The 57,671-nt window shown below is 70.4% G+C and carries 45 protein-coding genes (2 of these 45 running past the window's edge); 38 read left to right on the top strand and 7 right to left on the bottom strand.

The features are described from left to right. The 5 genes in view from KY572_RS12185 to KY572_RS12205 are tightly spaced (at most 17 nt apart) and all read left to right on the top strand, a layout consistent with a single transcriptional unit that may run on beyond the window. Positions 1–178, top strand: partial view of a serine acetyltransferase gene (locus KY572_RS12185; protein ID WP_224242742.1) — the final stretch only. The gene continues 515 nt to the left of window position 1, outside the view; 178 of the gene's 693 nt are visible here — the last part of the coding sequence; the start codon falls outside the window, past its left edge; it ends in the stop codon at positions 176–178. Between the two features lie 11 nt (positions 179–189). Then, the gene (gene nadE / locus KY572_RS12190) at positions 190–1,164 is read left to right on the top strand and encodes an NAD(+) synthase (protein WP_224242743.1); all 975 of its coding nucleotides are present in this window, start codon (positions 190–192) and stop codon (positions 1,162–1,164) included. 2 nt (positions 1,165–1,166) lie between these two features. Further along, positions 1,167–3,179 carry an asparagine synthase (glutamine-hydrolyzing) gene (gene asnB / locus KY572_RS12195; RefSeq protein ID WP_224242744.1) on the top strand — a complete coding sequence of 671 codons (2,013 nt, stop codon included), beginning with the start codon at positions 1,167–1,169 and terminating at the stop codon, positions 3,177–3,179. Then, positions 3,176–4,732, top strand: coding sequence for a class I adenylate-forming enzyme family protein (locus KY572_RS12200; RefSeq protein ID WP_224242745.1), 1,557 nt, complete (start codon positions 3,176–3,178; stop codon positions 4,730–4,732). The genes asnB and KY572_RS12200 overlap by 4 nt, the downstream gene beginning before the upstream one ends. 17 nt (positions 4,733–4,749) lie before the next feature. Beyond that, the gene (locus KY572_RS12205) at positions 4,750–5,019 is read left to right on the top strand and encodes an acyl carrier protein (protein WP_224242746.1); all 270 of its coding nucleotides are present in this window, start codon (positions 4,750–4,752) and stop codon (positions 5,017–5,019) included. A gap of 39 nt (positions 5,020–5,058) precedes the next feature. Here the strand turns inward: KY572_RS12205 and KY572_RS12210 are convergent, their stop codons facing one another. Then, positions 5,059–6,333 carry a Stp1/IreP family PP2C-type Ser/Thr phosphatase gene (locus KY572_RS12210; RefSeq protein ID WP_224242747.1) on the bottom strand — a complete coding sequence of 425 codons (1,275 nt, stop codon included), beginning with the start codon at positions 6,331–6,333 and terminating at the stop codon, positions 5,059–5,061. Positions 6,334–6,453: 120 nt separating this feature from the next. Continuing rightward, positions 6,454–7,083 carry a hypothetical protein gene (locus KY572_RS12215; protein WP_224242748.1) on the bottom strand — a complete coding sequence of 210 codons (630 nt, stop codon included), beginning with the start codon at positions 7,081–7,083 and terminating at the stop codon, positions 6,454–6,456. Positions 7,084–7,176: 93 nt separating this feature from the next. Here KY572_RS12215 and KY572_RS12220 point away from each other — a divergent pair, with 93 nt between their 5' ends. The 10 genes from KY572_RS12220 to KY572_RS12265 all read left to right on the top strand — a co-directional run bounded on the left by KY572_RS12220 (position 7,177) and on the right by KY572_RS12265 (position 17,508). Then, positions 7,177–7,815, top strand: a complete 639-nt coding sequence (locus KY572_RS12220) for a BMC domain-containing protein (RefSeq protein ID WP_224242749.1) — start codon at positions 7,177–7,179, stop codon at positions 7,813–7,815. A gap of 65 nt (positions 7,816–7,880) precedes the next feature. Beyond that, complete coding sequence (gene eutM / locus KY572_RS12225) at positions 7,881–8,183, top strand: ethanolamine utilization microcompartment protein EutM (RefSeq protein WP_224242750.1); 303 nt, start codon at positions 7,881–7,883, stop codon at positions 8,181–8,183. A 57-nt stretch (positions 8,184–8,240) separates the two neighbouring features. Next, entirely contained in the window at positions 8,241–8,531 is a 291-nt protein-coding gene (locus KY572_RS12230) for a EutN/CcmL family microcompartment protein (RefSeq protein ID WP_224242751.1), read from the top strand. An 8-nt stretch (positions 8,532–8,539) separates the two neighbouring features. Beyond that, positions 8,540–8,728 (top strand): hypothetical protein, encoded by a 189-nt coding sequence (locus tag KY572_RS12235; RefSeq protein ID WP_224242752.1) that lies wholly within the window; start codon positions 8,540–8,542, stop codon positions 8,726–8,728. Between the two features lie 40 nt (positions 8,729–8,768). Further along, positions 8,769–10,298 (top strand): aldehyde dehydrogenase family protein, encoded by a 1,530-nt coding sequence (locus KY572_RS12240; RefSeq protein ID WP_224242753.1) that lies wholly within the window; start codon positions 8,769–8,771, stop codon positions 10,296–10,298. Then, entirely contained in the window at positions 10,291–10,857 is a 567-nt protein-coding gene (locus KY572_RS12245; RefSeq protein WP_224242754.1) for a BMC domain-containing protein, read from the top strand. Before KY572_RS12240 ends, KY572_RS12245 begins: the two co-directional genes overlap by 8 nt. A gap of 208 nt (positions 10,858–11,065) precedes the next feature. Then, positions 11,066–12,619 (top strand): PAS domain-containing sensor histidine kinase, encoded by a 1,554-nt coding sequence (locus KY572_RS12250; RefSeq protein WP_224242755.1) that lies wholly within the window; start codon positions 11,066–11,068, stop codon positions 12,617–12,619. Between the two features lie 313 nt (positions 12,620–12,932). Next, a complete protein-coding gene (locus tag KY572_RS12255; RefSeq protein WP_224242756.1) occupies positions 12,933–13,691 on the top strand; it encodes a DUF5953 family protein in 759 nt (252 codons plus the stop codon). 216 nt (positions 13,692–13,907) lie between these two features. Next, complete coding sequence (locus tag KY572_RS12260; protein ID WP_224242757.1) at positions 13,908–16,256, top strand: PAS domain-containing sensor histidine kinase; 2,349 nt, start codon at positions 13,908–13,910, stop codon at positions 16,254–16,256. Between the two features lie 133 nt (positions 16,257–16,389). Further along, on the top strand, positions 16,390–17,508 hold the full coding sequence (locus KY572_RS12265; protein ID WP_224242758.1) for an ATP-binding protein: 1,119 nt from the start codon (positions 16,390–16,392) through the stop codon (positions 17,506–17,508). 6 nt (positions 17,509–17,514) lie between these two features. Here the strand turns inward: KY572_RS12265 and KY572_RS12270 are convergent, their stop codons facing one another. Further along, positions 17,515–18,990, bottom strand: coding sequence for a glycosyltransferase (locus tag KY572_RS12270; protein WP_224242759.1), 1,476 nt, complete (start codon positions 18,988–18,990; stop codon positions 17,515–17,517). A 530-nt stretch (positions 18,991–19,520) separates the two neighbouring features. Between KY572_RS12270 and KY572_RS12275 the strand changes: the two genes are divergently transcribed. The 21 genes from KY572_RS12275 (at position 19,521) to KY572_RS12375 (ending at position 48,887) form a co-directional block, all read left to right on the top strand. Then, complete coding sequence (locus tag KY572_RS12275; RefSeq protein ID WP_224242760.1) at positions 19,521–21,110, top strand: eCIS core domain-containing protein; 1,590 nt, start codon at positions 19,521–19,523, stop codon at positions 21,108–21,110. 207 nt (positions 21,111–21,317) lie between these two features. After that, a complete protein-coding gene (locus tag KY572_RS12280; protein WP_224242761.1) occupies positions 21,318–21,920 on the top strand; it encodes a DUF4255 domain-containing protein in 603 nt (200 codons plus the stop codon). Further along, complete coding sequence (locus tag KY572_RS12285; RefSeq protein WP_224242762.1) at positions 21,917–22,699, top strand: hypothetical protein; 783 nt, start codon at positions 21,917–21,919, stop codon at positions 22,697–22,699. The genes KY572_RS12280 and KY572_RS12285 overlap by 4 nt, the downstream gene beginning before the upstream one ends. A 15-nt stretch (positions 22,700–22,714) precedes the next feature. Next, positions 22,715–24,559, top strand: a complete 1,845-nt coding sequence (locus tag KY572_RS12290) for a phage tail sheath family protein (RefSeq protein ID WP_224242763.1) — start codon at positions 22,715–22,717, stop codon at positions 24,557–24,559. 15 nt (positions 24,560–24,574) lie between these two features. Further along, positions 24,575–25,048: a phage tail protein gene (locus tag KY572_RS12295; protein WP_224242764.1), complete on the top strand. Its 474-nt coding sequence runs from the start codon at positions 24,575–24,577 to the stop codon at positions 25,046–25,048. 13 nt (positions 25,049–25,061) lie between these two features. After that, positions 25,062–27,065, top strand: a complete 2,004-nt coding sequence (locus KY572_RS12300) for a phage tail sheath family protein (protein ID WP_224242765.1) — start codon at positions 25,062–25,064, stop codon at positions 27,063–27,065. Between the two features lie 3 nt (positions 27,066–27,068). Continuing rightward, a complete protein-coding gene (locus KY572_RS12305) occupies positions 27,069–27,692 on the top strand; it encodes a phage tail protein (RefSeq protein WP_224242766.1) in 624 nt (207 codons plus the stop codon). Positions 27,693–27,694: 2 nt separating this feature from the next. Beyond that, a complete protein-coding gene (locus tag KY572_RS12310) occupies positions 27,695–29,074 on the top strand; it encodes a CIS tube protein (RefSeq protein ID WP_224242767.1) in 1,380 nt (459 codons plus the stop codon). Beyond that, positions 29,065–29,241 carry a hypothetical protein gene (locus KY572_RS12315; RefSeq protein WP_224242768.1) on the top strand — a complete coding sequence of 59 codons (177 nt, stop codon included), beginning with the start codon at positions 29,065–29,067 and terminating at the stop codon, positions 29,239–29,241. Before KY572_RS12310 ends, KY572_RS12315 begins: the two co-directional genes overlap by 10 nt. Further along, the gene (locus KY572_RS12320) at positions 29,234–30,316 is read left to right on the top strand and encodes a phage late control D family protein (RefSeq protein WP_224242769.1); all 1,083 of its coding nucleotides are present in this window, start codon (positions 29,234–29,236) and stop codon (positions 30,314–30,316) included. The genes KY572_RS12315 and KY572_RS12320 overlap by 8 nt, the downstream gene beginning before the upstream one ends. Next, complete coding sequence (locus KY572_RS12325; RefSeq protein WP_224242770.1) at positions 30,316–30,975, top strand: phage baseplate assembly protein V; 660 nt, start codon at positions 30,316–30,318, stop codon at positions 30,973–30,975. The genes KY572_RS12320 and KY572_RS12325 overlap by 1 nt, the downstream gene beginning before the upstream one ends. 3 nt (positions 30,976–30,978) lie before the next feature. Beyond that, positions 30,979–32,703, top strand: coding sequence for a hypothetical protein (locus tag KY572_RS12330; protein WP_224242771.1), 1,725 nt, complete (start codon positions 30,979–30,981; stop codon positions 32,701–32,703). Beyond that, positions 32,700–33,086, top strand: a complete 387-nt coding sequence (locus KY572_RS12335) for a GPW/gp25 family protein (protein WP_224242772.1) — start codon at positions 32,700–32,702, stop codon at positions 33,084–33,086. Before KY572_RS12330 ends, KY572_RS12335 begins: the two co-directional genes overlap by 4 nt. A gap of 6 nt (positions 33,087–33,092) precedes the next feature. After that, complete coding sequence (locus KY572_RS12340; protein WP_224242773.1) at positions 33,093–35,264, top strand: putative baseplate assembly protein; 2,172 nt, start codon at positions 33,093–33,095, stop codon at positions 35,262–35,264. 2 nt (positions 35,265–35,266) lie between these two features. Continuing rightward, positions 35,267–37,477, top strand: a complete 2,211-nt coding sequence (locus KY572_RS12345; RefSeq protein ID WP_224242774.1) for a phage tail protein — start codon at positions 35,267–35,269, stop codon at positions 37,475–37,477. 3 nt (positions 37,478–37,480) lie between these two features. Next, positions 37,481–39,076, top strand: coding sequence for a contractile injection system tape measure protein (locus tag KY572_RS12350; protein WP_224242775.1), 1,596 nt, complete (start codon positions 37,481–37,483; stop codon positions 39,074–39,076). Further along, positions 39,069–41,096 (top strand): ATP-binding protein, encoded by a 2,028-nt coding sequence (locus tag KY572_RS12355; RefSeq protein ID WP_224242776.1) that lies wholly within the window; start codon positions 39,069–39,071, stop codon positions 41,094–41,096. Before KY572_RS12350 ends, KY572_RS12355 begins: the two co-directional genes overlap by 8 nt. A 9-nt stretch (positions 41,097–41,105) precedes the next feature. Beyond that, entirely contained in the window at positions 41,106–42,476 is a 1,371-nt protein-coding gene (locus tag KY572_RS12360; RefSeq protein WP_224242777.1) for a coiled-coil domain-containing protein, read from the top strand. Positions 42,477–42,487: 11 nt separating this feature from the next. Beyond that, entirely contained in the window at positions 42,488–43,834 is a 1,347-nt protein-coding gene (locus tag KY572_RS12365) for a hypothetical protein (protein WP_224242778.1), read from the top strand. A gap of 2 nt (positions 43,835–43,836) precedes the next feature. After that, a complete protein-coding gene (locus KY572_RS12370) occupies positions 43,837–47,355 on the top strand; it encodes a hypothetical protein (protein ID WP_224242779.1) in 3,519 nt (1,172 codons plus the stop codon). 14 nt (positions 47,356–47,369) lie between these two features. Next, positions 47,370–48,887 (top strand): class I SAM-dependent methyltransferase, encoded by a 1,518-nt coding sequence (locus tag KY572_RS12375; RefSeq protein WP_224242780.1) that lies wholly within the window; start codon positions 47,370–47,372, stop codon positions 48,885–48,887. A 3-nt stretch (positions 48,888–48,890) separates the two neighbouring features. Here the strand turns inward: KY572_RS12375 and KY572_RS12380 are convergent, their stop codons facing one another. Further along, positions 48,891–49,529 (bottom strand): Vgb family protein, encoded by a 639-nt coding sequence (locus KY572_RS12380; RefSeq protein WP_224242781.1) that lies wholly within the window; start codon positions 49,527–49,529, stop codon positions 48,891–48,893. 209 nt (positions 49,530–49,738) lie between these two features. Here KY572_RS12380 and KY572_RS12385 point away from each other — a divergent pair, with 209 nt between their 5' ends. Both KY572_RS12385 and KY572_RS12390 read left to right on the top strand, forming a co-directional pair. Beyond that, positions 49,739–51,046, top strand: coding sequence for a tetratricopeptide repeat protein (locus KY572_RS12385; protein ID WP_224242782.1), 1,308 nt, complete (start codon positions 49,739–49,741; stop codon positions 51,044–51,046). Between the two features lie 48 nt (positions 51,047–51,094). Then, positions 51,095–51,841, top strand: a complete 747-nt coding sequence (locus KY572_RS12390; RefSeq protein WP_224242783.1) for a DUF899 domain-containing protein — start codon at positions 51,095–51,097, stop codon at positions 51,839–51,841. Positions 51,842–51,859: 18 nt separating this feature from the next. On the opposite strand, the gene KY572_RS12395 is transcribed toward KY572_RS12390, so the two are convergent. The 3 genes from KY572_RS12395 to KY572_RS12405 form a co-directional block, all read right to left on the bottom strand. Then, positions 51,860–56,326 carry a protein kinase domain-containing protein gene (locus KY572_RS12395; protein ID WP_224242784.1) on the bottom strand — a complete coding sequence of 1,489 codons (4,467 nt, stop codon included), beginning with the start codon at positions 56,324–56,326 and terminating at the stop codon, positions 51,860–51,862. 147 nt (positions 56,327–56,473) lie between these two features. Then, entirely contained in the window at positions 56,474–57,295 is an 822-nt protein-coding gene (locus KY572_RS12400; RefSeq protein ID WP_224242785.1) for an ion transporter, read from the bottom strand. 6 nt (positions 57,296–57,301) lie between these two features. Then, positions 57,302–57,671 carry the end of a class I SAM-dependent methyltransferase gene (locus KY572_RS12405; protein ID WP_224242786.1) on the bottom strand. 422 nt of this gene lie beyond the right edge of the window, so only the last 370 of its 792 coding nucleotides appear in the window; the start codon falls outside the window, past its right edge; its stop codon occupies positions 57,302–57,304.

Consider the following 57,671-nt stretch of genomic DNA (forward strand, 5'->3'; position numbering starts at 1 on the left):
GTCCAGGATGCCCCTGCCCGGGCGCAACGAGGTCAGCCCCGGTGAGCAGCCCGATCTCTTCGAACTCGACCCGCAGGTGCTCGCCCCGGACGCGCCACCGCCCGCGAGCGCCTCGGATCCGGCCACCGAGCTCTGGGTCGCCGCCGAGCTCCCATCCCAGGAAAGCCACTCCCGTTGAGGAGGTCTCCCATGCTGTCTTCCCAGATGCTCGCCATCGACGCTCCAGCGGTCGTGGAGCAGATCGCCCAATCCATCCGAACCCAGGTGCTCGGCACCCTGCGCCGCCGAGGCCTCGTGGTGGGCCTGTCCGGCGGAGTGGACAGCGCGGTGGTCGCCGCGCTGTGCGTCCGCGCGCTCGGGCCGAACAAGGTGCTGGCGCTCTTCATGCCCGAGCGCGACAGCTCGGAGGACGCGCTCCGCCTGGGCCGGCTCGTGGCCAGCACCCTGGGCGTGGAGTCGCTGGTGGAGGACATCACCCCGGCCCTCCATGGCGTGAACTGCTACCGGCGCCAGGAGGAGGCCATCCGCCAGGTCTTCCCCGAGTACGGCGAGGGCTGGCGCTGCAAGCTGAGCCTGCCGCCGGTCCTCGACGGCGAGCGCCTCAACGTCTTCCAGCTCACCGTGCAGAGCCCGGACGGCCAGCAGCGCACGGGCCGGCTGCCGCCGAGCGCCTACCTGCAGCTGGTGGCGGCCACCAACTTCAAGCAGCGCCTGCGCAAGATGCTGGAGTACTACCACGCCGATCGCCTGCATCGCGCGGTGGCGGGGACCCCCAACCGGCTGGAGTACGACCAGGGCTTCTTCGTGAAGCAGGGGGATGGCGCGGCGGACCTCAAGCCCATCGCGCACCTGTACAAGACCCAGGTGTACGCGCTGGCCGAGTGCCTGGGCATCCCGGAGGAGGTGCGCAGCCGTCCGCCCACCACGGACACCTTCTCGCTGCCGCAGACCCAGGAGGAGTTCTACTTCTCCCTGCCGTACGGGCGGATGGATCTGTGCCTCTTCGCCCATGACCACGGCCTGCCGGAGGAGGAGGTCGCCCGGGCGCTCGATCTGACGGTGCCGCAGGTGGCCGCGGTCTACCGGGACATCGAGGCCAAGCGGCGCTCCACCCGCTACCTGCACGAGCCTCCCCTGCTCGTCCAGCCGGTCCGGGAGGCCTGAGCATGTGCGGCATCGCGGGAGTGTTCGCGCTCGAGGAGGGGCTGGCGCCGCCGTCCATCGAGCAGCTCAATCGGATGGCGTCCGCGCTGCACCACCGGGGGCCGGATGCCTCCGGCATCTTCCGGGACACGCGCGTCGGCCTGGCCCACACCCGGCTGGCCATCGTGGACCCGGAGCGAGGGCAGCAGCCGCTGGGCAACGTCGAGGGCACGGTGTGGCTCGTCTTCAACGGGGAGATCTTCAACCACGTGGAGCTGCGCGAGGAGTTGGAGGCGCAGGGCCACACCTTCCGGACACGCTGCGACACCGAGGTGGTGCTGCAGGCCTACGAGCGCTGGGGCCCGGAGGCCTTCGAGCGCTTCGACGGGCAGTGGGCGGTGGCGCTGTGGGACTCGCGCGAGCGCAGGCTCGTGGTGTCGCGGGATCCACTGGGCATCCGGCCCCTCTACCTCTGCGTCCACGGACACCATCTCTACCTGGCCAGCGAGGTGAAGGCGCTCTTCGCCGGCGAGCCTTCCCTGCCGCGCGAGCTGGACCCCGTGGGGCTGGATGAGACGTTCACCTTCTGGACGGCCGTTGCCCCGAGGACCGTGTTCCGCGGCGTCACCGAGCTGGAGCCCGGCCACACGCGCCTCTACCAGGCGGGCCAGGTCAGGGAGCTTTGCCACTGGCGGCCCCGCTTCCCGCCCGAGGTGGAGCAATTCCAGGGCTCCGTCGCCGAGGCCGCCGAGGCCGTGGGGCAGGCCCTGCGGAACGCGGTGCGGCTCCAGGTGACGCGAGCGGACGTGCCCGTGGGCAGCTACCTCTCGGGCGGCCTGGACAGCTCGCTGGTGGCGGCGCTGGGCCGGCAGATGGTGGCCGGGCGCTTCCATACCTTCTCGCTGCGCTTCACCGACGCGGAGTACGACGAGACGGAGTACCAGCGGATGGTGGCCCGGAGGATCGGCAGCGAGCACCAGGAGCTGCTGGTGTCTCGCTCGGACATCGCCCAGGCCTTCCCACGGGTGATCGCCCACGCGGAGCGCCCCCTGCTGCGCACCGCGCCCGTTCCCCTGTACCTGCTGTCAGGGCTGGTGAGGGACTCGGGGCTCAAGGTGGTGCTCACCGGCGAGGGCGCCGACGAGGTGTTCGCCGGCTACGATCTCTTCCGTGAGGCGAAGGTGCGCCGCTTCTGGGCGCGGCAGCCCGACTCCACGCTGCGGCCCCGGCTGCTGGCGCGGCTCTACCCCTACCTGACGCGTTCGCCCGTCTCCGAGCGGGCCATGGCGCAGCGCTTCTTCGGGCGCAACCTCGCGCGCTGGCGCGAGCCGGGCTTCTCGCACGAGCCGCGCTGGCACACGACGTCCGCGCTCAAGCGCCTCTTCAGCGCCAGCCTGCGAGAGGCCCTGCAGGGCCTGGACGCCATCGAGCGCCTGCGGAGCTCGCTCCCGGCGGAGTTCCACCGCTGGCAGCCCCTCTCGCAGGACCAGTACCTGGAGATGCGCACCCTGCTGTCCGGCTACCTGCTGGCCGCGCAGGGAGACCGGGTGCTCATGGCGCACTCCGTGGAGGGGCGCTTCCCCTTCCTGGATGCCAGCGTGATGGCGCTGGCCGCCTCCCTGCCCCCCTCCTTCAAGCTGCGAGGACTGGACGAGAAGCACGTGCTCAAGCGCGCGAGCCGGGAGCTGCTCCCGCCCGCCATCCTGCGGCGCAAGAAGCAGCCCTACCGCGCGCCGGACGCCATGTGCTTCGTGGAGCCCTCCGCGCGAGAGTGGGTGGAGGAGCTGCTCTCCGAGCACGCGCTCACCGACAGCGGGCTGTTCGAGCCCCGCGCGGTGGAGCAGCTGTGGCGCAAGTGCCTGGCCCAGGGCGACCAGCGGCCGCTGTCCAACGCGGACAACATGGCGCTGGTCGGCGTGGTGTCCACCCAGCTGCTCCACTTCCAGCTCGTGCGCCGGGCTCCCGAGTGGAGCCCCACCCAGAGCACCGACTCCCTGACGGACCTGCTGCCTCACCCTCTGAGGGCCCTACCATGAACCCTGCCATTCCCCTGCTGCACGACTTCCTCCTCCACTCCGCGCGGCGCCTGCCGAACAAGGTGGCGCTCGTCTGTGGAGACCAGCGCTTCACCTACGCGGACCTGGATCAGCGCTCCAACGCCCTGGCGCACGCCCTGCAGCGGCGCGGCGTGGTCCGAGGCGACCGCGTCATCGTCTTCGCGGAGAACACCGCCGAGGCGGTCATCTCCTTCTGGGCGGTGCTGAAGGCCAACGCGGTGGTGGTGATGGTGAGCCCGCTGACGCGGGCCGACAAGCTGGCCTACTACCTCAACGACTGCCGCGCGACGGCGCTCATCTCCGAGGGGCGCCTGGCCTCCGAGTTCCTCCCCGCCATGACGCGCACCTGCCACCTGCGCACCGCCCTCATCGCGGGCAACACGCCCTCCCCCCTGATGGACGGCATGGCGGCGATCACCCCCTGGGAGAAGGCGCTCGCCGACGAGACGTCCTCCGCCCCGCCGCCGCGCCGCTGCCTCGACGTGGACCTGGCCGCCATCATCTACACCTCCGGCAGCACCGGCGAGCCCAAGGGGGTGATGCTCACCCACCGCAACATGCTCACCGCCGCCACCTCCATCTCCACCTACCTGCGGATGGTGGAGGACGACGTGGTGCTCAACGTGCTGCCGCTCGCGTTCGACTACGGGCTCTACCAGGTCATCCTCACCGCGCGCGTGGGCGGCCGGCTGGTGCTGGAGCGCTCCTTCGCCTTCCCCGCCCGGGTGCTCCTCAAGCTGGTGCAGGAGGGCGTGACGGGCTTCCCCGCGGTGCCCACCATCTTCTCCATCCTCGCGGAGATGAAGGGCCTGTGGGGCCAGGACTTCTCCCGGCTGCGCTTCGTGACGAACACCGCCGCGGCGCTCTCGCTCAAGCACATCCGGATGATCCGCGAGCTGTTCCCCCAGAGCCGCGTCTACTCCATGTACGGGCTCACCGAGTGCAAGCGCTGCACGTACCTGCCGCCCGAGGATCTCGACCGCAAGCCCACCAGCGTGGGCATCCCCATCCCCAACACCGAGGTGTGGGTGGTGGACGAGAACGGCCAGCGCCTGGAGCCGGGGCAGATCGGCCAGCTCGTCGTGCGCGGCGCCACGGTGATGCGCGGCTACTGGGAGAAGCCCGCCGCCACCGCCGAGCGGCTCAAGCCGGGCCCGCTGCCGGGCGAGTACGTCCTCTACACCGGGGACCTGTGCCGGATGGACGAGGAGGGCTACGTCTACTTCGTGGCGCGCATGGACGACATCATCAAGTCCCGCGGCGAGAAGGTGGCGCCCAAGGAGGTGGAGTCCACCCTGATGAACATCCCGGGCGTGAAGGAGACGGCCGTCATCGGCGTGCCGGATGCGACGCTCGGCCAGGCCGTGAAGGCGTTCGTGGTGCTCGAGCAGGGCGCCAGCCTCACCGAGAAGGATCTCCAGCGCGAGTGCCTGCGCGCCCTGGAGCCCCACGCGGTGCCTCGCTACATCCAGCTCGTGCCCAGCCTGCCGAAGACGAGCACCGGGAAGATCAAGAAGACAGACCTGAGCTGAAGGAGGAGGACAGGGCCATGGAGATCCAACGCGTGCTGTGGCAGTTCATCACCACCCAGTTCTACCCGGGCGAGGACTTCGCCCTGGACGAGAACACCTCCCTGCTCGACTCGGGGCTCATCGACTCGACGGGAGTGCTGGAGCTCATCACCTTCCTCGAGGGCGAGTTCGGCATCGCCATCGACGATCTCGAGGTGGTGCCGGAGAACCTGGACTCGCTGGCCCGCATCACGGCCTTCGTGGCCCGCAAGCAGGCCACGGCCAAGCCCAAGGCCCAGCCCGCGTGAGGCGCCCGGGGCCCGGCCTCGCCGCACCCGGGGCCGGGCTCACTCCTCGGCGAAGGGCTGGACGGACTGCGCCACCGCCAGCTCCTGGCGCGCCTCGCTGAGCTCCGAGTTCGTCGCGCGCAGCCGGTCCGACAGCACCTGCACGAAGCTCCAGAGCATCTTCACCGCGAGGATGGACTCGCGCTTCATCAGGCTCATCAGGTCCGGCCGGGAGATGACCATCGTCCGCGTGGGCTCGGTGGCGCGCACCGTCGCCGAGCGCGGCGCGTTGTCGATGAGCCCCATCTCTCCGAAGTGCCCGCCGGCGCGCAGCTCCGCGATCTCCACGCCGTTCTTCTCGATCACCACCCGGCCGCGGATGACGACGAACAGCTCCTCGCCCGGCTGGCCCTCCACGACGATCTCCCGCCCCGCGGGGAAGGTGCGCGTGGTGGCGATGGACAGCACCGCCGTCTGCTCCTTGTACGTGAGGTGGCGGAAGAGCGGGATCTTCCGCAGCGCCTCCATGCGCGACTGCGCCTCGCTCGTCTCCTCGCTGGCCACCGCGCCGTCGCCGGCCACCTTCACCACCACCGCGGTGATGTTGTCCTTGCCGCCGCGCTCGTTGGCCGTGTCGATGAGCTTCTTGGGCAGGTCCGGCGCCGCCACCGTGCCCACCATCGGCAGGTACTCCTCGTCCTCGACGTAGCCGTGCAGGCCGTCCGAGCAGAGGATGAAGACGTCCCCCGGCATCAGGTCGACGATCAGGGTGTCCACCTGCACGGACTCCTGGATGCCGACCGCGCGGGTGATGACGTTGCGGTACTGGGAGCTGGCCGCCTGCTCCTTGGTGATGGTGCCGGCCTTGAGCTGCGCGGCCACCAGCGTGTGGTCCTCCGTGAGCCGGTGACACTGGCCGTGCCGCACCAGGTACACGCGCGAGTCACCCACGTGGCCGATGACGCCCTTGTTGCCGCTGAGCGCCAGGCACACGAACGTGGTGCCCATGCCCCGCTTGGCCGCGTCCGACATCGCCATCCGGTAGATGTCGGCGCACGCCCGCTGGATGGCCACCTCCACCAGCGCCGCCGCCGCCGCCCGGCTGTCCTGCGACGGGTTGGTCGCCAGGTCCTTGAGCAGGTGCTTGTTGGCGGTGATGTGCTGCTTGACCACCTCGGTCGCCCGAGCACTGGCGACCTCTCCCGCGGCGTGGCCGCCCATACCGTCAGCGACGATGTAGAGGCCCAACTGCGGATCCACCAGCATCGAATCTTCGTTGTGCTGGCGCTTGCGGCCGACATCCGTCAAACCGAACGCTTCTGTGGTCAATGCCACTGCGACACTCCCGTAACTCCGAGGGATGACTCCGCACGTTACGCAGCCACGCGAAGACCTGGCAAGGTTGACCCTCCACGTCCTCTGAGCGGCCACGCGGTCATAGGCGACCTGCCGGGGTCAGCGCCAGTCCGCGAAGAACCCCACGAGTACCCCCCCCGCGAACAGCCGGGCCACGCTGCGCTTGCGGTAGCTGAAGGGCTCGCCATACCCGACGCTCACCCCCAGCACGGTGGAACCGAGCTGGTAGCCCAGGTGGAACCGCCCCTCCACCAGCCCGGCGGAGTAGCGCTCGTCGTCCACATTGGTCATGTGGGCGCCATACCAGAGAGGTCCTCCCGTCACTTGGAACCCCCAGTGAATGCCATCGGGACTCTGGTTACGGTAGCCCATCCCCACCTGGGCCGTGTGCTCATAGAAGGAGTCGACCGGCACGTCGAACCCTTCCAGGGCCGTGCCCGGCCGCGCCACCGCGTACCCGATGCCCCCCTCCGCCACGAACACCAGCGCGTCCTTGCGCTTCTCGAAGAAGGTGACCTGCCACTGGAGGCGCGGCTGGGGCGTCACCATCCCCCGCCTCAGGTAGGTGCCCAGGAACGCCCCGCGCGGCAGCCAGACGGGCGTCCTGCCGCCCTGATGGAAGGTGGGCGCCGAGGGGTCCCCCGACAGCGGGGCGGCGTCCTCCGCTTGTGCCCAGGCAGCCGTGGAGAGTCCGAACAGCAGGGAAAACGCGAGCAGTTGGCGTGACATGCTACCTTTACCGCCACTCCAGACGGCGCTTGTCAACGAAGTGTTGGGTTGGCTATAGCAGGCACCCTCTACCGGCTGTACCGGGAGGGTTTTTTGGCCACGTCGCTCCGGGCGTTCGTCTTCCTCGACTCACTGCAGCCGCAGCTTGCCGCGCACATCTGTACGACGTGCCGCGGCTACTTCCCGGTGCCCTACGTGGCGTCGATCTTCGTCGAGATCGCCCCCGGCATGGCCATCCACGGGCTGATCGACACCGCGCTCAAGAGCACGCGGGTCCACCCGGCCACCCTGGTGGTGGAGCGTGCCTACGGCATGCTCGAGGTGCACCACGAGGACAAGGGCGAGGTGCGCAGCGCCGGCGACGCCATCCTCACCCACCTGGAGGCCAAGGAGGAGGACCGCATCAAGCCGAAGCTGGTCTCCAACACCATCATCCGCGGCATCGAGCCGATGCACGCGATGATCCTCGACAAGATCCGCTTCGGCTCGATGATCGAGCCGGGCCAGTCGCTCTTCATCCTCGAGTGCGAGCCCGCGGCGTACGCGGCGCTGGCTGCCAACGAGGCGGAGAAGGCGGCCAACGTGAAGCTGGTGGACGTCACTCCGTACGGCGCCTTCGGCCGGCTCTACATGGCGGGCGACGAGGCGGAGATCGACGCGGCGGCGGCGGCGGCGGTGGCGGCGCTCAAGGGCATCACCGGCAAGGAGCCGGCGTCCTTCAAGGACAAGTGATTCGGCCGGACCCTCGCGGGACGGCGTGACGTGGTTTCACCGCAACAGCGGAGAGGAACGAACAGATGGCGGATGCACTCGGGCTGATCGAAACGAAGGGCTTCGTCGGCATGGTCGAAGCGGCGGACGCGATGGTGAAGGCGGCCAAGGTGGAGTTCGTCGGCTACGAGAAGATCGGCGGCGGCTACGTGACGGCCATCATCCGCGGCGACGTGGCGGCGGTGAAGGCGGCCACCGAGGCCGGGGCCCGTGGCGCCGAGCGCGTGGGCGAGCTGGTCTCCGTGCACGTCATCCCGCGCCCGCACGGCAACCTGGACATGGTGCTGCCGCTGGGCCGCAAGGGCACCGCCAAGGCCGACAACACCTGAGCCACGGCGCCCTCTCCCTCGCGGAGGGGGCCCCGCTGAGCCAGCCAGGAGCCACGCATGCTGATGGGCAAGGTCATGGGGACGGTGGTCTCCACCCGCAAGGAGGAGGAGCTCGAGGGCCTCAAGCTGCTCGTCCTGCGTGGCATGGACCTGGAGGGCAAGGTGAACGGGCCGGTGGTGGTGGCGGTGGATGCGGTGGGAGCGGGCGTGGGCGAGGTGGTGCTCTACTGCTCCGGCTCCAGCGCCCGGCAGACGAAGGTGACGAAGGACCGCCCCGTCGACGCGACCGTCATGGCCATCGTCGACCAGCTCGAAGTGGGCGGAACACTGAAGTACGTCAAGGAGTAGGCACCCCCATGCCAGTCGTGAAAGTCCGGGCCCCCAAGAGCCAGACCAAGGGCGACTCCCTGGGCCGCAAGGTCACCGAGAAGACGAGCGACCTGCTGGCGCAGAGCGATCGGGTCCTCGTGGTGTACGGCAAGGAGACCGCCAGCATCTACTACGAGGGCTCCGAGCTGCCCCCCTCGCTGCCCCGCGCCTCGTGATTGAAGCGGCGGGCGCCCTGCCCCGCCGGGAGCCTTGCCGATGAGCCTCGACGCGAAGCAGATCGACGCCATCGTCGATCAGGTGGTCCGCAAGCTCTCCAAGGAGCTGTCGGAGCTGCCCCAGCCGGTGCCCGCCCCCGCGCTGCCGCCGCATGGCCATGCCGATGATCGGCGTGGCAGCGAGCGCCGCTACGGCACCTCTCCCCTGCAGCCCGAGGCCAGGCCCCCCGTGCCCACGGGCCGGGCCGCCGCCTTCCACCGCGGCCGCAAGGGCATCTTCGACGACCTGGACGCCGCCACCGAGGCCGCGCGCGCCGCCTTCGAGCAGTGGAGCGACGCTCCGCTGGAGATGCGCGACCGCGTCGTCGAGGCCATGCGAGAGACGACTCGCCGCGCCGCCCGCGAGCTGTCCGAGATGGCGGTGAAGGAGACGGGCCTGGGCCGCGTGGAGGACAAGATCAAGAAGAACCTCCTGTGCGCCAACAAGACGCCGGGCACGGAGATCCTCCAGCCGCGCGCCTTCACGGGCGACCACGGGCTGACGCTGCTGGAGCGCGCGCCCTATGGCGTCATCGGCTCCATCACGCCGACCACCAACCCCACCGAGACGATCATCAACAACGGCATCGGGATGATCGCCGGGGGCAACGCGGTGGTGTTCAACGTCCACCCGAGCGCCAGGAAGGTGAGCGCGCACCACATCCAGCTGCTCAACGAGGCCATCGTCTCGGTGGGCGGGCCGGAGAACCTCTTGTGCGCGCTGGCCGAGCCGACGATCGACTCGGCGCAGGCGCTGATGAAGCACAAGAACGTGCGGCTGCTGGTGGTGACGGGCGGGCCAGCGGTGGTGCGCGCGGCGATGAACTCGGGCAAGCGGGCCATCGCGGCCGGCCCGGGCAACCCGCCGGTGGTGGTGGACGAGACGGCGCACCTGGATCGCGCGGCCCGGGACATCGTGGACGGCGCCTCGCTGGACAACAACATCGTCTGCATCGTGGAGAAGGAAGTGTTCGCGGTGGCCTCCATCGCGGACGAGCTCAAGCAGCGGATGGAGCGCCACGGCGCCTTCGAGGTGACGGGCGCGGCCATCCACCGGCTGGAGAAGCTGGTGGTGCACGACGGCCACCCGGTGAAGGACTGGGTGGGCAAGGACGCGGAGAAGATCGCCGAGGCCGCCGGCATCCGGGTGCCCAAGGGCACGCGGCTGCTGTTCGCGGAGGTGGATCCGACGCACTCCTTCGTCCAGGCGGAGCTGCTGCTGCCGGTGATCGGCTTCGCGCGGATGCGCAACGTGGAGGACTGCATCACCGCCGCCGTGCAGGCCGAGCACGGCTTCGGGCACACCGCGACGATGCACTCGACGAACCTGGACAACCTCAGCACGATGGCGCGGCTCATCAACACGTCCATCTTCGTGAAGAACGGGCCCTCCTTCGCCGGGCTGGGGATGACGGGCGAGGGCTACACCTCCTTCACCATCGCCTCGCCGACGGGAGAGGGGCTCACCACGGCGGTGAACTTCACTCGCGAGCGGCGCTGCACGCTCAAGGACTCGTTCCGCATTGTCTGAGCCCCTGCCACTTCCCGGCCCCGCGCTGGCGCTGCTGGAGCTGGACTCCATCGCGCGTGGCTACGTCGTGGCCGACGCGGTGGTGAAGCGCGCGGCGGTGACGCTGTCGCTCGCGGAGGCGGTGACGCCGGGCAAGTACCTGCTGCTCTTCTCCGGCGAGGTGGCGGAGGTGCAGGAGTCCTTCCAGGCCGGCGTGGAGACCGCCGGGCGCACCCTGCTGGACAAGCTGCTGCTGCCCATGGCCGCGCAGGGCCTGGTGGACGGCCTGCAGGGCCGCTTCTCCCGCATCGACGGCGAGAGCGTGGGCATCGTCGAGACGCACACGGTGGCCGCGGCGCTGCTGTGCGCGGACGTGGCGCTCAAACGCGCCGAGGTGGTGCTGGAGCGGCTCCAGCTCGCTCGGGGCATCGGCGGCAAGGGCGTCTTCGTGCTCTCCGGAGAGCAGCACATGGTGGAGGCGGCGCTCGAGGGCGCGGCGACGGCGGTGGAGTCCCACCTGCTGCTGACCACGGAGCTCATCCAGCGTCCCAGCCCCGAGCTGCGCGGACGGGTGCTCTAGCAGCCTACCCTCTCGCAGATCCAACTTCAGAAGAACGTTTCGCGCGAACGTCCTGCCCGTCTGGCAGCCGACCGATGGCTCCCGCACAACGTACGTTGGTCGACGAATGGGGGTCCCTCGGGACTTCACGGACTCCCGGTGATTCAGGGGCGAGAGTACACATTTCTACATGAGCAACGTGCCCGTGCCTGTCTTACCGGAGGGAGTCGTGACGGAGCATCCTCTGGGAGTACGGGCCGTGCCGGCCTTGGCTCCGGAGCGAGTCTCCGCGCAGGCGGAGGCGCTGCCCTACCGCGATCTGTTCCTGGCGCTGGCCGAGGAGCTGCCAGACGCGATCTTCACCAAGGATCTGCAGGGTCGCTACACGTACATCAACAGCGCGGGGGCACGCTTCCTGGGCCGTCCCGCCGAGGAGATCCTCGGCCGCAGGGACTGCGAGCTGCTGGGGCTGGAGGAGGCGCGCAACTCACAGGAGTTCGATCGCCAGACGCTGCTGGCCGGGCGCACGCTGCACGCGGAGATGAGCGAGTGGCTGGCGGGCGTGCAGCGCGAGTGGCTGTCCACGAAGGGCGTGCTGCGGCGAGCGGATGGGCAGGTGACGGGGCTGTTCGGCATCTGCCGGGATGTGTCGGACCACCGGCGCAGCGAGGCGGCCCGGAGCCAGAGCGAGGCGCTGTTCCGCGCGGCGTCGAGCAACAGCTTCGATGCGTTCTTCATCGTCCGGGCCGATTCGGAGGGGCTGCGCCTGCTGCACGTGAACACGCACGCCGAGGCGCTGCTGGGCTGCGCGGCGCGCCAGGCCGAGGGGCACCTGCTCTCCGACTTCCCCCAGGCGGCCTTCATCGCGCCGCCGCCGCTGTGCCAGGAGGTGTGGCGGACGGGCAAGCCCCATGACGAGGAGCTGAAGCAGGTGCTCCCGCGACACGGCCGTCGGTGGTTCCGCCGCCAGCTCAGCGCGGTGGGCGAGTGCATGGCCGTCATGGTGCGAGACATCACCGAGCACCGCGAGAACGAGCTGCGCCTGCGGCTCAACGAGCGGATGGCGGCGGTGGGCATGCTGGCCGCGGGCGTGGCGCACGAGATCAACAACCCGCTGGCGTTCGTGCTGAGCAACCTGCACTACATCGAGAAGGAGCTGCGCCGGCTGAAGCTCGCCCAGAGCGACCTGGGCGAGATGATGGAGGCGATCACCGACGCGCGCGAGGGCGCCGAGCGCATGCGCGGCATCGTGCAGAGCCTGCGCTCGCTCGCGCGGGGAGACTCGGTCAACACGCAGCCGATGGACCTCCACGAGGTGCTGGACAACTCGGTCCAGCTGGCGTGGGGGCGGCTGCGCAGCCGGGGGAACGTGGTGCGCGATTACGCCGAGCTGCCGCAGGTGCTGGCCAACTCGGTCCAGCTCTCCCAGGTCTTCGTGAACCTGCTGGTGAACGCGGCCCAGGCCCTGCCCGAGTCGGGGGGAGGCGAGATCCGGGTGGTGACGCGCCAGCACAGCGACTCGATGGTGCGGGTGGAGGTGCACGACACCGGTTGCGGCATCCCGGTGGAGAACCTCGAGCGCATCTTCGAGCCCTTCTTCACCACGAAGCCGGTGGGAGAAGGTACGGGCCTGGGGCTGTCCATCAGCCACGACATCGTCCGAGGGCTGGGCGGCGAGCTGACCGTGAACAGCACCCCGGGCGTGGGGACCACCTTCCGCCTCCTGCTGCCGGTGGCCCCCGAGGACGCTCCCTCGGGCTCCACGCAGGGCGAGGTCCACTGACCCCCAGGGACCGTCCGCTGACACGGACGATTCGTCCGCGTTGGGAGACGGTCCGGGGAACCGGTGTAATTCCGATGACTTAGAGAGGAGCCGGTCCCCACTCAGTGGGGAGCAGCCCGTTCGCCACTCCTGACTCAGTCAGGAGTAGCCACGCGCCAGTCCCCACTCAGTGGGGAGCAGCCCGTTCTCCACTCCTGACTCAGTCAGGAGTAGCCTCTCGCCGAGTTCCTCTCCGTGGGGAGTAGCCCGTTCGCCACACCTGACTCAGTCAACTGGATGACGCCCTCAATATCGTCGTCACGGGGTGCAAACGATGACGACGCAAAGCAGCCTCGGCATCATCGTCTACGCGCCTGCTCTGGTAGGCAATGACCCGCGGACGCTCGATAGCGTCCATGGGATGGAAAAGGCGCTCTCCGGCTTGCGCCTGGAGTGGCGGCTCTCCGACAGCGGGCGCCCCATCGCATTGCCGCAGCGCGATGCGTGGCTCGCAGAAAAGACGCGGGACGGGAAATTCCCTATCCTGTGTAACGGGGATGAGAGCTACCCCGTGACGATTAATGGGAGGGGAAGAGATGGGCTTTTCAGCCCAGGCGGTCAGCCCCTGTTTGAGGTGCATGCGGAACTGCCACTGGACGAGCGCGTGAGTGCGTCGGCGGCGGCTGTGCTCGAGGGCGTGGCGGAGGGGGCGTGTGCGCTGTGGGGGGAGGCGACGCCATACGCCGCTGCGGTGGACATCGCGTATCAGACAGCCCCCACGCAGGAGGGGCCGCCGTCCCCACGCCGGGGGCTGCCCGCCCTGAAGCTCTTCGAGCACATCCGCTCGCCTGAAATTCCCGCTTACCTCGGGTGGCTGAACTATTGGTCGGCCGCTGCCGCACGCGCCATCGGATTCCCAGCCCCCGCGCGCGACGCCGAGCTGCTCTCGCGGGCGCGGCGCACGGCGTCGGGCGGGTGGGTGGTGCAGCTCACGGAGGCACCGCTCGAGCTCGACACCCCCGCCCACCTGGACGCGCTGAAGCGCGCCTACGAGCGCTTCCCGGAGATCGGCGGGCGCGTCACTCCGCGCTGAGGGGACTGCTGCTCTCCCTAGCTGCTGTCTGCGAGATATGGGGCAGGCGGTCCCCGAAACCCACGCCAAAGGGGGAGGCACTCGGGGAGGGAGGAGGTGGCGTCACGCCCCCTTGGCGGCGTGCATAACTTGAAGTGTTGGAGTACTCATGTTCGTTCCGGAGGGCCACGCCGATACGCTGGGGTTTCGGCCATGATGGAGGAGCCTACGAGGGGAATGGCGCTCGGAGAGCTGCTCGCGCGGTTTCGGCAGCGGCTCATCGCCTCCTGGCTGGAGCGCGCCGAGCAGCGGCTGCATCCGCCGCTGAGCCGGGCCGCACTGGCGGACAGCATGCCCGGGTTCGTGGATGAGCTCGTCCGCCGGTTGGGCGCCAGCCCTCCCGGCGCGGGCCCGCGCGCCGCGCCCGAGAGGGGCTCGGCGCCGGTCCGTGTCCCTTCGCGCGTGCCCGAGGGGGCCAGCCTCGAAGTCATCCTGTCGGAATATGGCCTGCTGCGCGAGTCCATCCTGGAGCTCGTCGAGGAGTTCGGGCTGTCGATGACGGTGGGCGAGGTGCGCGTGCTCTCCCTCTGCCTCGAGCAGGCCATGGCGGGAGCGGCCTTCCACGCCTTCCAGCAACGCGAGGCGGAAGCGGAGGTGGCCCTGGCGCGGATGCGGCAGCTCGTCGACGCCAACATCGTGGGCCTCATCTTCTGGGATCTCGAAGGGGACATCACGGACGCCAACGAAGTCTTCCTCTCCTCCGTCGGCTACACGCGGCGGGAGCTGGAGGCGGGGCTCGTCAACTGGCGCAGCCTCACCCCGCCGGAGTGGCTGGAGCAGGATCAGCAACTGGTGGCGGAGCTGCTCGCGACGGGGAAGCATCGGCCCGCCGAGAAGGAGTATTTCCGCAAGGACGGGAGCCGGGTGCCCATCGTGGTGGCCTCCACCTTCTATCCGGGCAGCAAGCGCGAGGGCGTGGGCTTCGTCCTGGACATCAGCACCCGCAAGCAGGTGGAGACGGCGCTGCGCGAGAGCGAGGCGCGAGCACGCGCGGTCGCCGCCGCGGCCGAGTCCGAGCGGGCCTTGCTCGATGCCATCCTCGAGGCGGCGCCCGTGGGCATCATCGTCGCGGATGCCAATGGCCGCATCCTGCGCATGAACTCCGCCAACGCGCGCTTGTGGGGCCCCGCGCCCCTCTCCGAGAGCGTGGAGGCCTACCGGGACTGGCAGGGGCGGTGGGCCGACGGCTCGGAGCGGCACGGCCGCCCCGTGCAGCCCGCGGAGTGGGCGCTGTCGCGAGCCCTGCGCGGAGAGGTGACGCCGGGGGACGTGGTGGAGATCGTCCCCTTCGACGCGCCCGGGGCGCGCCGGACCATGGTGAACTCCGGCGCGCCGGTGCGGACCCCGGAGGGGCGCATCATCGGAGGCGTGGTCGCGCAGATGGACATCACCGCGCGCCTGCACGCCGAGACCGCGTTGCGCGAGAGCGAGGCCCGCTTCCGGGCGCTCGCCGACAACATCTCGCAGCTGGCCTGGATGGCGGACGCGACAGGCTTCATCTCCTGGTACAACCGCCGCTGGTACGAATACACCGGCACCACCTACGAGCAGATGCGGGGCTGGGGGTGGAGGGCCGTGCATGATCCCGCGCACCTGCCGCGGGTGGAGGAGCGCTTCCGGCAGGCCATCCACTCCGGGCAGGAGTGGGAGGACACCTTCCCGCTGCGCGGCAGGGACGGGCGGTTGCGCTGGTTCCTGTCCCGGGCGATGCCCGTGCGAGACGAGCAGGGGCAGGTCATCCGCTGGTTCGGCACCAACACCGACGTGGAGGAGCATCGCCGCCAGGAGGCCGCGCTGCGCGAGGCCGTGCAGGCCCGCGATGTGTTCCTCTCCGTGGCGGCGCATGAGCTGAAGACGCCGATCACCAGCCTCGCCCTGCGCCTGGCGCAGTTGCGCAAGGACACGGAGGCGGAGCCGGAGGGCCGCGCGTCGAGCTCCTCCACGCTCCGCCGCCTGGAGGCCGCCGAGAGCCAGGTGCGCAGGCTGAAGGGCCTGGTGAACAGCCTGATTGACGTGTCGAGCATCGCCGGCGAGGGGCTCTCGGTCACGCTCGAGGAGATCGACGTGGCGGAGGTCGTCCGAGACGTCACCCGGGCCATGGCTCCCCAGGCCGAGCGCATGGGCTCACCCCTGGAGGTGAGGGTGTGTGAGCGCGCCCTGGGCCGGTTCGATCGGGAGCGGTTGGGGCAGGTGCTGAGGAGCCTGCTGGGCAACGCCATCAAGTTCGGGCCCGGCAAGCCTATCCGCGTCGAGCTGGACATGGAGGGCCCATGGGCGCGGCTGCGCGTCCGTGACGAGGGTATCGGCATCGCCCCCGAGACGCTGGGCCGGCTCTTCGGGAAGTTCGAGCGCGGCGTGCCGGAGCGGCACTACGGGGGCCTGGGACTGGGGCTGTACGTGACCCGGCACCTCATCGAGGCCATGGGCGGCACGGTGCGGGTGGAGAGTGCCCTCGGGCAAGGCGCCACGTTCATCGTCGAGCTGCCCCTGCTCGGCGCGCCCTGCCTGGAGGGCCAGGACCGCTAGCGCGAGGGCTCCCACCTCTGCATGGGCCTTGTGAGCAGCCCAACCCTCCAGCAAGGCTAGAGGCAGTTCACCGTCGAACGTAGGCCACCCGAGCGAGTATCCTGGCGAACGGATGTTGGGTACCGCTGTCGCCATGCCGAGCACTGGGAAGAGAGCTTCCATCGCGACCAGGAATACGAAAACGCGCCCCGAGCGTGCCAGTACGGACCAGAGCCTGCGCTCCGAGCGGGAGAAGGCCGATCTCGAGTACGACAAGCGGCAGACGGCGATTGATGAGGCGGAAGATGCCGCCATCCACAAGGCCCGGGGCAAGGCGGATAAGAACTTACGCGCGGCCCGCCACCGCGCGGATTCGGAGCTGACACGGAGCAAGACACCCGTGAAAGCCCGGGAGAAGCTTTCCCGGGAGCGGGCGAATGAGGACACCGCGCTACAGGAGGAGCGGGCCACCGCTGATGAGGCGCGGCGGGACGAGCGCGCGGAGCGCAAGCGTGCCCTGGCTGCGCTCCTTCACCTGGAACGAGAGGCCACCGACAAACACCTGCTGCTCGAGCGGCTGCGCTCCGATGAAGGGCTGGTGACGCGGGAGCAGATCCTGGAGATGGTCAACCACGATTTGTTCTCACTGCTCGGGGGCATCGCTCTACAGGCGGACCTTCTCCTTCAGAATGCCGCCGAGGACGCGGTGGGCAGGAAGACAGCGACAGCCGCCAGGTACATCCAGCGCTTCACCGCCGGAATGAAGCGGCTGATCGGCGACCTGGTGGATGTGGCCAGCCTCGACGCGGGCAAGCTCCGCGTCACTCCCGTGCAGCAGGACGCTACCGAGCTCGTGCGGGAGTCCGTCGAGGCGTTCCTCCCCCTGGCCCGTGCCCAGGGGCTCGCTCTCGAGGCGCGGACTGGAGAGAAGAAGGTGATGGCGAAGCTCGATCATGACCGCGTCCTCCAGGTCCTCGCCAACCTGCTGAGCAATGCCATCAAGTTCACCCCGAAGGGAGGCAGGATCTCGATTCGAGTCGAGCCGGCCGCTCAGGGCGTTCTCTTCTCCGTGACGGACACCGGCTCGGGAATCCCGAGCGAGCAGCTGGAGGCCGTGTTCGAGCGTTACTGGCAGGCCCACAACGGGGGCCCAAGAGGGCTGGGACTTGGGCTCTACATCTCCAAGGGCATCGTGGACGCCCATGGGGGACGGATCTGGGTTGAGAGTCAGCCAGGCAAGGGCAGCACCTTCTCGTTCACGATTCCGGGGTGACGGTGCTCAGGCGCGTCGGTGCCGCAGCGCCAGCAGCTCCCAGTCGATCTCGTGGCCGTTGGTGTGCTTGCGCAGGACGCCGAAGCGGGCCAGCGCATGGCTGCGCCGGTTCCCCGGCACGAAGTAGTCGATGGAGTCCACGTCCCAGTAGGACAGGTGCGTCGGATCCCGGAAGGCTTCGTCGTGGTGGCGGTCGGGCAGCCGGATCCGGATCACCGCGTTGTGCCGGGCGATGCGCCAGAGCTCCTCGAGGATCTGCACCTTGTGCGCCACGTGCTCCAGGACGTGGTGCGCGACGATCTCGTCGAACGCGTCATCCTCGAAGGGCAGCCGGGGGTTGAACGGGTTGAGCTCGGCGGACACGTCGAAGCCCGGCAGCGGCTTCGGGCTGAAGTTGAGGTAGCCGGACCTCATGTCTGGCTCGTAGCCGAAGTTGAGGCGCCGCGCGGCCTGGGGCTCGAGCAGCCGCAGGAGATCTCCCCGGAGCTGCTTCAGCCCCAGGTTCCGGGACGCGAACGTCCGCGCGTTCGCGCTCATCCGCAGCCGTCGCTCCGGCTCGCGGTGGAGCAGCTCGCAGTAGCGCTTGAACTCCTCGTTGCTGTCGCAGAGAAACCCGTTGTGGCCGTGGATCACCTGATCCACGAGGCCGCCCCGGTTCTCGACGACGGGCACCACGCCGGCGGCCATGGCCTCCGTGACGGTGCGGCACCAGCCCTCGTGCCAGGTCGCCTCGTCCGTCTTGAAGAGGAGCACGTCGAGCCGCGACAGGAGCTGCTCCACGGGCACCGCGCCGTTCTCCAGGAAGCGCACGCGCGGCGGCAAGGAGACCCCTCGGAACTTCCCTGGGATGCCCATGCACACGAACTCGCTGTCCGGGATGTCGATGCTCGACAGCAGCTCGAGGAAGTCGTCCGAGTACTTGCTGTCATCCCCGCGGCTCCAGCGCCCGATCCGGAACGTGCCGTCCTCCGCGCGGCGGACGGCGCCGTAGCGCTCGGTATCGACCCTCGGGTGGATGATGGAGCAGGACTCGAAGTCCTGGAGCTCGACGCCCGGCGTGTTGTGGAGGCTGAAGCTGCTGGCGAAGACGAGGCGCGAGACGGCCCGGCCTCGCAGGTGGTGGTAGCGCTCCACCCACGCGCCGCACAGCCCTGGCGTGTGGAGCCAGGCGCACAGCATGACGCCCGGGGGCGCCTCGCGGAAGCGCACGTACTCCCCTCGGAGCCGCTCATCATTCCCCACGCAGTGGTAGAAGACGCCGCGCAGCGCGGGGGTGACGTCATCCTCGGTGACGAGCGAGTTCCGACGCACCTCGATCCCCTGCCCTTCCACCTGGGCCAGCAGCTCGGTCGAGAGCCATGCGTCGCGATTGATGAAGAAGACGTGGCGGTACTCGGGCAGCGCGCGAGCACAGTCGACGGCGCAGAGAACATCTCCGGCCACGTACAGCCCTTGGAGCTGATGGTAGAGGGTGGCGTGCATTTCGGTCCCCGTCGGGAACGATAGCAGCACGGTCCGACGCGACTGATGCAGGTGCAGGGCGAGAACACGAATGCCTCGCGCCGCGTTGACACGGGTCGAGCCCTCTCGGTACCTTGCCCTCTGCTCAGCCGGGGAGAGCCCCCGGATCACGGAAGCCGCGCGAGCAATTGGAGCGCCTCTCTTGTAGCGGCGCATCGTGCCCCCGGAGGTGCATGATGTCCTCCCGACGCTCGCCGTCCGCGAAACAGGGAGAGAACTCCGCCCAGGACAGAGGGGCGAAGGGGACGCCCAACAGCGCGCTCCCCGCCGCTCCGCCAGCGCGCTGCGCGGGTGGGCGAGCCCTGCTCTCCAACATGGACGAGGCCCGGTTCCGCGCGCTCGCCGCGGACGGGCTCGGAGGCTGGCGCTACCGCCCGTGGATCAGCAACCTCGGCCTGCCAGCGATCGACCTCGATAGGAGAGGTCGCGGCGAGGATAGGCGGACGCGGCCTCGGCGGCTGGCGAGACACCTTCGTGCAGGAGCCCCTCGGATGATGACCTTCCAGCGGAAGCAGCCTCCACAACCCGCGCGCCGCGCCACACCCGAGCCAGCACCGGGGCGCCCCGCGGACAAGGGCCGGCACAATCCCCTCTGGCATCAGCTCGCCCTGTCGCAGGGCTCGCACGTCCAGCGCAGCCCGAGCACAGCCGAGGTGCCACCCGGCCGTGAGATTCCCTCGATCGTCCAGGACACCCCGCGCTCCGGCGGCGGCCGCCCGCTCGATCCGACGACCCGGGCCTACTTCGAGGCCATGTTCCAGCACCCCTTCGAGGACGTGAGGGTGCACACGGACACGCGGGCCTCGGCGGCGGCTCGATCGATCCATGCTCGCGCGTACACCCTCGGCAGCCACATCGTCTTCCGGGATCCGCACCGCTACGATCCGAGCTCCACGGATGGCAGGCGCCTCCTGGCGCACGAGCTGACGCACGTGGTTCAACAGCGCCAGGGCTCCGCGATGCCCTCGGGGGTCAGCCACCCGGGCGACGCGACGGAAGCGGAAGCCGACCGGGTCTCCGCCGCGCTGGACTCGGGGAGTGCCAGCTCGCGCCCCGTGGAGGTCCGTGGAGCAGCGAGCGCCACGGGCTCCGTGCAGAGAGCCTCTGACTTTGGCGAGATGTACCGGGGCAACGACGGCAAGGTCCGCACCCGCAGCCAAGAGTACGCCGCGTACAAGGCCGCGCTGGGCACGACGAAGGCCTCCAGCGAGAGCGGCGGGCACTACATCTACGAGCCGCTGACACGTGACGAGCTGCTCAAGATCTTCGACGGCGTCGCCAAGGATCTGAGCGAGAACAAGGTCCCCGCCGCGACGATCGACGCCTACGTCGATCATCTCAACCAGGCCTTCCGCGTCCTGAGGATCGACACGGCCGAAGCGCAGGCCTCCTACATCGCGAACGCCTACGTGGAGTCGGACCAGTTCCGCTTCATGACCGAGACCGAGAAGGCCGTGAAGTCGAACAAGCCGTATCAGGCCGTCCCGCAGAACGTGAAGCTCAACACCTCCTGGCTGGACGAGGCCGCCACGGGGCAGGTGAAGTTCAAGGGCGGAGTGCTCAAGGTCGACAACTACCACACCGGCGGCTCCATCAATCCCAAGGGGGACTGGCAGAAGAGCTTCATCGGACGAGGCCCCATCCAGGTCACCCACCGGCACAACTACGTGCAGGTGATCGCGATCCTCGAGAACCGCGCGGAGGAGCTCCAGAAGGAGGATCCGGGCTCGAAGGATCTCAAGGACCTCCTCGAAGCCATCGAGAAGATCAAGGCGGATCCCCGCGAGGCGGCCAACCCGAAGTACGGGTTCCTGGTCTCCGCGGCCTTCATGCGGATGCCGGATCCCACGAGGAACGGACTCCGAGGCGACGAGAAGGCCAACCTGGGCGAGGTGACCAGCTGGATGGGCCCGCAGGTCGAAGGCGAGAAGAAGAAGAAGGCCTACAAGAAGGCCTTCGAGGTTCTCATCGCCAAGTACGTGGATGAGCAGACGGCGATGGAGAACAAGGGCCAGCTGCCCTCGGCCGCGGAGGAGCAGGCCCGCAGGGATCGCGGTGAGGATCCGTTTCCGTATCGCTAGATTTCTCCTCGTGCCCGGCTCGTAATTTTTCGGTCTCACTCGCCCGCGTGCTCACGGAGCAATGGCCTGGCCAGGTCGTGTGATCAGCGCGAAACGGACACCCCAGCACGTCATTGACCGTTCAGAGGCGATTGATACTCTCCGCATGTTTTCGCCGGCCGCATTGTGAAGGCAGACACTTTTTTTCCCTGAGGGGGGAAGTGACGCATGGCGAGCTTCGCGGGCATCTCCGCGGCAGGGAAGAGCCTGGAAAGGCTCCTCACGGCGTGCTTCACGGAGGAGCAGCCCGTCCCCGGAAAGCAGACGCGCGCCCTGCTGGTCCGCACGGAGGACTTCGCCCTGACCAACGGCGCCTTGAGCTTCACCACTCCCGCGCTGACGCTCTATCTGTATCGCGTCGACTTCAACAAGACGACGCGCGCCGCCTGGTCCGGCGTGGGCCATCAGGACGGGCGCGGACACCTGCCGCTGGATCTGCACTTCCTCCTCACCGCCTGGGCGGACAACGCGGAGTACGAGCACCGCATCCTCGGCAAGACGATGCAGTGCCTGGAGACCACGCCCATCCTCAACGGCCCGCTGCTCTACCCGGATCCGCACGCCGACTGGGCTCCCAACGAGGCCATCCAGCTCTCGCTCGAGGAGCTCAGCACCGAGGCGGTGATGCGGACGTTCGACTCGCTGCCCACCGACTACAAGCTCAGCATCCCGTACATCGCCCGAGTCATCCGCCTGGACAGCAAGGTGGCCTACCCCTCCCCGCTCGTCAAAGCCGTGGCGACCGGCCTCAAGCCGAGCTCCTCTCCATGAGCCCCCTCGTCCCGGTGAGCTTCAGCGAGCGGCTCCACCAGCTCGCGCTGGGGCTGGAGCCCATCGACGCGCTCCGGCGCCAGCGGGTCGCCCAGCGGCTGGACGTGAGGGTGGAGGGCTTTCCCAGCTCGGTGTCGCGCTCGGTGGGCCCGCGCATCCCCCGCCACGAGTCCTGTGTGCACGCGCTGCTGCGCTACCCGGGCCTGAAGAGCCCGCTCAGCGTGCTCTTCCAGGACGAGACGCGCCGCTTCGTCCCCCGCCGCCTGAGCGTGCCCGTCGCGCCCAACGCCCCCACCATGCTGCGCCCCGGCTTCTTCCCGGGCGCCGCCTATGACGTGACGGATCGCACCACGGGCCTGCGGGCCATGGTGGAGCGTGGCGGCAAGCCCATGCGCTGGGCCCGCGTGGAGGCGCGCCTGCCGGCGGCCACTCCGGGCACCGGCACGCTGGTGGGCCGCGCCCACGGCGACGATCGCGGCGAGTTCCTGCTGCTGCTGTGGCCCGCCGCCTCCACGCTCGGCGTGCTGACCAGCACGCTCCAGGTGGAGGTCACCGTCTTCGGCCCCCAGACAGCGCCCGTGCCGGACACCCCTTCGCAGCCACGGGAGGACCCGCTCTGGGATCTGCCCCTGGAGAAGGCCCTCGCCTCCACGCCCGACACCGTCACCCCGGGGGAAGCCCTCCCGGACAACTACGAAGCCACCGCCACCAGTCGTCTCACCCTTCCCTTCACGCTGGGGAAGCTCACCAGCACAGTCCTACCCATCGTCTTCTCTTGAAGCAGGAGCCGCGCGATGCCCGAGTACCTGGCACCGGGAGTCTATGTCGAAGAAGTCAGCTTCCGGTCGAAGTCGATTGAAGGTGTTCCCACCAGTACCACGGGCTTCGCCGGGGTGACCCGCTTCGGCCCGGTGCAGTACCCCGGCGGCCCGAAGACCACCGAGCCCCGCCTCATCACCAGCTTCACCGAGTTCGAGGCGGTGTACGGCGGTCTGGAGCCGCTCGAGGTGGGGGCCAGTCCCGCCACCGCCAAGGAGCACCTGCCCTACACCGCGCACGCGGCCCGCGCCTTCTTCCTCAACGGCGGCGCGCGCCTCTACGTCTCGCGCGTGTTCAGCCCGCGCAGCGGCTCGGATCTGGGGATCGCCAGCACCTCCGTGACGGTGGGCGGCACCACCGCGAAGTGGAAGGCGCGCTGGCCCGGCAGCTACGGCAACGTCTGGGTCGACTGCCAGGTGGTGCGCAGCAAGAACATCGCCTACGTCAACGCGGAGCTGGGCAACATCGTCCAGGTGCGCCGCGCCAAGAAGGGCGCCGTGGTGGAGATCATCGCCTCTGGCACTCCGCCCGTCGGCAACGCCCCGCTCGACATCAGCAAGCTGGCGCAGGTGGACATCGACGAGGACGGCAAGCAGCTGTTCATGCGCGGCGGGGCGCCCGTCACGCTCAACGCCACCGACGTCGTCCAGCTCGTGGAGCTGCGCGTCCAGGTGAAGGTGACGCCCGAGCGCACCAGCTTCCATGACGAGCTGGGCGCCGACCCGGAGCAGACCCGCTACATCGGGAAGATCCTCCAGCTGGACGACCCGGAGGACGAGAACGCCGTCATCTGGCTGGACTACAAGCCCGAGGACGCCGGCCAGGACGCGGCCGCCAAGCTGATGGTGGCGCTCCAGGGCAACACCAACAAGCGCCTGACGGGCGGCAACGACGGGCAGATGCCCATCCCCGCGCTGCTGGCGGGCAGCCCGGCCGACCCGGACAACGCCACCATCAAGGCCACGGGGCTCGAGGCGCTGGGAGAGCTCGACGACATCGCCATCGTGGCGCTGCCCGACTCCGGCACCTACGCCAACGAGAATGACTGCATCGCCGCGACGGACTACCTCATCCGCCACGCCGAGGCGCAGCGCTACCGCATCGCCGTGGTGGACGCGCCCGCCCACAGCTCCATCAGCAAGGTGCGCGCGTTCCGCGGCCGCTTCGACAGCAAGTACGCGGCGCTCTACCACCCGTGGATCGAGACGCTCGATCCCACCCAGCGCCCGGCGCAGGGCGCGCCGCCGGACCGGCTGCTGCTGCCGCCGTCGGGCTTCGTGGCCGGCATCTACGCGCGCAGCGACATCGAGCGCGGCGTGCACAAGGCCCCCGCCAACGAGGTGGTCAACGGCCTGACGAAGTTCGAGCTCAACATCAACAAGCCGCGCCAGGACGTGCTCAACCCGGAGGGCATCAACGCGCTGCGCTTCTTCGAGGGGCGCGGCAACCGGGTGTGGGGCGCCCGGACGATGAGCTCGGATCCCGAGTGGAAGTACGTCAACGTCCGCCGGCTCTTCATCTACCTGGAGCACTCGATCGACAAGGGCACGCAGTGGGCGGTGTTCGAGCCCAACAACGAGCGGCTCTGGGCCAACGTGCGGCAGACGATCGAGGACTTCCTGTACGTGCTCTGGAAGGACGGCGCGCTGCTGGGCAACAAGCCCGAGGACGCGTTCTTCGTGCGCTGCGACCGCACCACCATGACGCAGAACGATCTGGATAACGGGCGGCTCATCTGCCTGGTCGGAGTGGCCCCCACCAAGCCGGCCGAGTTCGTCATCTTCCGCGTCGGCCAGTACACCGCCAACGCCAAGGCCTAACCCGAGGACCTTCGCATGCCTACCTATCGCGACAATCCGTACGGCGCATTCAACTTCCTCGTCTCGCTGGGCAGCGGCCCTGGCGGCAACCAGGGTGACGGCTCGCTGGGCACCATCATCGGCGGCTTCTCGGACGTGAGCGGGCTCGGGATGGAGGTGAAGTACTCCGAGTACCGCAACGGCAACGAGAAGGTGAACCTGGCTCGGAAGATCCCCAACACGCACACCGTCGACGACATCACCCTGAAGCGAGGGCTGGTGGGCTCGGACGATCTGTTCCAGTGGCTGAAGTCGGTGCGAGACGGCACGGCCGATCCGCGCAACGTCACCATCACCCTGCTGGACGAGGCTCGCAACGCGGTGGCCACCTTCACCCTGCGCAACGCGCAGCCGAAGAAGTGGAGCGGCCCCACGCTGGCGGCCAAGGGCGGCGGCGAGGTGGCGATGGAGGAGCTCCACCTGGTCCACGAAGGCATCGAGTACAAGTAGAGAGGGCCCGTCCGTGACCGAGCGACTGCGGCTGGGAGCCCCCGGCGTCTACGAGCTACCAGACGTCCCGCTTCGCGTGCTCACGGGCGAGCGGATGGACGTGTGCGCCTTCGTGGGCGTGGCTCCTCGTGGCCCCGCCCGCAGGCCGTTCTTCCACGCGCCCTGGGCCCCCGAGCCATGCACGCCAGGACAGCAGGTGCAGCGCTCGGTCCCCGTGGTGGTGGAGAGCTGGAGCGCCTATCAGCGGCTCTTCGGCGGCTTCGAGGGGCCCGGGCTGCTGCCCTACTCCGTCGCCTCCTTCTTCGAGAACGGCGGGCGGCGGGCGTACGTGGTGCGCATCGTCCACGACTACGGCGCGGGGCACCCCAGCAATGAGCTGGGAGTGGCCCGGGGGCGGCTCACGGGCGCGGTGCTCCCCGGAGGCGGCGCGCCGTGGCTGCGCGCCCGGAACGAGGGAGCGTGGGGCAACACGCTCTCGGCGCGGCTGTCCTTCTCGGCGCGGCCGCTCGTCTTCGATGCAGGCACGGCCACGGCGACCACGCTGGCGCTGGCGCGGGACACGGCGCTGCCGGCGGGCGCCCTGCTCCGGCTGACCCTGGCGGGCGGCACTCAGGTGCTCAGGTTCGTGGCGGACGCCCGCGAGGAGTGGCACCCGGAGACCGGAGTGACGGTGCTGCGCGCCACGCTGGCCAGCTCCGCGGGCTCCGTGCCCGAGCAGGCCGAGGTCATCGAGGGCCTGCTGGAAGTGGATGACGGCGCGGGCCGCACCGAGCGCCTGGAGCGGCTGGGGCTCTCCGCCGCGCACCCTCGCTGGCTGGCCCGGGTGCTGGTGGAGCAGTCCGAGCTGCTGTACCCGGACGAGCGCGCGGGAAAGGTGTGGGTGGAGCAGGAGCTCGTCCTCGCGCCCGCGCTGCCCTCCCTGAGCACCGAGCCCTTCACCGGCGGCGAGGACCGGTATCCCGAGCTCGTCCCCGAGGACTTCATCGACACGGGCTGGACGCCTGGAGACGAGTGCCCTGGCGAGGGCGTGCAGGCGGTCGCGGACATCTCCGAGGTGTCCCTGCTCGTGGTGCCGGATCTCTACTCCCCGGAACCGCTGGTGCCGGTGCAGACGGTGGTGTTCCCCTCCTCCGTCGCTGGCGCGGAGTTCGCGCCCTGCGTGCCCCTGGCCCCGGCTCCCGTGCAGGAGAAGCCCGTGCCCGCGCTGAAGGGGCTGCAGCTCAACCCGGAGCTGCCGGCGGACCTGGAGGAGATCGTCTCCCTCCAGCAGGCGCTGGTGCGGTTCGCCGAGCAGAGCCAGTCCTTCATCGCCCTGCTGGACGTCCCGCCCCGGCTCAATGCCCGGCGGGTGCTCGCGTGGCGGGCGAAGTTCGCCTCCGCGTTCGCGGCCTGCTACGCCCCCTGGCTGGTGGTCACCCGGCGGGATGATCAGCGGGACGCCCTCATCCGCGTGCCCCCCTCGGCGGTGGCGGCGGGGATCATCGCCCGGCGCGAGCTGGAGTCCGGCGTGCAGTTCGGCCCGGCCAACGTGCTCGCCGAGGGCGTGGTGGACGTCACCGAGCGCATGGCGTCCGCGCGGCACGACACGCTCCACCAGGCCTCCATCAACGTCTTCCTGCGCGAGCGCGACGGCGTGCGGCTCACGGCGGCGCGCACCCTCTCGCTCGATCCGAGCTACCGCCAGCTCAGCGTGCGGCGGCTGATGACGCTGCTGCGCCGGGTGCTGGAGCGGCAGATGCAGTGGGTGGTCTTCGAGCCCAACAACGGCCGGCTGCGCGGAGAGGTGCGCCAGCTGCTGCGCACGTACCTGCGCCAGCTCTTCCTCGCCAACGCCTTCCAGGGAGCCCGAGAGGAGGAGGCCTTCTTCGTCCGCTGCGACGAGACGCTGAACTCGCGGCAGGTGGTGGACAGCGGCCGGCTCGTCGCCGAGGTGGGCGTGGCGCCCGCCGAGCCCCTGGAGTTCCTCGTGCTGCAGATCGCCCGCGAGGGCGACGGCACCCTGCGGGTGGGAGGCTGAGCCATGGCGCCCATCGACACCGGCAGCCGCCGGCTCGCGAACACCTTCAACTTCCGCGTCACCCTGCGCCGCAGCGCGGGGCCTCCGGCGGGGGCCTCGGCGGGCATCTCCGCCAGCGTCTCCGCCAGTGCCTCCATCGGAGCGGGAGGGTTCTCCGCGGGCATCCAGGCCTCGGCCTCGATCGGCTTCGGAGGCTCCGCGGGCGGCGACCTGCTGGGAGATGGCGGCTTCCAGGAGTGCTCCGGGCTGGAGATCTCCATGGACATCCAGCAGCTGGAGGAAGGCGGCCGCAACGACGGCGTCATCCAGCGCGTGGGACGGGGCAAGTATCAACCGATCGTGCTCAAGCGGGGCTTCTTCTATGACTCGAGCGGCCAGGTGAACCCGGAGCTGTGGCGCTGGCTCCAGGGCATCCTGAGCGGCGTGCGGCCCGTGCCCCGCTACGACGGCGTCATCGAGGTGCTGGACACGCGGGGCGAGGGGGATGACGGGAACGTGCTCGCCACCTGGACCTTCGACCGAGGGCTGCCCGCGAAGCTGGTCGGCCCGCAGCTCAATGCGCGCTCTGGCGAGATCGCCATCGAGGAACTCCACATCGCCCACGAGGGCCTGAGGCTCTCCTTCTGACCATGAGCGGACTCGTCAAGGCCACGCTCCAGCGCATCTGGAGCACCGAAACGGACACCGAGACCGAGGGCGACCCGGTCGAGGTGCAGTTCAACCCCGCCTCGCTCCGGCTGGCCCTCAGCAACACCGTCGAGGGCGGCCAGTCCCGAGGCCGGCAGGCCCGCCAGTTCATCGGCAGCAGCTCCACGCAGCTGTCCTTCGATCTCGTCTTCGACACCGCCGACGAGGGCACGCCCGATGGCCGGCCCCGCTCCGTGCGCGAGAAGACGGCGCTGGTGGAGCAGTTCGTCGTCCCCGAGGTGAAGGGCACCGACAAGCAGGCCCCGCCCAAGGTCCGCTTCCAGTGGAACGACCTGATCATCGACGGGATCATCAGCAGCCTCACCATCGATCTGGACTTCTTCGCCTCGGATGGCACCCCGCTCCGCGCGAAGATGGGCGTCTCCATCCAGGAGCAGGACGCCAAGTACCAGTTCCTCCAGCGGGGCGCCGGCGCCAACCAGGACAACCACCCCACCGACCGCAGCGCGCTCGCGCTCGCCGGGGAGAGCCTGGCCGACTTCGCCGCGCGCATGGGGCTGGATCCCGCCGCGTGGCGCGGACTGTCCGCCTCCGTGGAGGGCTCGCTCTCCCTCGAAGCCGGGGTGGAGATCGACTTCAACAGCAACCTCTCCGCCAGCGCGGGCCTGGGGGCCACCTTCGGTGTGGAGGCCGGCGTCTCCGCCTCGCTGGAGGCGTCCTTCGGGCTGGAGGGGGGCGCCAGAGCGGGCGGCTCCTCATCCTCCGGTCGCGCGCTCGCGGCCTCGGGCGGCGTGAGCGCGGCCATCGAGACGGTGGAGAGCCTCAAGGCGAGCACGGCGGCGGACGCGACGCGGAAGGCCTTCGGGGTCTCCGCTCCGGCCCCTGCCTCCCGGACGAGCACCGCCTCGGGCTCCGCGTCCGCCGCGGTGCGGCCCTCGACGCCCATCGCCGTCAACGCTCCCGTGGCGCGGCCCTCGATGCCCGAGCAGCCGCGCACGCCCCTGTCCCTCTCGGGGCTGCCCTCGCCCACCCAGCAGTCCCAGGCTCCCTCGCGCCCGGCGCCTCCCCAGGCGGATCCCCGCGCGACGACGTTCGGGCTGGGCGTGCCGCTGCGTCCCCGGGTGTCCGGCGCGGCGGACCAGCGTGCCGGCGCCGTCTCCGGCCAGGTTCCCTTGCGCCCCGCGCATGCGGCCCACCAGGTGCCCGAGACGCGCGATCCCTCCGCGCCGCCCTGGACGCAGCTCCCAGCGGGGGACAGGGTCCGCGCCGCCGTCAAAGCCACCCAGGCCCAGCGCAGCCCCCGCCGTGGGTGTGGCTGCCGGGGTGCCTGCTCGCACCGGGGAGGTCCATCATGGCGGTGAACGTGGAGAACCTCACCTCCGAGGTGGTGCCCGAGGCCGAGCCGGGCCAGCAGCCCTCCGGCTCCGAGCCGTCCACCCCGTGGCAGGAGGTGGAGCGAGTGAAGGCCGCGCTCGCGCGCCTCGCCGAGGATCGACTCCGGACCCGCGCCGAGGGGTTCGATGACTAGGCTCTTCGCCTCGGCGGCGCCCGTCTTCAAGGTGGATGGCGAGACTCGGGGAGAGCTCGCCCGGGACGTGCTGCGCCTGGAGATCGAGGAGAACACCGAGGGGCTGAAGACGCTCACCCTGCGGCTGCTGGCGCAGGGGCCCCGCGCGGACTCGCGGGCGGAGGGCCTGCTCCACATCGAGAACTCTCCGATCGACTTCGGCAAGTCGCTCGAGGTGTCCATCGGCCGCAGCGGCGAGGACCGCGTCATCTTCAAGGGCACCATCAGCGCCCTGGAGGCCGGCTTCCAGGAGGGCTCCGAGCCCGAGGTGGTGGTGTTCGCCGAGGACAAGCTGATGGCCCTGCGAATGACGCGCCGGTGCCGCACCTATAATGACGTCACGGACGCGGACATCGCCCAGGCGATCGCCCGCGAGCACGGGCTGAGCGCGCAGGCGGAGGCCCCCGGCCCCACGTACGACGTCGTCCAGCAGTGGAACCAGAGCGACCTGGCCTTCCTGAGGGATCGCGCCCGCCTCCTCCAGGCGGAGGTGTGGTTCCAGGACGACGCGCTGCACTTCAAGACGCGGGGCAACCGGCGGGCCGCCGAGCTCACCCTCGTCCAGGGCAACCAGCTCATCGAGGCCCGGCTGCGCGCGGACCTGGCCCACCAGCGCACCAGCGTGGCGGTGAGCGGGTACGACGCCTTCCAGCGCGAGTCCATCCACCAGCCTTCAGGCACGGACGTCCTGGCGGAGGAGGTGTCCGAGGGACGCACGGGAGCGTCCATCCTGCAGAGCGCCTTCGGCGAGCGGGCCTCGCACCGCGTGCGCAACGTCCCCCTGACGAGCACCGAGGCCGACGCATGGGCCCGGGCCGAGCTGCTCCGCCGCGGGCGGCGCTTCGTCACGGTGACGGGCGTCACCAATGGCAGCCCCAGCATGGAGGTGGGCAGCCGGCTCACGCTGGAGCGAGTCGGCCGGCCCTTCAGCGGCGGGGGCTACTACGTCACCCGTGTCCGCCACACTTACGACCTGACCCATGGCCACCGCACGCACTTCGAGGCGGAGCGCCCAACCGTGAGCGAGAGCACCTGATGAGCGACACCCACGCTGATGGCGGCGGCCCTCGTTACTTCGGCCTCTACCCCGCCCTGGTCACCAGCATCATGGACGAGCGGCGCCTCGGCCGCATCGAGGTGAAGTTCCCCTTCCTGGGCGAGCCCGGCAAGGACGTGCGCGCGTGGGCCACCCTGCTCACGCCCTACGCGGGCGACAACCAGGGCTTCGAGGTGCTGCCCGAGGTGGGCACCCAGGTGGTGGTGGGCTTCGAGGCGGGAGAGCTGCGCCGGCCCTACATCGTCGGCGCCTGCTGGAACGGCCAGGCGGCCCTGCCCGCCGCGCCCGAGGAGGCCAACAACAAGCGCCTCATCAAGACGCGCTCCGGCAGCACGCTCGAGTTCGACGACACCCAGGGCGCCGCCAAGGTGACGCTCTCGCTGGCCAACGGCCAGAAGCTGGTGCTGGACGAGGGGGCGAGTCGGGTGACGCTCTCCGACGCGAACCAGAGCACCATCACCTTCGAGCCGAGCGGAGACATCGTCATCACCGCCAGACAGCGGCTGGTCATCTCCGCGGCCTCGGTGCTGGTGCAGTCCCCGTCCACCACCTACACCGGCAGCGTCACCTGCACGGCCCTCACCGCTACCTCCGTCACCTCGCCGCTCTACTCCCCGGGCGCGGGCAATGTCTGGTGAGCCATGACGACCGCCCATCCCTGGAAGCTCGTCGCCCCCTGGTACCGCTGGCAGCGCCAGATCAGTGAGGGTGTGGCCACGTCTCCCCGGGGGACGCGGCCGGTGTTCCAGAAGTTCGACAAGCCGGACTTCGTGGAGGGCTTCCTCAAGGATCCGCAGCGCTCGCTGCGCTTCAAGGAAGAGGTGGACCGCATCTTCAACGTCCAGCTGGTGGCCGCCCCGCTGCTCACCGGAGGCGTCTTCGCCGGCAAGTCCACCAGCTTCTACGCGCCGAAGCTCGATCCCCACCAGCCGGCGAAGCCCCAGCGGGCGAGCCTGGTCCCCACGGGCATCCGGAAGATCTTCCTGGAGACGCACCGGCGCTACTACCTGGTCGTCTGCGAGCTGCACTGCGACATGCCCGGCTTCCCCACCGCCTCCGCCAGCGAGGTGTGCCAGGCCGGCTTCGTGGTGCGGCGCCGGGTGATGAAGGTACCGAACGCCGCGCGCAAGGAGGCGCTCGCGCTGCTCAAGGAGATCGTCGACCTGCAGGCCCAGGTGGCGGAGCTGGACGAGACGGCGCCCCTCAAGCCCCGCGCCGCCCAGAAGCGCCGCGAGAAGATCGAGAAGATGAAGGCCGATGGGACGTTCGGCCCCGAGCGGGTGAAGGTGCTCGAGCAGATCGTCGCCAAGAAGAAGGAGCTGCAGAAGTGGAAGGACGACAACGGCGTCGTGACGATCCACGAGGGCTGGGTGCCTGGACCGTTCGACAAGATCGGCCAGTGGCAGCTGGTGGAGGAGACGCCGCGGGAGCTGACCGAGACCACCTTCCCGCTCTACCCGCTCTTCGCGGATCCCACGGCCCCCCAGCACGACGCGAAGGGGAAGACGCTGTACTTCGGCGTGCTCCCCACGAGCACCTTCGAGACCGACGCGCGGGGCGAGGCGCGCTTCGACGACCGGATGCTCTATGAGGTCCGCTGCTTCGTCCGCCGCCACGATCCGAAGTGTCCCCGGAAGGTGGACGCCCCGGACTGCTGCGGCGAGCTGGTCTGGAGCGAGCCCACCGAGAGCTACCGGCTGGCCTCGCAGAGTGACTTGCAGGGCACCAGCAACCGGCCCATCACCATCCAGGTGCCGGACCTGGGCGAGCTGTCCGCCCAGGCCGCCAGCCTGCCCTTCGGCACCTTCTCGCCGATGCGGTTCTCCCAGCCCCAGTCCCTCAAGCCCATCATCTCCGGCAACGCGCTGTCCGGCGGGGCCATGGGCGCGCAGGCCGTCTGCTTCTTCGCCATCCCGCTCATCACCCTGGTCGCGCTCTTCGTCCTCAACATCTTCCTGCCCATCCTCGTCTTCATGTTCGGGCTGTGGTTCCTGCTCGTCTTCAAGTTCTGCATCCCGCCCAGCCTCCAGATCGACGCGGCGCTGGACGCGGAACTCACCGCCATCCCTCCCGACATCAACCTCGATCTCGAGCTGGAGGCGTCCGTCGCGACGGGGCTGAACACGAAGCTGAAGGTCGAGCTGTCCACCGGCATCGCGAACACGATGGGGCTGGATGCGGGCGAGGTGAGCACTCAGTTCGACGGCTACGCCAACACGCCCCTCGCGGGGCTGCACAAGGGCATGGCCCCCGGCGGCTTCAAGGACACGGATCCAGTCCCCAGGCCCGAGAAGATCTTCGGTCCGGATCTGGTCGCCCAGCTGGAGTTCGAGCCCCGCGTCACCGTGGAGGTGAAGGTGTCATGAGCTCACTGCGCTTCCTCGGAAAGGGCTGGGGCTTCCCCGTGAAGCCCGGGCAGGAAGGGTCGCTGCCGCTGACGGAGGGCCCGGAGAAGGTGGCCGAGTCCATCCGCATCATCCTCGACACCGAGCCCGGCGAGCGCATCATGCGCCCCAGCTTCGGCTGTGGGCTGCGCCGCTACCTCATGCGCCCCAACTCGAGCGCCACCCGCGCGCTCATCCGCCACGACGTGGAGGCAGCGCTCACCAGCTTCGAGCCGCGCATCCAGCTCACCGAGGTGCGCGTGGATCCCGGCGAGGATCCGGCGCTGGTGCTCATCCGGATCGCCTACGTCCACGTGCGAGATGGCCGGCCCGGCAACCTCGTCTACCCCTTCTACCTGCAGTAGCGCGCCATGCCCCTCCCGACGCCCATCCTCGACGACCGCTCCTATCAGCAGCTCCGCGACGAGCTCGTGCGGCGCATCCCCGTCTACTCGCGCGAGTGGACCGACCACAACCCGAGCGATCCGGGCATCACCCTGCTGGAGCTGTTCGCCTTCCTGGGCGAGAACCTGCTCTTCCGCTTCAACCAGATCCCCGAGGCCACCCAGCTGGCCTTCCTGCGGCTGCTGCGCATCCCCCTGCGCACCGCCACGGCGGCCCAGGCCATGGTGGCCGTCACCACCACCGAGCCCGCGGGCAGCCTCGTCCCCGCCGGCAGCGTGGCCCTGGCGGGCAGCATTCCCTTCGAGACGACGACCGAGGTGCTGGCCCTGCCGCTCTCCGCGCTCGCCGTCTGCAAGTCCCGCACGGCGCCGCCGCAGCCGGGAGAGGAGGCTGACTTCGCCCAGGCCGCGCTGGACGTGATGGAGATCTCCGAGGCCGAGGCGGACTACTACCGCAACGAGTCCGTCCCCCTGGATCCCTCCAAGCCGGGTGCGCAGCCCGTCGACTTCCAGGGCGCGGTGGATGGCATGCTCTGGCTCGCGGTGCTGGAGCAGACCGGCGTGACGGACCTGGCGAAGCTGAAGGGCCGCACGCTGAACGTGGGCTTCGTCCCCGACGAGCAGATCACCAGCCTCGAGGACGTGGAGGGCCCGTGCGCCGGAGAGGGCGCGCAGGACCGGAGCCCGGAGGTGGTCTGGGAGTACTCCACCGGCCAGATCGATCCGCAGACGAAGCAGCCCATCTATCGGACGCTCGCGGTGGAGGGAGACACCTCGCGCGGCCTCACCCAGAGGGGCGTGGTGAGGCTCAAGCTGCCCACGGACGTGACGCAGCTGGGCGTGTTCACCCCCGAGGATCCGGACATGCTGGGCGCGGGCCAGTTCCCACCGGCGCTGGAGGACGAGGAGCTGGCCCAGAAGGTGAAGTTCTGGATCCGGGCCTGGCGGCGCGTGAGCAGTGACCGCCCCTTCGGCCGCGTCCTGTGGGTGGGCGTCAACGCCACCGAGGTGGTGCAGACGCGCAAGGCCCGCCCCGAGTTCGTCGGCACGGGCAACGGGCAGCCAGAGCAGCAGTTCGCCCTGGTGCACAAGCCGCTGATGGAAGGCAGCCTGGTGCTGGAGGTGGAGGAGCCCGGCGGCTGGCGGCCGTGGGTGGCCGTGGAGGACTTCCACGCCAGCGCCGAGGATGACCGGCACTACGTGGTGGACCTGGAGGCGGGCACGGTCCGCTTCGGCAACGGGGTGAAGGGCCGCGCCCCGCAGATCGGCGAGCGCCTGCGCGCCACCGAGTACCGCTACGGCGGCGGCGCCGAGGGCAATGTGCCGGCCAAGGCGATCTCCAAGCTGGAGGCGCTGCCCGCGCTCAAGCTCTCCAATCCCCTGCCGGCGCGCGGAGGGGCTCCGGCGGAGTCCATCGCGGAGGCGCTCGAGCGGGTGCCGGCCGAGTTCCGCCGCCACGATCGCGCCGTCACCCGGAGCGACTTCCAGGAGCTGGCGCTGGCCACTCCGGGAGCCAACGTGGGCCGCGCCGAGTGTCTGGCCCTGTTCCACCCGCCCACCCGCGAGCTGAACGCGGCGGGCGTGGTGAGCGTGGTGGTGTGGCCGCGAGAGGACCGGCAGCACCCGAACGCGCCCATGCCGGACCGCACCCTGCTGCGCTCGGTGTGCCGCTGGCTGGATGCGCGGCGCCTCATCACCACCGAGCTGTGGGTGATTCCGCCCACGTACCGCAAGGTGGCGGTGGCGGTGGGGCTCCAGGTGAAGCCCGGCTATGGCGTGGAGGCCGTGGGGCGCTGGGTGGAGCTGGTGCTGCGGCAGTACCTGGCGCCGCTGCCGCCCTATGGGCCCGAGGGCCACGGCTGGCCGCTGGGCCGGCGGGTGCTCGGGCGTGAGCTGGAGGCCGCCGCGCTCCAGGTGGAGGGCGTGCAGTACCTCACCGAGGACGTGAAGGTGGCCGGCTGGGACGAGGCTCAGAAGAAGTGGGTGCCCGGCACCGTGGAGCTGAAGCCCTGGGAGGTGCCGGAGCTGGCGGAGATCACCGTGGTGGAGGGCGAGCCCCTCGAGCCCGGCGAGGCGCTGGGCCCGCCGGCTTCGCCCAAGGTGGGCGTGCCCATCCCCATCATCAAGGAGGAGTGCTGATCGTGGCTCCCACCCGGCCATTCGCGCTGGTGCGCACCCGGGACCAGTGGCTCCGGTCGGCTCACGAGGACACGTACCTCGATCCGATCTCGGATGCCCTGGAGCTGGACTGGACCGCGCCCGCGCACTCGGACACGGAGAACCCCGCGCCGCTGCTCGGCGCCGGCCTCGCGTTCGATCAGGAGTGTCGGCTCTACCACTCGCTCCCGGATCAGGGAGGCGTGGAGCGGGTGATGTGGGCCGCTCGCCAGAGCGCCGGCGAGGTGCCCGCCCCCATGGAGCTGTTCCCGGCTCCCGAGCCCGAGGACCTGGGGGAGTTTGCCCCGGCGAACCCCGCTCCGACGGCGCTCGCCGTGCCGCGCGGGCTGGCCGTGGATGTGGATGACCGCCTCTTCGTCGCCGAGTCGGGCGCCAACCGCATCCTCGTCTTCGAGCTCTGGAGCCGGCGCCTGCTGCGCAAGGTGGTGCTCGGCGATCCGCTGGCCCCCGGGCCTCGGCCGCTGGATCTCGCCGCCTCGGGCAACACCGTCCATGCGGTCCTCACGGCGCCGGCCGGGCTGATCCGGCTGACGGCCCGCAGGGATCCGGTCTCCATTCCCCTGCCCGCGGGCGTCACGGCTCCCTCTCGCATCGCGGTGTCTCCCGCTGGGGAGCTCTTCCTGCTCGATGGCGCGGCGGGCGCGGGGGCCCGGGTCGTTCCGGTGGCGCACCCCGAGGACGCCTTCGCGGTGCCGTACGCCACGGATGTGGAGTGCGAGGCGGACGGAGTGGTGGTGGTGGCCCGGCGGCCGGGCGCGGACTTCCGGCGCTTCCGGGTGGCTCCGGGCGCGGTGGAGGAGCTGCCTCCTTATAAGGCGCGGGGCTACGACGGGCTGGGCATCGTCCGCACCCCGGGCGACAAGCCCGCGATCGGCTTCTGGACCGCGCAGGGCTTCCGCCATGCGGTGCCCGCGCGCGTCACCTACGCCCGGCGGGGGCGCGTCACCACGTTCCGGCTGGACAGCGGCGAGTTCCAGACCGTCTGGGGCCGGCTCTTCCTCGACGCCTGCATCCCCGAGGGCACGGAGCTCCGCGCGCACTTCATCACCCAGGACGAGCCCACCGACGAGCCCTCGCTGCCGTGGACCCTGCCGGAGAAGCTCATCAAGGAGGTGGTGCCGCGACCGGACCTGTCTCCTCCCCTGCCGCCGCTGTCGCTCGTCCCCACCGTGGAGAAGGTGGACCAGCTGCTGCACCGCCGCGAGAGCGGCCGTGAGCTGCCCTGGGCCCAGCAGCCCCCCGAGGATCACTTCGTCACGTACGAGGCGCCCATCCGCGCTCCGGCCGGACGCTACCTCTGGGTGACGCTGGAGCTGTCCGGCAACACGCGGCAGACCCCGCGCGTGCGGGGACTGCGTGCCGAGTACCCCTCGCACGACTACCTGCGCCGCCTGCCCAAGACGTTCTCGCGCGATCCCGAGGCGGCGGACTTCCTGCGCCGCTACCTCGCTCCGCTGGAGGGCTTCCTCGGAGACCTGGAGGCCCGCGCCGCCACGCGCCACGCGCTCCTCAACCCGCGCGCCACGCCGGACGAGCTCCTCCCATGGCTGGCGAGCTTCGTCGGCCTCGTCCTCGACGAGCGCTGGTCCGCCGAGGTGCGCCGGGCGCTGATCGGCGAGGTGATCTGGCTCTTCCGCTACCGCGGCACGCTGAAAGGCCTGGAGCGGTTCATCGAGCTCTGCCTGGGGGTGAAGCCCATCCTCATCGAGCACTTCCGGCTCCGGGGGCTCGGGGGCGCCGTGCTGGGAGACTCGGGGCCTGCGTTCTCCAGCTCCGTGCTGGGCGGAGGCTTCCGCGTCGGAGGCCAGGTGGGCGAGCAGACCCAGTCCCCGATCCAGGGCACCGCGGCCGACGCGTTCAAGACCCACGCCCACCGCTTCAGCGTCCTGGTGCCCGCGGCGCTCTCCACCGAGCAGCGGGAGATGCTGGAGCACCTGCTGGAGGTCCATCGGCCCGCGCATACGATCTTCGACATCTGCACCGTGGACGCGGGGATGCGGGTGGGGCGCGGGCTCCACCTCGGCCTGTCGTCCATCGTGGGCAGGACGGGCGGCTTCAGCCCGCTCCAGGTGGGTGGCAACGCCGTGCTGGGGCGCGACGCCATCGTGGGCAGGCCCTCGGACGGGCTGCTCCTGGACGGCAGTCGGCTTGGCGCCAACACCCGGGTGAGATGACCGATGGAGACCCTGCGCATCCACCAGCTCACGACGCGCTACCGGCTCCCGGCTTCGGCCCTGGAGGAGCGGGCCCGCCTCGATCGCGTGCTCCGGCAGATGCTGGACGAGGTGCTCGAGGCCGCCCTGGAGCGCGCCGGTGTCCCCACGCACGAGGAGATCTGCGTGCGGGAGCTGCACGTGCCGGTGCGGCTGCGGCTGGAGGCGGCGGACTCCTCGCTGGCGGTGGATTGGAGCCTGGCGCTCGTGGAGGCCCTCAAGGAGGCCCTGGTGAAGGGCGGGGCGGGAGTCGTCCACTACGGCTCGCGCCACCATGCGCTGGTGGATGTGGCCCTCAGCGCCGCGCGAGGCGAGCTGTCCCGGACGTGGGCGTGGAAGCAGCTCGGGATGTGGAGCCTCGCTGGCAACGGGGTGTCCGAGGCGGAGGCGGTCCGCGAGGCGAACCGCGCGCTCCTCGCCGATCCGCGCGCCATCGTCCCCGTGATCTCGGAGCTGGCCCGGGCCGGCGCGCTGCTCCGCTTCATCGAGCTGACACGCGCCGATGGCGCCACGGCGCTCGCTCGCGCCGCCCTCACCCACTCCGCCGCGCCCGCCGCGCTGGCGGTCCCCGCGCCCTCCGAGGAGGCACCCCGCGCGGCCTCGGCCCCGTCGTCGCTGGAGCGCCAGGTGGCACGCATCCTCGGTGCCTCGAAGATCGCGCGCGCCATCGTCAGCAGCGCTGGTGCCACGCACGCCCTCCCCACGGAAGCCCGATCGCTGCGCGCGCTGGCGGTCTTCTCGGTGCTGGAGGCGGAGCCCACGGCCTTCCGCCAGGGGCCTCGGGCAAGCACCCACCTGCTGCTCGATGTGGAGCAGCGGCTGCGCACCTCGGCATCCGGTACGCCCACCGCGTCGCGAGGGCCCGCAGCCGAGGCGTCTTCTCCGAGGCAGGACCCTGCCCGTGCCTCCTCCAACCAGGAGCGGGAGTCCACGCCTGACGCCTCCGTCCAGGGGAAGGAACCCGCCCCGGACGCCTCCACGCCGAGGCGGGACTCCACGGCCGACGCCACCACACAGGAGCCGGAGTCCACTCCGGACTCCGCCCTCACCCAGGTGCGCCGCCGTGGCACCACCCGGGCCGCGGGGCTCCTCTTCCTGCTGCACATCGTGGACGAGCTGGGCCTGCCAGACACACTGCTCTCCAGCGAGTTCGCCGCCGTGCGCGGGCCCCGCTGGATGCTGCATCAGCTCGCGCTCACCCTGCAGCCGCTGGAGCCGGCCGATCCCGCCGCGCTCGCCTTCGCGGGCCTGGCCCCCGACGCCGAGCCTCCCTCCGAGGGAGAGCCTCCACCCACCGACGCCGAGCGCGACTTCCTGGCGGCCTGCGCGACGCGCATCGTGGAGCGCACCCGGGAGCGCCTGGGCCAACCGGATGAGCCTCGCGAGAAGCTGCTGCTCTTCGTCTGCCGGCGCCGCGGCGAGGTGGTGGCGGATCCGGGCTGGATCGAGATCCGGATGGAGCTGGACGAGGTCTCCACCGAGCTGCGCAGGGCCGGCCTGGATCTGAACCCGGACTGGCTGCCCTGGCTCGGCGTGGTGATGAGGTTCACCTATGCGTGAGCCCGGCCTCGGAATCGAGCCCCTGCCTCAGGCAGGCAGCCCTCCGGGCCCGCGGCTCGCGCGGGAGACGGGCATCTTCGCCGGTCGCCTGGCCCAGCTCCTCGACGGGGCGCTCGCCGCCGAGGGTCCCCTGGCCCGTCAGCGGGAGCTCCTGGAGCAGATCTTCCTCTCCACCGCGGGAGACCGTCCCCTGGGCGAGTGGAAGGGCAGCGCGCTCGACCGCATGGAGGAGCCGCCGCACCCGCTGGATCGGATCGCCACCGCGCTGAGGCTGGCGCCCGTCGAGGCGGATCTGCTGCTCCTCTCGGGGATGCCCGAGCAGCACGAGGGGCTCTGCGCCGTGCTGCGCTCGCTGCACCCTCGGTCCGAGCCGTGGATGAGCGTGGGGCTCGCCGCGCAGCTCCTCTGCCGCTCCACCGAGGAGCGGCTCCTGCTGCGCGAGGTGCTGGAGACAGGCCCCGCCATCCGCGCGGGGCTCATGCGGATGACCGGAGAGGCCCCCTTCTTCGAGCGCAGCCTGGTGCCGAGCGAGTCGCTCTGGTCCGCGCTGCACGGGTTCGACGTGTGGCCCGCGGGGCTGGTGCCCCTCCAGACGCCGGTGACGGTGAGCGGGCTGGAGGACTGGCTCGACACGCCGAGCGCTCGGGTCGCCATCCGAGCCCTGCAGTCCGGAGAGCCGCGCACCGTGCTGGTGGCCGCCGAGTCCGAGGAGGTGGCCCTGCCGCGCGCCGCCGCCCTGGCCGCCGCGGCCTCGGTGCCCTCGGTCCGCCTGGGCACCACGGGCCCCTGGACTCCGGAGCTCGTGCGGCAGGCCTGCCTCCATGCCCTGGCGCGAGGGATGGTTCCGGTGCTCCGGCTGCCCGCGTCCGAAGGCTCCAGCACCGTCGAGGTCCCCTCCTTCGATGGCTTCCCCGGACCGGTGCTCGTCGCCGTGCGCGAGGGGGCCACCGCCGTCCGAGGCCTGCGGCCCGCGCAGACGCTCTACGTGGAGCGCCCCTCCACGAGCGCCCGCGCCCAGGCCTGGGGCGAGCTGCTGCCGGAGCTGGGCTCGCTGTCCCGGGTGCTCGCGACGCGCTACAGCCTGGAGCCCTCGGCGGTGCGCGAGGTGGCCGAGGACGTGCGCAGCGCGGCTCAGCTCGAGGGCACCTCGCCCGGCCTCTCCCATGTGGCCGCGAGCGTGCGCACCCGCACGGGGCTCTCGCTCATCCCCAGCGTGAAGCTGATCCAGCCCAAGGCCCGCTGGGAGCACCTGGTGCTCGCACCGGACCGGCTCGCCCAGCTGCGCGAGGCGGTGGACCGGCTCGGCTACCAGCAGCAGGTGCTGGACGAGTGGCGGCTGCTCTCGGGCCGGCCCGGCGCGCATGGCGTCCGGATGCTCTTCGCAGGCCCGCCGGGCACGGGCAAGACGCTCTCCGCCGAGGTGCTCGCCAGCGCCCTGGGGGTGGACCTGCTGCTGGTGGACATCTCGCGCCTGGTGTCCAAGTGGATCGGCGAGACGGAGAAGAACCTCTCCGCCGTCTTCGACGCCGCCGAGCACACCCAGGCGGTCCTCTTCTTCGACGAGGCGGATGGCCTGTTCGGCCGCCGCTCCGAGGTCTCCGACGCGCACGATCGCTACGCCAACCTGGAGACGGCCTACCTGCTCTCGCGGCTGGAGCGCTTCGAGGGGCTGGCCGTGCTCTCCACGAACCTGCGCCACAACATCGACCCGGCCTTCATCCGGCGGCTGGAGTTCGTGGTGGACTTCGACGAGCCCACGCTCGAGGAGCGCCTGTCGCTGTGGCGCTGTCACCTGCCGTCCCAGGTCCCGCTCGCCAGGGAGGTCGATCTGGCGGAGCTGGCCGCTCTCTATCCCATCTCCGGAGGACTCATCCGCAACGCCGCCGTAGCCGCCGCGTTCCTCGCGGCCGCCCAAGCAAGCCCCATCACCCGTCACCACCTCGTCCGCGCCGTGTGGCGCGAGTACGCCAAATCCGGCCGTGCCTTCCCCGGTGTCCCCGCCGGGGTGGCCGACCCCTAGAGGAGCCCGATGCCAAACTCCCTCCTTGAACTCGCCACCCAGGAACGCGACCTCTTCAAGACGGCGCGGGACAACGCCCGCGACCGCCTGGGCACCGCGCAGGCCTTCCTGTCCGCCGAGCGCAAAACGCTGACCGACGCCATCGCCCAGCTCCAGCAGTACGAGGAGCAGATCGCCGCCCTGCGCGCGCAGCTCGCCGCGGCGGCGGTGCCCTCCGACGCCACCGTGCTGCTGGGAGAGCTCTCCACCGTGACCGTGCAGCACCGCCAGCAGCAGGCGACGGTGCTCGCCGCTCGCGCGGGGGTGGGCTCGGCCCAGGCCTCGGTGGCCAGCGCCCAGTCGATGCTCGAGCTGGCTGACGCCCGGCTGACGAGCGCGGAGGCCCGGCTCGCGCAGGCCACCCAGGAGGACGCCCGGCGCCAGGCCTGGAAGACCGCCGTGGGCCAGGCCCCGCTCGCGACCCTGCGCACGGACGCGAGCAACGTGCTCGCGGGCGCGGGAGGGAGCACGGTCTACGCGGCGGCCCAGGCGAAGTTCGTCCCGTCCATCATCCCCGCGAAGCTCTGGGAGCTGGCGACGCAGCGCTACACGCTGTGGCACGAGCGGCTGAAGCTGGCGCGCAAGGCCGTGGAGGAGGCCGAGGCGCAGCGGGCCACCCTGCTCGACACGAGCGGAGGGCTGGCGGGCAAGGCCGAGAAGCAGGGCGTCGCCTTCCGTCTGGCCGAGCGTCGCCTCACCGAGTACGCGCTCACCGGCCGCGACCGCTACACGCGGGCCGTCAAGCTGCTCCAGCAGCTCGCGGACCCGAGCAACCAGGTGCTCACGGCGGCGGAGGCTGCGGACGTCCAGGAGGCGCTCGGCGATCGGAACGACGCCGCGGACCTGGAGAAGCCGCTGAACGCGGCGCAGATCGTGCTGGACGCCAGACAGGCGGCGTACGACGACGCGGTGCTCGCCGCCTACGCGAAGGATCCCAACGACACCAACGTGAGCGACGACACCGGCGTGGTGGCGGCGAAGGGCCCGCGCGACACGGCCGAGACGACGAGAAACGACGCCCGGAATGACTTCGACGCGAACTCGCGAGCGCTGCTGCTCGCCTGGGCGGCGGTGATCCCGGACCGCGCGTGGCGCCAGATCCTCACCTTCCTGGAGGCCACCACGCTGCTCAACGAGGTGAAGGACACGCCCGCCACCCTGGTGGCCGACCTGAACGCGGCCGAGACCGCCTACGCCAACGCGCTGCTCGCGGAGGTGAAGCACTCCTTCTCCCTGGCCTTCCTCGAGAACGCCATCGCCACGCGGAAGGCGATGCTCGAGAGCGTCCAGGCCAACCAGCCCACCCGCCTGCTGAGCGCCATCCGCGGCGACGACATCTGAGGAGCCCCCCCATGCCCCAAGTCCTCACCCAGGCCAGTACCAGCTCCGCCTCGCAGTCGGCGAACGTGCAGCTCCCGGTCAATCCCTTCACGGCGCTCAACGTCCACTTCGGCATGCTGCTCGGAGTGGATGATCTCGAGACGCTGGAGGGCTACCCCCGCGGGAAGATCCGCCTCCACAACGCCTGGCTCCACGGCCCGGGCGTGGTGTGGGGGATGGGTGTCGAGGTCCAGCAGACGCGCGGTGAGCTCCAGGTGAACCCCGGCCTGGCGCTCGACGCGAGCGGCCACGAGCTGCACCTGGACTCCCCGAGCTGCGTCAACCTGGGCGCCTGGTACGCGGCCCACAAGGACGATCCGGGCTTCACGCCCGAGATCACCGACACGGGGGTGGTGTTCGACGCCCATGTCGTCATCCGCTTCAAGGCCTGTCTGACGCGGCCGGTGCCCTCCATCTCCGAGCCCTGCGAGGGCGCCACCCAGGGCGTGGCGTACTCGCGCGCCCAGGAGACGGTGGAGCTCTTCCTGCGCCCCAACTTCTCGCCTCCGCGCACGGCGCCGTACCACCGGCTCCGGCTGTTCTTCGGGCTGGATGACGTGCGCATCGAGAATGACCTGCCCGTGCAGGAGGATCTCGACATCCTCCAGCACCGCGAGACGATCCGCGCGCTCCCCGCGGAGGACCAGCCGAAGCAGGCCCTCGAGGCCTTCCGACGCTATGCCGCGCTCGACAGCGCCGAGCTGCAACCCGCGGCGGGTCCGGAGGGGGCGAGCACCCTGTTCCCGGCGCTGGATCCGAACGAGCTGGTGCTCGCCGACGTGCAGGGGATCGTGCTGAACGACACCTCCAACGGCTGGGTGCTGGCCACGCCGCTGCCGGAGATCCTGCCGCAGGTGCGGCCCTCGCACGTGGCCACCTCGACGATCCAGGAGCTGCTGTGCGGCGCGCTGCGGGGCCAGCCCGCGGACGCCGGAGGGCCCCGGGTGGACCCCTCCTCGGTGGCCATCACGGACAAGACGCTCTCCTTCACCACCACGAGCCCCATCGAGCGCAACAGCCTCACCGAGGAGACCGTCCTCCTGAGCCGCTTCACCCCGGACAAGGGCTGGCAGCCGCTGGCCTTCGTCCTGCCAGGAAGCCTGGGCGAGGACGGCACGAGCGTCTCCATCGATCTCACCGAGGAGCCTCCGAAGGAGGGGCTCTTCCGACTCGTGGTGCGGGGCACGGGCCCCCGGACGGTGCTGGGCGCGGGCCCGGACTTCCGCCCGTTCGCCGGAGCCGTGGATGGACCGCCCGGCACGGCCTCGCAGGGCCACGACTTCAGCCACCACTTCACCCTCACGCAGGCGAGGAGCTGATCATGCCGCAGCAGAGCAACGGAAACGGAGGCACGCTTGTGCTCGTGGGGGCCCAGAACGGCATCACGCTCGTTCCGGCGCAGACCCCACTCACGCGCCTCAACTACTTCGACGGCAAGTTCCTGCGCGCCGCGGACCTCGAGGCCGAGCAGCGCTACCTGCGTCAGCTCGTGGCCATGTCCAACCAGGGCGGAGGCCCGGGCGTCGTCCACGGCCTGAGCACCACGCTGGCGGCGAATGGCGCGCTGAAGCTGTCGGCCGGCCTCGCCATCGATCCCATGGGCCGGGTGCTCCTGCTCCCGCAGGAGGCCTCGCTGGACATCCAGGCGCTCATCGAGGCCACCGCCGCCAGCACCGCGGTGCAGGGGCAGACCACGGGCGGCTCCGGAGCATTCCAGCTCTGCGAGGCGCCCCAGACGACGCCCTCGGGCGGCACCACCCAGGCGGCACCGGCCACGGCGCTCTACCTGATCACCATCTGCCACGCGGAGGCGCTCTGCGGCGAGGAGGACGTCTACGGCAAGCTCTGCGAGGACTCCTGCGTCACCACCACGAGCCGCCCCTATCGGCTGGAGGGGCTCGTGGTGCGCGCCCTGCCGCTCTCGCTCGTCACCCCGTACCCGACGTCGTCGAGGCTCTCGCTGTCGCAGCTCCACCTGCGCTCGCGCGTGGCCTCCGCGTACTACTCGGACGAGCGCAGCGCCCACCCGAACCAGCTCTCGTACAGCGGGCTCACCGGCGGCGCGTGGTGCCTCGGCGCTGGCTATGAGGCCGGTGCGTGCGACGTGCCGCTCGCGGTGGTCGCCCGGGAAGGCAACACCACCGTGTTCCTGGACGCGTGGACCGCGCGCCGCGAGCGCATCGAGCCCCCCGCGAAGCGGCACTGGGCCTGGAAGATGCGGATGCGGCCCTGGGACGTCTTCCTCGCCCAGATCCTCCAATTCCAGTGCCAGCTCGCGCACCTCCTCACCGAGCTGCCAGCGGACGGCGCGGACCCGTGCCAGCCATCCAAGGACATGCTGGGAGAGACGTCCCAGACGCTGGCCCGGCTCCAGGAGCAGCTCTCGAAGCTGGATGTGACGGGCCTGGGCCCGGCGCTCTCGGAGATCAGCGACCTGAAGTCGAAGATCCAGTTCCTGCTGGGCACCCAGACCACCAACACTCCCTCCACCATGCAGGGGGGCCTGCTCACCCAGAACGGCATCGTCGAGCTGCCGTCCGCCGGCTACCTGCCCGTGGCGAACCAGACGACGGCGAGCGTCAACGCCCAGGTCCGGGCGCTGCTGGGCGAGGGGGTCGACCTGCGCTTCTGCGTCGTCCGCCCGGACTACGTGGCCCACGCGCTCGAGGCCGCGCAGCACATGGAGCGCATCTCCCTGCTCGAGGGCCTGGAGACCCAGGGCAAGAAGCCGCAGGTGGATGTGCTCGTCCCGGACGGCAACATCATCCAGGGCTCCGTCCAGTCCGGGAGCACGCTCTATGAGACGTCGCTGCTCGCGCAGGACTCCCCGGAGGCGCGCGGCGTGACACGGACGGAGCAGCTCTCGACCGGAGGCATGGCGTTCTACTCGGCGGACACATGGTCCACCGGAGCGACACAGCTGCCGAGCTCGGTCGGCAAGCTCATCGTCACGCAGGGCGGGCAGCAGACGTTGCAGCAGCGAGAGGCAGCGACCGTCTCGACCCAGTCCCGTTCGGCCCCGCTCCAGCTCGCGGCGGCCGTGCGGAAGCTGAACTCCATGAGCCGGAAGGTGGGCAAGCCGGTGGCCAAGGCGACGACCGCCCCGGCCGCCACCGCCGCCCCGGCCCCCGCTCCCGGAACGAGCAAGAAGGCCGCGCGGGCGGCCCAGGCCGAGACCCTGGCCCTGGCGACCAACTACCCCGCCCCGCCGTACTACTCGGATGGTGACGATCACCCGGATGCCTTGTGGATCGCGGCGCGGTGGGATCGCCGCTTCCGCACCCTGAAGGCCCAGCAGGGCACGCCGGTCAGCCTGCGCCTGATGACCGCGAGGCTCGCCCACGATGGGCTGCGCGGCGAGGAGACCCAGATCTCCGGCACGTTCACGGCGACCCAGGTCCAGGCCGGCTCGACGATTGTCGGCACGCTCGACCTGTTCTTCTCGACCCTCACGACCCGCCCCACCGAGCCGACCGAGACGGGCGAGACGTACAAGATGACCCTCAACGTGACCCTGACGTTCCAGGGTGACGACGCGAACGGCTCGATGAAGGCGGTGCTCACCGTCGGCGGAAGAGGAGGCGCGCTGGAGGCGATGGTGACGCGCAGCTCGTCACCGCCCCGCATCACCTTCACCGTGAAGGGCGAGCTGAGCGACGACGAGCCGAGCTCGACCGAGGAGCTCATCAAGGCGACGCTCGACGCGAGCACGGCGGTGCTCACCGACACCGACCCCTACCACCAGAAGGCGGTGTCGGCGCTGGAGCTCATCCAGTCCGTTCCCTCCACCGAGGCGACGTTCCGGCAGGTGGCGCAGGCCCTGCTCTTCCCCGAGCCCGAGGCCGACCCCTCCGGACTGACCGTCCAGGCCGTCCACGACTGGGTCCTCTTCCACCGTCGCCGCACCAAGCAGTGCGCGGTGGTGGAAGAGACACCCCAGGCGCTCCCGCCCCTCCGGTATCGCGTCTACAGCATCCACGCGAGCACCGAGGCGCAGGCCAACGGCTACACGGAGGATCTCAAGAGCGGCGTGTACTCGAACATCCAGCGGGCCCTGACGTCCGCGGGCAGCATGTTCGTGGAGTTCGAGGGAGGCACCGCCAAGCCCCGCTTCGACGCCACGACCACCGCCGAGAGCTGGAAGCTCCTGTCCCCGGGCAGTCTGATCCATCTGGCCGCCGCGGGCTCCAAGAGCGATGACTCCCAGGCGATCCAGGTCTCTCGGATCAAGAAGGTGGAGGAGGCCATCCAGCCGCACTCGAAGGTGGACTCCAGCTCGCAGCTGCTCTCGCTCGTCCCCCTGCCGGAGGTGCTGAAGCCCACCAACGCCGACGGGCTGATGATCATCATCACCCGGACGGCGCTCACCTACCTGGAGGTCTACGCCTACGACAGCGTCCCGACCGGCACCCACATGCCCTATGAGCAGCTGATGCAGGCGCTGACCACGGGCTCGACGGCGGCGGCCAACTCCATCCTCATGAGCGCGAACTACCCCTACAACCCGGTGGGCCGGGTGAACTTCGCCCAGGGCACGACGACGATCCCGGACGGCACGGGGACGCAGATGGTGCAGAACTTCACCACGGCCTTCGCCAACCACATGTACAAGTACGTGACGAAGATCGAGGTCTGGGTCCGCAACGATGAGGCGAACGTGGCGATGCGGAAGAGCCAGGGCGAGGCGCTGAAGACCGTGCTCGGCTCCAACTTCCAGGGCTTCGAGGTGGTGACGACGCGGACGAGCAGCGTGCCCTTCCCCACCAGCGCTCCGGCCATCGCCTTCCTGAGGGTCAGCGCCGCCAACCCCGTGTCGGCCCGGGCGACCCGGGGGCGCTAGCACGAGTCGTCTGAATGAGCGGCAGGCACGTCAACGTCCACGCATGCCTGGTGCACGAGAGCCGGGAGTCCGTCATCGATCTGGTGCGCAACCTGCACCACCTCGATCCGGCCTCGGTCCTGCTGCTCTACAACGGCGGCACGGATCCGAGCCTGCTGAGCGACTTCCCCTTCGAGCGCTACAACGCCGTCGTCCATCCCTCACCGCAGCCGATGCGGTGGGGGTGGCTGCATGACTTCGCGCTCGACTGCTTCCGCTTCGCGCTCCAGAGCTTCCCGTTCGACACGATGACCATCGTGGACTCGGACCAGCTCGGGATGCGTCCGGGCTACTCCGAGTACCTGGGCCGCTTCCTCGCCCAGCGCTCCCGGGTGGGGCTGCTGGGGCTGGTCCACGGCCCGGACGCGGAGCGACCGTGGCCCGCGCCCGCGGACCAGGCGTGGAAGGAGTTCCACCAGTGGCGCCCCTTCCTGCGGCGGTTCCCGGACGGCGAGTCGAAGTTCGTGCACAGGACCTTCTGGCCCTCCACCATCTTCACCGCGGACGCCGCGAGGGACCTCCTGCACCTCTGGGAGCATGACCGACAGCTCCAGGAGTTGCTGGATCGGACCCACATCTGGGCCTCCGAGGAGATCCTCTTGCCGACGCTGCTGGCCCTGCTCGGCTACGAGGTGGCGCAGAGCCCGTGCCGCTATGACGTGGTGCAGTTCCGGAAGCGCTACTCCACCGAGGAGCTCGACGCCGCCTTCGAGGAGCCGGACCTCTTCTGGATCCATCCAGTCCCTCGCAGCCATGGCGATCCGCTGCGCGCGCACATCCGCGCTCGCTTCGGGGGCTACGAGGGCACCGCTTCCGCGCCTCGCGCCTCCACCCGCGCCAGGCCCCGGCCCTCCGCCGATGAGCGTGCGGCGCCAGCGGAGGCACGGCCCCATGGCCTCCTGCTGACGTGGCCGATCCTCAACGAGGTGCGGCGAATCGAGGGCTGGCTCGCGGACGAGGAGGCGGACCTGCTCATCGCGGCGGCCTCGCGCGCACTCACGCACCTGCCCGCGCCGCACGCGCTGGTGGAGGTGGGGAGCTTCTGTGGCAAGGCCACGGTCCTGCTGGGCCGGGTGGCGCAGGCGCTGGGCTCCACGGCCCGGGTCCACGCCATCGATCCGCTCGACGGAGTCGTCGGCGCGCACGATCGAGGGCTCCAGCACCTGGGCCCGACCCGGGACAGGCTGGAGCGCAACCTCCAGCTGGCGGGACTGATGGACCGTGTGAAGATCCACCCGAGCACCGCGCCAGAAGTCACCTGGCAGGGCCCCATCAGCCTTCTGCTCATCGACGGCCTGCACGACTACGCCAGCGTCTCGAGCGACTTCCACCACCTCGAGCGATGGGTGGTGGACGGTGGGTACGTCGCGTTTCACGACTACACGGACTACTTCCCGGGCGTGAAGCGGCTCGTCGACGAGGTGTTGGCCCACGGGCGCTACCAGGAGGTCCACCGCGCCGGGAGCCTGATGGTGCTGCGGAAGGTCCCGTGAGCTTCAGCTCCCGCGCTTGCGACGCACCAGGCGCAGGTGGCCCTGCTCTCCGGCGCACCAGAAGCCGCCGTCGCCCGTCCCTTCGACGCCCGCGATGAACTTCACGGGAACGCTCAAGGTCTCCTCCACCGTTCCATCGGACGCGAGGCGCCGGAGCTCGCTCGGCTTGCCTTCCTCGCTCACGCCGTGCCACAGCGCGCCATCGACGCACGACACGCCCGTGACGAAGCGATCCGACGTGAGCGTCTTCACGACCTCACCCGTCCTGGCGTCGACCTTGTGAATCTTCGAGTCGTAGTACTGGCCGACCCAGAGGTAGCCGTCCGCCCAGGCCATCCCGCTGTCCTGCCCCTTGCCCGGCGAGGGCAGCCTCCGGACGATGCGGCCGTCGGACGGCTGGATGACGAGGATCTCCCCACTGGCGAGCTGGTAGATGTGCTCGCCGTCGAATGCCGTCCCGGCGTTGGCGGCCGGAACCGGATGGCGGTGAACGACCTTCTCGGTCTCCGGATCGAATGCGACGAGCTCGTTGTCGCGCGCGAACCACACCAGCTTCCCGTCGTAGGTGACGCCGTGAATCCGTCCCTCATCGAGGGGCCGGTACTCGCGAACGATCTCCGCTGCGTGCTTCGACGTGCTCATGGGGTTGCTCTGGGGGCTGGGGCTCGGGCGGCGGGGTTTTCGTCAGCGATCGCTTCACTCGTACCACGAGCGCCGTCACGGCGGCGCCGGCTCCCGTGGTCGTGGCGACGGTGATCGCGAGGGACGTCAGACAAGCTGGGCACACGGTCTCTCCTGGCTGGACACGAGGGAAACCTAGGCGTGCGCCGTGATCCCCGGGAGTAACATTCGTGACGCGAGGCGCCGCGGCGGGACACGAGAGCAGCACGACTCCCGCATCGCCTGATGACAAGTCCGCCGCTCCGGGCGATCTTCGAAGCGTGCTGCCCACCCCTACAGCCCTCCTGGATGCCGGGCGAGCGCTGGCGAGCGGCGAGCCGCTGAGGGCGCTCGGACTCGTCGGGCGCGTCGAGAGCGCGCTCGGGCTCACGCTCCGGGGCATCGCCTACGCGCAGCTCGGCGATCTCGAGCTGGCGAAGCAGTCTCTCGAGCGGGCCCTCTCGCTCGAGGACGATCCGCTGAGGCGAGCACGCGCACGCGCGGCGCTGGTCGAGCTCGCCCTGAGCCTGGGAGATCCCGCGCCCGCGGCGCGAGCAGCCAGGGAGTCCGCCGACGAGCTCGCCCGCCTGGGTGATGCCCGCAATGCGGCCATGCAGCGCCTGGTCCTCGCGCGCGCCGAGGTCCTGCTCGGTCGCCTCGGCGAGGCACGCCGCGTCGTCGAGGAGGTCACGGCCATGGAGCTCGCGCCCGATCTGCGCGCGGTCGCCCTGCTCGCCCAGGCGGAGATCGGCATCCGCGCCATCGCGACGACCGCCGCGCGCGACGCGCTCACCCGGGCACGCCGTGCGCTCGAAGAGGCGCCCCATCATCTGCTCGCCCGGGCCCTGCTTGCCCTCGAGCAGGAGCTCTCGCGTCCCATCGCCCGGGTGCTGCGCGGGGGTGAGCTCCGCGATGCCGATCTCTTCACGATCGAGGACGTCTCTCGCGGCGAGGTGCTCCTCGTCGATGCCTGCCGGCGCCTGGCCATCGGAGGTCGCGTCACGATCCCGCTCGCGCGCAGGCCCGTCCTGTTCGCGCTGCTCCTCGTCCTCGCCCGCGCCTGGCCGGCCTCCGTGCCACGAGACGAGCTCGCGGCGCGCGCCTTCGACGTGCGTCGGGTCAACGCTTCGCATCGCTCGAGGCTGCGCGTCGAGATCGGCCGGCTGCGCAAGGTGATGGACGGGCTCGCCGCGGAGCCGGTCGCCACGACGGATGGCTATGCGCTCGAGTCGAAGCGCGAGGTGGTCGTGCTCCTGCCCCCTTCGGATGACGAGGTCGCCCGCATCGCGCTGCTGCTCGGCGATGGCGCGGCATGGTCGGCCCAGGGGCTGGCGGAGCACGCCGGCATCTCGAAGCGCACCGCTCAGCGAGCGCTCGCGGCGCTGGTGGCGAGCGGCGGCGCGATCCGGACGGGCAAGGGCAAGGACCTGCGCTACACCCGGCCCGGGACGCCCATCGCGTCACGGATGTTACTCCTCGGTCTCGTCCCCAGGACGTAGATCCTTCTCAGGCGGCAAGAGCGCCGCCCGAGAACGGGGAGTCACATCATGAGCCTGGCCAGCACGCCAACGATCGAGCCGCGGCAGCAGACACGCAGGAGCGAAGCCACACGAGAGGAGTGGCTCGAGGCCCGCAGGGCCCTGCTCGCGAGGGAGAAAGCCTTCACCCGCGACCGGGATGCCCTGAGCGCCGCGCGCCGCGCGCTTCCGATGGTGAAGGTCGAGAAGAACTACGTCTTCGAGGAGCCGTCCGGCAAGCGCACGCTCGCGGAGCTCTTCGAGGGCCGGCGCCAGCTCCTCGTCTACCACTTCATGTTCGATCCGAGCTGGAGCGAGGGGTGCAAGAGCTGCTCCCTGGTCGCGGACAGCTTCGAGGCCAGCATCATCCACCTCAAGGCACGCGATACATCGTTCGCGGTGGTCTCGCGCGCGCCGCTCACGAAGATCGAACCGTTCAAGGGACGCATGGGCTGGAAGTTCCGGTGGCTCTCCTCGGCGGGCACGGACTTCAACTACGACTACCACGTGTCGTTTCCCCCCGAGGACATGGCGGCGAACAGCGTGGAGTACAACTACGCGAAGAGGCCCTTCCCGGCGCCGGAGGGTCCGGGGCTCAGCGTGTTCCTCCGCGAGGGCAACGACATCTTCCACACCTACTCGACGTACGAGCGTGGCCTCGATCTGCTGATCACCACGTACAACTACCTCGATCTCACACCGCTCGGCCGGCAGGAGGAGGGCCTGCCGCCCGGGATGCCGTGGCTGCGCCACCACGACAGGTACGACACGACCTGAGGGGAGCCCTCTCTCCGCTCAGTGCAGCAAGGCCGCGCCGCGGGAGTCCTCTGGAGCCTCACCCTCCAGGCGCTGAACGCGGCGCAGCTCCGCCCTGGCGCCGATCTCGGTGAAGACCTCCCGGGCGCGGGCCAGCCACCGGGCGCGCTGGTGCGGCAGGGCGACGGCCGCGTCGAAGCACGCCACGCCCAGCTCCCAGCGGTGCGGGCCCTGCTCCAGGAGGGAGATGGCCTCCAGGAAGACGGGCTCGGCGGCGGCGCTGCCCTTGCGCAGCTTCAGCGCCCGGGCCCTCACCCGCAGCACCGGGCCCTTCAAGTACGTGTAGATGCGCGACAGGATCCGCGCCTTCCAGATTCCCAGGTGGACGATGCGCATCAGCTTCGAGCGCGGCACGGAGGTAGCGCCCTCCTCCAGCGCGAAGAGGGCCGCCTCCGCCGCATCCACCAGGCCGACCTGCAGGAAGGGCACCAGCACCTGGTACTTCCACACGATGTCGAAGGCGCGCACGGCCACCCGCGCCGCCTCCTCCACCCGGTGCTCGCGCACGTAGACGTTGGCCAGGTGGTTGAGCGCGGCGCACTGGTTGGCGAGGTCTCCCACGTGAACGGAGATCTCGAGCCCCTCCTCCATCTCCTCGCAGAGCCGCGCCACGTCGCCCTCTCCCTGGAGGTAGCGGCACATGGGCACCCACGAGTGGGCCCACCCCTGATGCATCATCGCATTGAGCGCCAGCCCCCGCTCGCCCATCTCCCGGAAGAGCTGCTCGGCCCTCTCGAAGCGCGCGGCCAGGAAGTGGCTGGTGGCCAGGATCATCGTGGCGATCTGCACCTCCCACGGCTCGCCCACCTGCCGGAACCTGCCAATGGCTTCCTCCTCCAGCTTCGCGGCTCGCTCCAGATCATCGGCGAACAGGGCGTGGATGCCCAGGCGATTGAGGGCAATGCCCTCGACCATCGGATCCTTCGAGCGCCGACCGAGCTCCAGCGCCTGGGAGAGGTAGCGCCGCGAGCGCCGGAGCAGCCCGGCGCCGAACAGCACGGTGCCGTAGTACCCGTTGGCCAGGCTCAGGCCGTACTCCGTGTGCACGCGCTCCGCCATGTTGAGCGCCACCAGCGTGGCCCAGGTGAGCTTGGACAGATCCACGAAGTAGTAGATCCGGATCAGCGCCATGAGCGTGTCGAGCTGCTTGATGAAGAGCGCCCGCTCGGGAGCCGGCACGGGCCGCAGGAGCCAGGGGAAGACCCGGCTCAGCAGGTGGAGGCCGAAGTGGGCCGCGGTGCGCGCCACCAGCGAGATCCGGGTGCGCGGCGCGGCGTGTCCCATGACCTTGAGCGCGCGCTCCAGCTCCTGGATGGCCCGGTCCGACTCGCCCTTCTCCTGGAAGGCGCGGCCCAGCCCCACGTGGATCTCCGCGCGCACGTCGTCCGCGTGCTCGCCCTGGAGTCGCTGCTCGAACATCTGGATGGCCGCCGTGTAGTGGCCGGACTGCAGGAGCGTGTGCGCCAGCTCCAGCATCACCTGGCGCGTGTCGTCCAGGACCACGTCGCCCGGCGAGCGCTCCAGGTGGGAGAGCACCTCCAAGGCGCGGTGGTAGTGGTGGATGGCCTCGTCGTTGGCGTACTGGCGCCGGGCGGTGCGCGCGGCGATCAGCGTGTACTCCAGCCCCTTGGCCTCGTCGTCCGCTCCCAGGTAGTGGTAGGCGAGGAGGCCCGTCGGCTTCACGGGGCGCTCCTCCAGCGCCTGGGCGATGCGCAGGTGGTGCTGCCGCCGCACGCTGCGAGGCAGGGACTGCAAGGCCGCCTCCTGGATGAGGGCATGGCGGAACTGGTAGCCGGGCTTGGCCTCCTCGTCCCAGGGCTGGAGCAGGCCCGCGGCCACCAGCCCCACCAGATCCCTGCGCAGCGCGGTGTCGGCCAGGCCCGTGAGGGTGACGAGCAGTGAATGAGAGAAGCTGCGCCCCACCACCGCGCACAGCTGCGCGAGCTGCTTCTGCCGGGGTGGCAGCGCATCCAGCCGGGCCAGCAGCACCTCCTGCAGGGACAGGGGAATGGCCGCCGCCGGCTCGCCCTGCAGGATCACCCGCGTCATCTCCTCCACGAAGAGGGGGATGCCGTCCGTGCGGGCCACCAGCTGCGTCACCACCTTGGCCGGCAGTTGCTGCCCGCGCGCGACCTCCTGCACCAGCCGCTCGGTGTCGTCCGCCGACAGCCGCTCCAGGGGGATGACCTCGGAGTGAGGGTGCTGCCCCCAGGGCGGGCGGAAGTCGGGCCGGGCGCTGAGGACCACGAGCAGGCGCATCCTCTCCACCAGCTCGGACATGAAGCTCAGCACCTGAAGCGTGGAGGGGTCGGCCCAGTGGAGATCCTCCACCATGATCAGCAGTGGGCGCTCCCACTCCTGGTGGACGATCAGGGCGGCCAGCGCCGCCATCGTCTCCTCCTTCTGGCGCTGTGGCGTGAGGCGCAGGTGCGGAGCGTCCTCGGCCACCGGCAGTGAGACCAGCGAGGCCATCAGCCCCACCTGCACCGGCGTGAGGCCCCGCCCATCGAGCCGCTGCTCCAGCGCGCGGAGGTTCTCCTGGGGCGAGAGCTCCGGGCGCCCCCACAGCCGCTGCAGCGTCTCGATGACGGGGTGCAGGGCGCTGGTGCTGAACTGGCTCCAGCACTGGAGCCGCAGCAGCAGCGGCTTCTCCGACAGCACCCGGTCGCGCAGCTCCCGCAGGAGGCGGGACTTGCCGATGCCGGCCTCTCCGCTGACGAGCACATAGCTCCCGTGTCCATCGCGAGCCCGCTTCCAGGCATCGAGCAGCAGCCCCAGCTCGCGCTCACGGCCCACCAGGGGATTCAGCTTCCCGTCCGCCGCGAGCGTGCGCTCGAAGCGGATGACCGCCACGCGCGCGCGGAGCACGCGATGGACCTCCAGGGTGCGCCGCCCATCGAACGAGCGGGCCCCGAGCGGCACCGTGTCGAACGCGCGCTTCACCAGGGTGTAGGCGCTGGGGCCGAGCACCACCTGGTCCGGCCCGGCCTGCCGGGCCAGCCACGCGGCGATGCGCGGGGCCTGTCCCTGGATGGTGGGGGTGCGCCCCCGCAGCTCCGGGAGGATGTCGTCCAGCACCACCAGATCGGTGTCGATGCCCACCTGCACCGCCAGGTGATGGGGCGGGCCTGGGGGACGCTTCGCCCGGAGCGACTCGAGCACGGCATGGGGTAGCTCCAGGCCCGCGCGCACCGCGCACTCCGAGTCGCCCTCCTTGATCACCGGATAGCCGAAGCAGGCCAGCACCTCGTCGCCGATGCACAGGATGATGAAGCCGCCATGCTTCTGGAGGACCTCGGAGGCCACGCGGTGGAAGGTGGCCTCCAGCTCGCCGAAGTCCTCGGGATCCAGCTGCTCGGCCAGCGCGGTGAGCCCCGCCACCCGACAGGACACCAGCGTCACCTGTCGACGCTGGGGAGCCACCGAGCGCCGCCCCCCTCGCCCGGCCTCCAGGTGCTCCTCCAGCTCTCGCAGTTCCTCGCGCAGCTCCTGGGCGGACAGCAGGCGCCTGGCTGGCTCCTTGGCCAGGGCCACGGAGAGCAGCGACTCCAGCTCCCAGGGCAGCTCCGGGTTCCGCTCGCGCAGCGAGGGGACGGGCACGGGGGAGAGCACCTTCTCGCGCAGCTCATCCACCCGCAGGTACGGGTAGGGCAGCTCTCCGGTCAGCAGCTCATAGAGGATGACGCCTGCGGCCCAGATGTCGGTGCGCTCGTCCACCTGCTCGCCCCGCCACTGCTCTGGCGCCATGTGAGAGGGCGTGCCGGCGCTGGGCAGTTCCTGTAGCGCGGACGTCTTGCCCGCGGGGGCCAGCCAGGCCAGCCCGAAGTCGAGCAGCTTCACCGGGCCCTGGCGGGTGATGAACACGTTGCTGGGCTTGAGGTCGCGGTGGACGATGTGGTGCTCGTGCGCGTGCGCGAGGCCCGCCGCCACCCCGCGCATGATGCTCAGCGTCCGCCGCAGCTCCAGCTTGCGCTCGCGCAGCAGCAGCTCCGAGAGCGACTCGCCCTGCAGACACTCCATCACGAGGAAGGGAACGGGAGGCGAGTTCGGCCCGTCCTTCCACTCAGCCACGTCGAAGATGCGGATGATGTTCTCGTGATCCAGCCGCGCGATGGCCCGGGCCTCGCGCAGGCCCATGCCCGCCAGCTCCTCCCGGGGGAAGAGGAACTTGAGGGCCACCACCCGCTGCAGCTCCGCATCGTGGGCACGGAACACCTGGCCCATGGCGCCCTCGCCCAGCCGCTGGATGATCTCGAAGCGGCGGCCATCCGAGCCGCCCAGTCGCTCGCCGGGAAACAGCCGGCGCAGCCTCGGCCTCGGGCCGGCCTTCGCCACCTCCCTGAGGAACGAATCATTCAGATCGGAGCCGTCATCGAGCTCCCAATCCGCTTCTTCCGGAAGGGAATCCCAGGAGCCCTGGCTGTCATGCTCGCCCGTCCTTCCCATGGCGCTGCCCCCCAGCCATTTCACACTCAAGGTAGGGGCACCCGAGGAGGCAGGCAATGACACCTCCTGCCCCCCTGCCCTGGGATCGGCAGTCGCTCACCCTGTCGTCGGGTGCAGGCAGCGAGGCAAGCCGTGAGCCTGCCTGCCTCACTCGAGCAGGCGGCGCTTGGCGGCCTGGAACTCCTCCTCGGAGAGGTGGCCTCGCTCCCTGAGGGCAGCCAGCCGCTCCAGGGCATCGACGAGCCCCGCTCCTGGCGACGCGGGCCTGGCGTCTCCACTCCCCTCCTGCTCGGCCCCGCCAATGGCGATGATGGCGGCGCTGAGGGTGGAGGCGACGACGCCGATGAGCCCGATGCCCATGAGCATCAGCACCGTGGCGACGAGGCGCGCCAGCCCGGTCTGGGGCGTGATGTCGCCGTAGCCTACGGTGGTCGCGGTCACGATGGCCCACCAGAGCGCATCGCTGAAGGCGGCCAGGTGCGGGTTGCTGTCCCGCTCGAGCATCCACACCACCGTGGCCATGGCCAGCACCACTCCCGCGGCCACCAGGAGCACGTGCCCGAGCTTGCTGCGGTTGAAGAGCACGTCCAGGAAGGTCAGGGTCTTCAGCCGCCGGTAGGCCATCACGGCGCGCAGCAGTCTCAGCACCCGGGTGAACCTGAGCACCTGGGCGATGCGCAGGAAGCTGAACGTCTCCGCGTAGAGGGGCACGAGCCCCAGCAGCTCGTACCAGTGGGACCGCCAGAAGGCCTTGCGATCCAGCGCGCGGGCGAGCCGGAGCAGGAAGTCCGCCAGGAAGATGAACACGAACACCAGGTCGATGGCGGCGACCCACTGGAAGCGGGGGTCCGGCCAGCGGATGCCCTCCAGCTCCACCCAGAGGATCGGGCCCAGGCTCAGTACGGCCAGGACCGTCATCGCGAGATCCAGGAACACCTGGCGCCTCGAAACGGTGTCTGTCCTCTCCATGGGCGCCTACCGTATTCGAGCCTCCGGCGGTGGAGAACCGGCAAATCCCGGCAGCCTCGCCCACAGCACGGTGGCGTTGGGCCGGGCGGGCTCGGGCTGGAGGCCCAGCTTCTTGAAGTCGCTGGAGTAGCGCGAGCCCTTGATGACCACCGCCCTGCGGGCCACGCGCTGGGCCTCGGCGACCGTCTCGCGAGTCAGCGGCGCGTAGTCCGCGTAGCGCCGCAGCGTCTGGAAGGCCACGGATGACTTGCGCTGGCGCTCGAACATCGGATCGAAGAGCACCACGTCGAAGGCCCCGTCGGGAAGCGTGCGCAGGTACTCGCTGGCGTCGGCGTACACCGCCTGGATGGGGCACGCGAGGGGGTGTCGGGGCAGG

This window comes from Hyalangium gracile (assembly GCF_020103725.1).
GTDB lineage: Bacteria > Myxococcota > Myxococcia > Myxococcales > Myxococcaceae > Hyalangium > Hyalangium gracile.

Coding starts and splice junctions, on each gene's coding strand:
- KY572_RS12265 (WP_224242758.1), top strand. CDS start 16,390: ATGCCGAGCACTGGGAAGAGAGCTTCCATCGCGACCAGGAATACGAAA.
- KY572_RS12290 (WP_224242763.1), top strand. CDS start 22,715: ATGCCCGAGTACCTGGCACCGGGAGTCTATGTCGAAGAAGTCAGCTTC.
- KY572_RS12255 (WP_224242756.1), top strand. CDS start 12,933: ATGACGACGCAAAGCAGCCTCGGCATCATCGTCTACGCGCCTGCTCTG.
- KY572_RS12285 (WP_224242762.1), top strand. CDS start 21,917: ATGAGCCCCCTCGTCCCGGTGAGCTTCAGCGAGCGGCTCCACCAGCTC.
- KY572_RS12380 (WP_224242781.1), bottom strand. CDS start 49,529: ATGAGCACGTCGAAGCACGCAGCGGAGATCGTTCGCGAGTACCGGCCC.
- KY572_RS12370 (WP_224242779.1), top strand. CDS start 43,837: ATGCCGCAGCAGAGCAACGGAAACGGAGGCACGCTTGTGCTCGTGGGG.
- KY572_RS12350 (WP_224242775.1), top strand. CDS start 37,481: ATGGAGACCCTGCGCATCCACCAGCTCACGACGCGCTACCGGCTCCCG.
- KY572_RS12315 (WP_224242768.1), top strand. CDS start 29,065: ATGGCGGTGAACGTGGAGAACCTCACCTCCGAGGTGGTGCCCGAGGCC.
- KY572_RS12230 (WP_224242751.1), top strand. CDS start 8,241: ATGCTGATGGGCAAGGTCATGGGGACGGTGGTCTCCACCCGCAAGGAG.
- KY572_RS12335 (WP_224242772.1), top strand. CDS start 32,700: ATGAGCTCACTGCGCTTCCTCGGAAAGGGCTGGGGCTTCCCCGTGAAG.
- KY572_RS12375 (WP_224242780.1), top strand. CDS start 47,370: ATGAGCGGCAGGCACGTCAACGTCCACGCATGCCTGGTGCACGAGAGC.
- KY572_RS12305 (WP_224242766.1), top strand. CDS start 27,069: ATGGCGCCCATCGACACCGGCAGCCGCCGGCTCGCGAACACCTTCAAC.
- KY572_RS12275 (WP_224242760.1), top strand. CDS start 19,521: ATGATGACCTTCCAGCGGAAGCAGCCTCCACAACCCGCGCGCCGCGCC.
- KY572_RS12295 (WP_224242764.1), top strand. CDS start 24,575: ATGCCTACCTATCGCGACAATCCGTACGGCGCATTCAACTTCCTCGTC.
- KY572_RS12325 (WP_224242770.1), top strand. CDS start 30,316: ATGAGCGACACCCACGCTGATGGCGGCGGCCCTCGTTACTTCGGCCTC.
- KY572_RS12310 (WP_224242767.1), top strand. CDS start 27,695: ATGAGCGGACTCGTCAAGGCCACGCTCCAGCGCATCTGGAGCACCGAA.
- KY572_RS12360 (WP_224242777.1), top strand. CDS start 41,106: ATGCCAAACTCCCTCCTTGAACTCGCCACCCAGGAACGCGACCTCTTC.
- KY572_RS12200 (WP_224242745.1), top strand. CDS start 3,176: ATGAACCCTGCCATTCCCCTGCTGCACGACTTCCTCCTCCACTCCGCG.
- KY572_RS12395 (WP_224242784.1), bottom strand. CDS start 56,326: ATGGGAAGGACGGGCGAGCATGACAGCCAGGGCTCCTGGGATTCCCTT.
- KY572_RS12270 (WP_224242759.1), bottom strand. CDS start 18,990: ATGCACGCCACCCTCTACCATCAGCTCCAAGGGCTGTACGTGGCCGGA.
- KY572_RS12260 (WP_224242757.1), top strand. CDS start 13,908: ATGGCGCTCGGAGAGCTGCTCGCGCGGTTTCGGCAGCGGCTCATCGCC.
- KY572_RS12400 (WP_224242785.1), bottom strand. CDS start 57,295: ATGGAGAGGACAGACACCGTTTCGAGGCGCCAGGTGTTCCTGGATCTC.
- KY572_RS12365 (WP_224242778.1), top strand. CDS start 42,488: ATGCCCCAAGTCCTCACCCAGGCCAGTACCAGCTCCGCCTCGCAGTCG.
- KY572_RS12320 (WP_224242769.1), top strand. CDS start 29,234: ATGACTAGGCTCTTCGCCTCGGCGGCGCCCGTCTTCAAGGTGGATGGC.
- KY572_RS12340 (WP_224242773.1), top strand. CDS start 33,093: ATGCCCCTCCCGACGCCCATCCTCGACGACCGCTCCTATCAGCAGCTC.
- KY572_RS12205 (WP_224242746.1), top strand. CDS start 4,750: ATGGAGATCCAACGCGTGCTGTGGCAGTTCATCACCACCCAGTTCTAC.
- asnB (WP_224242744.1), top strand. CDS start 1,167: ATGTGCGGCATCGCGGGAGTGTTCGCGCTCGAGGAGGGGCTGGCGCCG.
- nadE (WP_224242743.1), top strand. CDS start 190: ATGCTGTCTTCCCAGATGCTCGCCATCGACGCTCCAGCGGTCGTGGAG.
- KY572_RS12235 (WP_224242752.1), top strand. CDS start 8,540: ATGCCAGTCGTGAAAGTCCGGGCCCCCAAGAGCCAGACCAAGGGCGAC.
- KY572_RS12240 (WP_224242753.1), top strand. CDS start 8,769: ATGAGCCTCGACGCGAAGCAGATCGACGCCATCGTCGATCAGGTGGTC.
- KY572_RS12330 (WP_224242771.1), top strand. CDS start 30,979: ATGACGACCGCCCATCCCTGGAAGCTCGTCGCCCCCTGGTACCGCTGG.
- KY572_RS12280 (WP_224242761.1), top strand. CDS start 21,318: ATGGCGAGCTTCGCGGGCATCTCCGCGGCAGGGAAGAGCCTGGAAAGG.
- KY572_RS12355 (WP_224242776.1), top strand. CDS start 39,069: ATGCGTGAGCCCGGCCTCGGAATCGAGCCCCTGCCTCAGGCAGGCAGC.
- eutM (WP_224242750.1), top strand. CDS start 7,881: ATGGCGGATGCACTCGGGCTGATCGAAACGAAGGGCTTCGTCGGCATG.
- KY572_RS12390 (WP_224242783.1), top strand. CDS start 51,095: ATGAGCCTGGCCAGCACGCCAACGATCGAGCCGCGGCAGCAGACACGC.
- KY572_RS12215 (WP_224242748.1), bottom strand. CDS start 7,083: ATGTCACGCCAACTGCTCGCGTTTTCCCTGCTGTTCGGACTCTCCACG.